Raw genomic sequence first — 56,991 nt, forward strand, 5'->3', positions numbered from 1 at the left:
CAAGTTCTGTTAAGGTTGAGCCTTCAATTTTAGTGGAATGGTGAACGATGGAAATTAAATTGAATTTCTCATGGTCTACAACTTCGGCTATGCCCAATGCATTATATCTATCTATTAATTTGGCTAAGTCCATGAGTGCTAATATTAGTTTTAAGTATTACTTCACTGATTTTTTCCTTTTAAGGATATCATCCATTATCTTCATATCCCTTTCCTCGTCGGATTTTCTATCAGATTTCTTTGTTTTTATTGTATCCTTTTTAACTGTATCCACTTTTTCTACTGTATCAATGGTAGAAACCGTATCCGTAATGGTATCCTCTGCTGCATTTTCACTATTGTTGCAAGAAACCAAAAAAATGATTGCTGACAATAAAGCTATTAACGATTTTTTCATAAAATACATTTTAGTAACTACCAAAGGTATCTATTAAAATTTCATCAGGCAAAAAGGCAACCAAAAACAAACTTTCACTATCATTATCTTTCTTCCTGGGCAGCTGCAGGAATTTGTTTTGCTATCAAAATTCGCTGAGGATTTTCAAACCGGTTGGAAAGAATGCTATCATTAAACGGTTGGCCCTGCCCTGATCTGCGGATGCTCCGGTTTTACTTTAATAGCATTTGATTAACAAAGATATCTAAATATAAAGATATCAAGGTATAATTTACCTGATCACATATATAGGTTCGTCTATATCTAACTTAAAAACGTGTTTTTGACCAAACCTCTTGATAACTAAAGTTGAAGTTTTTTGTAGGTCGTTATTTTCAAGCACTTCACCCAGGTTAATAAGGTAGTCGCCTATTACAATATCAGAGTGGCTGATCTGTATAATACTTTTATCAAGTTCATTCATAATTAGGATGATTTAAACGGTTGCTACAAGTTCAGAAATGTCTATTAAAAAATCGTCATTCTTAATGACGTGTGCTTTCAATATCTTAAATTGGATATCAGGGCTTAATTCATTTTTGAGGGTTTCTAATGCTTTAAAAACGCTTTCCCCTTTCATTTCCAATCTGCCGAAATGCTCAATTTCAAATACATATTTTTCCTCGTCCATGATCTTTAAATTTATATAAATAGATAATGATATCTTTATATCATTCTTTTAACTTCTTCGCATTCGCGTGAATTTTCAAATTTTGTTTTTGGCATTACCGCTAAAAGAAAAACGGTGACTATAGCAGTTAGGAAGAGAAGTATCATTTCTACTGTGTCGTATTGTTGGTTAATTTTATAAAATAGGGCGAGGGATATGAAAGCATTCCAGGCTACCCATTTCCAACGCTCGAAATAATAGTCTCTTTTTGCCTTTTTGTAAAGGGGATGGTGTTGTAATTCGTTCTGTTTCATAGGTAATCATTAAGATATATTGATATCAATATTTAAAGATATCAACTTGTTAGTTTTGTTATTTGAGACAATCCGCTTAGTATATCTAAGCTTGCAGACCTGTAATCAGCAACTTTTTGTTTTAACTGTTGCCTTTCCTGCTTAAGTTCAGCAACCTCTTTTTCCAATGCAAGGCATTTTTGAGCAGCATATAATAATGCTTTAGTTGCAACTGAGATATCATATTTCTTTTTAAGTTCTTCAATTAATAGATTGTCGCTTTCTGTTGCTCTTACTGTTAGTACACTCATGGCTTTAAAATTTAGTGATTGATATATAACAAAGATATAAAAATATCTTGATATATTGATATCTTTATATAAACAACTATGTATTTTTTTCTTTTTACTGGCATATCTTTTGTACCTTTATATAAAGATACTTTGATATAATTATATCATCAATTTTTTACTTAAAGCAAATAGGTATGACTGGGTTCGGCAAATTTTTAGTAGCTACAATAATTAGCTTCTTTTTGATGATAGGAGCTTTAGGTTCTGCGCATCCTACTTTTTTGATTTCACTTGCCCTTTTGGTATGGATAATATTTATTTGGTCTGCCACTTCGGGTTCATCAAAACGCAACCGTGATAGGGACGAAGAAATAAAGCTTTTCAATTCTTTTTTAAAATCGAAAGGTAAATTTTAACCATCTGTATTCCAGTAGGGCAGGAGAAGCTTTCTTTATTGCCTTAAAATCTAATTTGTAAGCGGATAAGAGAAATTCAGATGTATTTTTTCTTTTTGCTGTTTATTAATCCACTTATGTAAGCAGGGTACAAGCTACTTATTAGGCGATCTGCTGGAATATTTTTACTTTTAGATAGTTCTTTGTGTTTTGATATAAATCTGTTCTTAAAACGCTTAATTTGTGTCCATCTTGACGACCGTAGGGAGTAAAATAAAACCCTTTGCGAAGCAAAATCCTTTATATATAGATTTTGCTATTAAGATATAATAATGGTCGAAATACTATAATGCTTATTAAAAAAAATGCCGTTTCCACGCTCCAAACGCCTATTTACTTTCTTGGTTGGGTCGAAATACTATAATAGAGCCTATTGAGGGTCGAAAAGCTATAACGGTTGGTCGAAATACTATAACGGTTTACCCTTCCAGGTCGAAATGTTATAACGGTTGGTCGAAATACTATAATGGTAAAGTGGGCTAAGGTCGAAATACTATAATACTGGGTCGGTATATTATAACGCCCAGTCGGTATGTTATAATGCCTCTAACACGGGCTCAATATTTAAAAAGCCCTCATGTATCATCCTGATTGCCTCGCTATCTTTAAGCTGTTTAGCCTTGTTCCACTCATTGGCCTTGAAGTAAACAGCTTTTAAAACCTCGACCTTGCGTTGCAAATCAGCTTCTGTAGAGTTTAACCATCTCTGAAATGGGTCTGTTTCTTTCTCAAAGGCCGTAATTTTGCTTAAACGCTCCTGCGGGTATAAACTATCAAACAAATGCCTTAAGTCTTTTATAAGCGTTAATTTTAGTTTATGATCTACCTGCATTCTCTGCACGATCTCGGGATGCATATTCGAGGTAAAATCAAATCTAACCAAATAGTCTTCGGCATATTTATTATTTTCAATACTACCGCTCACAAATTTGTATTCAAAAGAGAAGTGCAGCAGCTTCTTATCGCTGTTAATGTTTCTATGAATTGACTTTAAAATATTGCTAACAGCCTCCTTTTTATGTTTTGGCTCTTTTTCAACTGGATTGCCTTTTTTATCAGGCTCTTTCATATACCGAACGCCCGCAAGGTCTGCCAAATGATCTACCGAATATAAAGGAATGTCAACCTTTCCCTGTTGGGACGAATAGATGTGAAATATTTTATTCAGCCATATATATATTTTCTTCCTGGAATGCCCCCCCTTGCCTTTGCCGATGGCCGGAAGTCTGGTAGTATCAAGGGTATAGTACCTTTTTACAAATCCTTCGATAATAACATCTGAAAGGCGTACTTCATAGACCTTTTTAGTTCCCAGTACCGAACCGCTCTGTAGATAAATATCTTTAAGGATAGGGAAGTTTTCAAGCTTGATGATCTTGCCATCTTCTCTATAATCATGCACTTTGGAAAATAGGATATTGGTTCTTAGCATTCGGTAAAGCGTATAGTCAAGTACACTTTCAAATTTATGCCCTTCATAAACCGGGGCCTTAACACGGCCACTGGCTATATCGGGATGAATAGCGCAAAGGTTAGGTGCGCTGATACCCGTAAATTCGCTATATTCTTTAATGGTGAACTTCGTATAGCCAAAAAGGTTGTTATTGAGCTTCTTGCTCATGAAAATGATGAAATCCAAAACGTTTTGCGCATCACCCTCAAAGCTATTATCAATATCCATCAGGTTGTCGGCAACGCTTCGATCAACCCTTGACAGGCTGTAACTTAATTCTTTTGCTTTATCTGTTTGTACGTTATTTTCCATGAACATAAATTTTGATATCAATATACAAAGATATCAATATATCTTAAATAATAGAACTTTTAGGGTGTAAAGTGCATATGTAAAAATAAGCATTTTTTCTTTTGCTGTTTATTTACCAAAAGGTCGATAGGGTAGGGCGGGGAACGACAAGTAACCAAATTGCATTATAGTATTTCGACCGAAGGTAATACGGCCATAAAAAAAGCCCCAAAGGGGCTTGGTATTTAGTGCTCATTCGGTAAATGAATTACCTCGTTTTCTAACCAAAGATGTACTTCGTTTGCTTTAAAATCGGAAAACTGAATATTTATTTCTTTAATGACGTTTTTGTTTCCATCCTCTACGGAAAGTTTAAAGCTGTTGTTGCGCACTCGCTTTAATATCCAAACCTGAAACTCCTGGGCCTGCCGAATATCCCTTGAATGGATACTAATTAAATCAAGCAACCAATAACATTCATAAGTATCAGCAAGGTATTTTACCCCCTCTGTTACATGTACCCCAAAAATGTATTTGTAAATGCTTTCTGAACCGCCCGCAAACTGATTAAATTCGTAAGTGCTGTTTAACCTAAATTCTTCCATTTTATTGAATTTTATCATAAACCTGAATTAGTTTATATGCGGCATTCCGGTTCTAAAACCGAATTAGTGCAAAAAATTTGGAAAGAAAATGCGGTGGGGTTCCCCCAGGGATACCCATTTTGTTTTTAAATTATTTGGTGTGATGGTGAGGGGGCAGCCCACGTTTCGGGATTAGGGCCGACCTTTGTATCTAAACTAAAATATGACTACTCCCCAATGATTCTTTAATCGGGAACACCCTCTATATATAGGGGAATGCTATCAAAACGGAAAGAGCTGCCGGAGCTGGCCACGAAATTTTACTATCAAAAAGTCACACCCGGACTTTCTCCAGGAATAACTTTTGCTATCAATGTATTAGAAAAGTGAATACTGTGCTTCTGTATCAATAACAATGTATTGCTCTTTAATAAAGTGTTTAATTGCATCCTCGGCAAATGTTTTAAAGCAGGTATAGCCATAAAGCGATTCAGGATGAAAAAAATGTGATTTGCCATTTTTCTTGCCCGTAACCTGATTGATATAGCTAACCTGTAAATGGGATATACAAGGTAGGCCGTTTTCCTTAAGCACATTAAATGGTTTAAATCTGAAATGTACATCTACTTTGGTGCTACCTATGTTTTTTGTGTAGTGGTTTTCTGTTAAAAATTCTTGATGAATGGTCGTTTCCATGATAATAAGCTTTAAATTTTTATTGCATGGGGTAGACTGGAAGCATAACCGTCAAGGGCGGTAAGGAACGAGCCGTTTATATACCCTTGATGGTTATAAAGCGATCAGTTGTACCTTTGCTTACTAAAAATAAAGCGGTTCACTGATAACGACTTTATGAAGTTGACAGATAATGCTATCATAAACAATAACCTGGTAGATCTTCAGGAAAACTTAATGCTATCAAACAGTCGAGCGGATCTCGCTGCCGGCACAAAAATATGCTATCATGCTTAAAACAATTAAACACGGGGATTTTCTTGCTTATCTTAAAATCAAAAGGGGCTTGGCCTAAGCCAAAACCCCAGGAGCTTTTTTGTCCCTTCGCTGGTATTACCCAGATCAAGTTCAATGGGTATATCTCAGGTTTCCTAAAAAACCACCCAAAAAAGCTTCACGTAATGTAGCGTAAAAACCATGCTAATTGTTTAATTAACAGTCCGGTAATTTTTACGGTTGAATGTTCATACCGCTTTCAAATCTTCAATGCGGTAGAGCGGCTTATTAAGCTAAGATTAAAAAGAACGAAACATTACATGCCGGTTAAATGTTATAGGGCTTTAAAAGAAATCAAATTTTAATCCCCTTTAAAATTTACGCTATGGAATTCATCGGTATTGCATTCGCGCTTTTTTATGCTGTTACTTTAACAGCGGTCTTTAGTTTGATCTTTAAAATACGGGCCCCTGGAATGGGTTATGGATTTTTTTCTTCCTTCTTTTTTTATTGCCTTGGGCGCAGGAGAATGGGTGGCCCCGTCCGGGTCTATAGCATGGGGGTATTATTGGGCTCCGGGGCTGCTTGCGGCCATTACATTCGCCCTGGTGATTGCCGCTGCTGCGCCCTCATCACCAGTAACTGCCAAAAGCGCCATGGCAAATAAAACACCCGTAGACCTGAAAAAAGATGAAGAAACTGCGGTAGCTGCTGTTTTAACCATCAGTATTTTCTTTTGGGTATTGGTAGCTATATTGGTTACAGCAGCGATTTAAGGCATCATTGCTCGTTGAGGGATCTATCCTTATTATTTATTAAATTGTTTTTATATACACTGCTTAAATCTAAAACTATGTTATACAATGTAAAAAGTTTTGTTGGCTTCCATATTGGGGCTAGCGACGGCGAAATCGGAAAAGTGGAAGACTTTTATTTTGATGATGAAACCTGGACAATACGTTACCTGGTCGTAAAAACAGGGGGCTGGCTATCCGGCCGTAAAGTGCTTATTTCTCCGTCGGCAGTAAATCAACCTGATTGGAAAAATAAGATCTTCCCTGTTAATCTTACCCAGGAACAGGTAAAAAACAGTCCCGATATCGACACGGAAAAGCCCGTCTCCCGCCAGCAGGAGATCGAATTGTACAGTCATTATGCCTGGCCGTACTACGGAATTGGCGGGGTAGGTTTTTACGGTGGTATGGGCATGACCGGTATGGCAGAAACCATGACACCACTGGAAGAAAGCATAGCTGCATCAAACCCTGATCAGCAAACAGGTGATCCGCACCTGCGCAGTACCAGTGAAGTTAAGGGCTACCAGATCCATGCTACCGATGGCGAAATCGGCGAGGTAGAGGACTTTGTTATGGATGACAATAGCTGGACGCTGCGCTTTATGGTTGTGGATACCGGAAACTGGTTTCCCGGAAAAAAAGTTTTAATATCACCCAAATGGATCACGGATATACAATGGTCAAATTCGGCTGTGTATGTGGATCTTCCGGTAGATGCTGTAAAAAACAGCCCTGAATATGACCTCTCTAAACCAATACCGGAAGTTTACGAAACTGATCTTTATACCTATTATGGAAAAACTTTTTAATTGCTCTCGCTTTCTATAACTTTTGGATCGGTCAGTTCGGTTGGCATTTGCATAGAAGCTTGCAGTACGCTTTCTTCTTCGCTCTGGTCTGCGGGGTATACAGGATATTAACGGCATATACCCCTTCTTTTTTTCATCAAAAGCTGAAACACTGCTCTTTGCCAGGCTGGTTATATTGGTTTCCACGATATGTGCATCCTTATTGTCGGCCATCCATTCGTTTATTTCTGATTGCAGGGCTTTTATTGTGGGCGCAGCAAAGATCTGGATCTTATTCATACCGGAAATATTCTGTTGTAAACTTATTAAAGAATTAAAAAAAAATGCAGGCCTGCCTGCATTTTAAAACTTAAGTTGCCATTTTCCGGCATTCCTCTGCGCATTCGCTACAGGCTTTGGCACACTCCTGGCAATGTTCGGTCTGGTGCTGTCCGCATTCCATGCCGCATTTTTCGCATAGGTAGGTTTGAACAAAAAGAAGTTACATTAGAGTATCCATCCGGAATAAAAATTTCGGTGGATGTTTCTTATCATTAATAGCGAAGCTTTTAATGCTTCAATGAAGGTGAATATTTTTTAAATCTATTTAGGGTAACTCCCCAGTCGTTACGATAAAGATTTCTTTTATTTAAGGTGCTATCAAAAAATGCCCTGATCAGGCGCTCGGCCAATAAATAATACTATCATAAAAGGTGTTCCGGATTTTCTCGAGCAAAGTAATTTGCTATCATAATCCAAAGCTGCACCTGGCGGCCATTGAAAAAAATGCTATCAGTATTTACGGTGGCCTGTCCTGATCTGCGGATGCCCCGGCACTACTATGATAGCAAAGATGTAAAACGAAAAAAGGCGTTGGCTTCGGCCAACGCCCATGATCTAATTAAAAAACGGAACGGCTAAAAGAAAAAAGATTAGTAAGCTGAAATATCTAAATTTTGTGAAACGGGTTCTGTTACCTGCCCAACTGGTAAAGCTTTGTAATTATAGGTTTCAATCAGCTTATTTTCTGCATATACTTTTATTGAGGCAGAAATAGGTGTTTGGGCGGCATCATCGGTGTTCTTGGTTTGTGTGGCCGACAACAAAAACCCCAACCTGTTAACCGCTTCTTTGCTTTCTACAACAAACTTACTACTGGTCAAATCAGCTATATAATTATACGCATTGCCTTGTGATATAACCTGTGTCCATTGTGTGTTTGTCGGGATGTTGATCATTGGCTCAACAAATGTGCCCTTTCCCTTGGTCAATGAGTTAATGGTAAATAGTAACTGGTAATTTTGATAGCTGCCGGAAAACTCAACTTCAACCCTTACTTTCTTTTCTGACTTAGTTTGTATATCCGGGTCATTGTCTTTACTGCATGAAACAAACATCAGTGCTAACATACAAAGGCTTAATAACTTTTTCATAGGTGGTAATTTTAAATTTCTAATTGATTTCAATGATTTTACTTTTTGCTCGCGCACGCTGTACCAAATCCCTATCGTGTCATTCAGGTTTGACTGAGGGATGCCATTTAAGGCAATTACAACGTCTTGTTTATCGGTTGTAAATAGGGTCAAGGTCATAATTTTCAACATCCTCACAACAAGGTTTTGCTTTATGACGTAATCTTTTACCCTATATAATTCAAGTGTTATAAGTGTATAGCTGAATATTCCAGTCCTTATTTTTAAGGTTTCTGCTGTAAGAATATAAAGCGTTAAGCGGATATAAAAGAACCGATAAAATGCAATAGCCAATACTACAATTGCGGGTAAACAAAGTATGTTCAACCAAAAAGCCCCGACCAATAATGCTACCGCTATAAATAACAATCCAAAGACTGATAAAAAGCAGTAGGAAATGGTGGGGCTTAATTGTAAGTATCGTTCCTGATTTGGGATGCCGATACTGTTCATATTATCGGCTTCGTTGGTAGCCTTTATCTTCCTGGTTCTGACCCTTTATTTCTTGTTGCTTTTCATACACAAGCTTAAGGTCTTTATCGTAAAGGCTAAGATTTTTGAACTGGGGGCTTGCTGCTACAAAAGCTTTTTCTTCTGTACCGTTCTTCTCGAGGGTTACAGATTGAAGGTTACCCCTTTTCAAAGAGGACATTAACCGTTCCCGATGGTCGGGGTCGTTAAGTTCTTTTATTGGATGGGCGGTAACAGCTTTATCCAGGTCAAAGCCATAGTTTTTAAAGAACGTTTTAAAAGGGAAATCGCCCTGATCGTTTTTCTTTTCAAAATCAAGCTTCATCCAAACTTCTTCTTTTCTTTTTGTTGGGGGCAAGTCTATTTCCTTGCCCTTTTCATCAAATCTGGCAACAGGTATTCCTTTTTCAGTAAGTGTTAAGCTGGCGGTATTCTTATCTTTAGTAAGTTCCTTCACCATTTGTCTTGCACCCGCCATATCCTTAACATCATAAGGGATATCGTCGTTGCTCTTATCGTTTTTATGGATGAAAGAGTGTACCAGGGCGAGATTTTCCCTTGCTACAGATTTGTCGGTTATGTCTTTACCTTTAGCATCAAACCGTTTAATTACTGCGTCTTGGTGCCATATTTCATAATCAACATTTTTATTTGCCTTGACCAATTCTTGAACTTTAGCCCTTGCTTCCGGCATTGTTGAAACTTTCGCTTCTGCGGGGGTCAAAAAGCCTGCACGAATTTCGAATTTACTTGTAATCTCCGCATTTTTTTGAATAGAACGGCCTGAAAGAAGGTTATAAGCTTCTTTGGCTGTTATGTCGTTCCCCTTGTTTAAGGTAAACACACGGCTTACAGGCTCTTGTACCGTGCCGTTGGCATTGCCTTTTTCAAGGGTTGCCTGATAGTCGTTTAAAAAATAGTTGTCGGTAGTTTTGCTTTTACTAAACCGCAATTCATAATTTACCATATCCTTTGCGTTCGGCGTAGCAAATGCAGCCGAAGCACCCAGGGTAAATTTATCCGAACCCTCTTTTAACCGAACTTCTAATGCAGAATTGAGATTTTCCCCGAAGCCAAGATATTTAAGGCTTTTTTTAAGGTATTCAAAATTCTGTTCATTAAGTTGAGTTTTCTTCATATCAAAAGTTACATCCTCAAAATTAACAAATCTCTTGTCCTTATCTGTTGGTTCTTCTGTAAAATGTCTCATAATATACCCTTTATCATCGACAAAGTAGTACACATCCCTCTGATCTACAACGAGTGCATCTAAAAGAAGATCGTACTTGTCTTTTACCGACAACTGGTGACCGTCGATCACATCGGGAATTGAAGTCAACTGCTCTGGTGTAAGTTTTGGTTTTTCAAGGGAAACTGTTGTGTCCTTGCTTCCTTTAAATGGTGCTTCGAAAAGCTCTTTCTGTTCTGCATTCGGGGGAATGACCTGAACGGGGTTTGGGAGAATTTCCATTTTTTTATAATTTAAGTTTTGATTATTCGAGATTCCTATGTTTTCGGGCTTGATTTTAGCATCGTTCTTATCCGTTTTTGAATTTTGCTTTTGTTCAAAAAAATCTATTAATTCATCGGTAAAATCTGTTTCCCCAAAATCTGTTAAGGGGTTAATGTCTCCTTGGTTTCTGTCCATTACGTTTTGATTTTAAAGTGGGTTAGTAAATAATATCTATTAAATGAGCATCAGGGGTAGAAGTGGTTATCCTTTTTGACTGGGTTAACTCATGTTAAGGGAATTTCGAATGCAGCAAACACCCGGTGAAGGTTTACCGTAACGTGGTTTTTGTGAAATGGAGAAGTTGCCTTATTATGAGGTGCGTTTGTAATTTGTGTAAACGTGGCTGACCAAAGGGAAAAAACGGTTACTTAAATTACAAAATAGGGGGTGGGTCAAAAAGATATGAACGGATGACCCGTGCAAGCCTCGAGCGTAGGAATGCCCAAATCTTTTTTTAGGAACTTTTAACTATTTCAAGTTTATAGTCGTGATTTAACTGATAGAACCCGTATATTCATCACTATTCTTAGGCTTAAATTGTGTTTTATCCGACTTACCTTTTTGGCATAAATCCAAAAAATCCTTAAGCGAGATCTTCTTGCCCGAAATCTCACGCCAAACTGTAAACTCGCACCTTATCTGATCATTCTTATAATTAGAACATCCGTATGCCCAGGGGTTCACCGAAATACTTCCTGTTTTGCACTTAGGACATTTAGTCAACTCAAAATCAAACTTTACCTGAAAGCTATCATCAAGAAAAAGTTTAGCGCCAAACGTTTTTTGGCTGTTGCTTAAAAAATCTATTCTATAATCCGTAGAGCTGCCATTTAAAAGAACCTCGGCCTCATTTTCTGATAGAAGAACACCTGCAACATTCCTGTTTATATACAAATCGCACTCCTTATTATTAAAAAAGTCCTCGCAAATAAAGGTTTTATGGGAAATCCGCACCTGCTTACCACATTTAGGGCAGGGAGTGTCTAATGACTTATCCTGAAAATGAGGCTTAATAATTCCATCATCAATAACCAACTTAGCAGAAAACGGCTTATTTTCTTTGTTAATCAGATCATCAAAAAAATCAGTTTCTTTCTGATCGGCAAGCTGCTCAACAATCTTCCATGTCATTTCCTTTCCGAAATACGTTTTAAAAATCGTAAAGCTGCATTTATCATCTATACTTTTGAAATGGTTACACATATAACCCTTTGCCCCTTCTATCAAATTACCTTGATTGCAAACGGGGCATTTAGCGATATTTTCCATATATGAGATATTGATATATTGATACATAATAATTTTAGGTGAAACCGTTTTTTTGGGCCAAATAGCCCAAAAAAGACAAATATTTTTTATCGCTCGGTTTGTGTGTTTTAATATTACTCCGCTTGCCAAGTTGCCTATGAAATGAAAAATAAGAGAATTGGTTTCGGTTGATGCTTACCGTTTTGAAAGGCGTTGCGTTGGTAACGGCAGTAACAATGTCATTGCCCAGGGCAAATGAGCAATCTTTGTTTGTAAGCCAAAGCGAAGCTTTGCAGTCATAAATTTTACCGATTATATCATTGGTAAATACTGTATGAAACTTACTTTCTTTAAATTTCTTTTTAAGCAGGTCAATTTGTTGTTTTGAGGGGCAAACACCCAAAGCGACAAACAGGCAACGGCTAAAATCGTTAAACTTTGAGCTTTTCAGATGGGCAAATGCAATTGCCTCCATAGCTGAAAAAAACAAAAAAACATTTGTTGGTTTGTGTTGATCTCCGGCAAACCAAAGGCCGTTTGTACAAACGAGTTTTACGGTTTTAAACCCGAACAACTCACTATCTTTAAGATCGCCATTAGCATAGTAATTAAAAACCAATCTTCCGGCATGGTCAAAATGCAATGAATTATTAAAAAGACGCTGGACCGCAAGTCCAACGCCTAAAACTGAAAGTAGGGGACTAAAGCTTTTATCTGCCTCGGCCTCTTGAATTTTCGATATCGTTTTCATCTTCGCCTACAGGGTTATTTTTGCCATGATCGGGGTCGTTAACGTTTTTCTCGTTCATTACATCATCTGCATCTTTAATACTTAAAGTGTTCAATTGTGCGGGTGACATTGCCGAAGCGTTGCTAAATTCATGCTTTACGACATTTATTTCGTTGGCTATTGATTTATCATTAGGGAATTTTTGTTGCTTGCGCTCCAATAGTTTTTCAACCTCCTTTAAGGCTGTCAAATACCCCTTGGAATATGATTGTTCCTCTGCTGACTGTTTGCCCAACAAACGGCTTATACCCGTAACCAATAGGTAGCTTAAGCCCCCATCCAAAAGAAGCGACAGTACTAAGGCGCTTCGATTTGATCGTAGGCCGTTTTTATCAGTCGTTCTATACTGAACTTCTGTACCGTCGGCCAAGGTAATAACCTCACCTTCTCTAAGCTTTCGCTTTTTCTCAAAATCGAGCTTCTCGTTATTGATAGCCTCTGGTACTTTCAATTTCGCCGGATTGTAACTCATAAACTGTTTAGTTTGCGGGTCATATTCTATGACAGAACTGCGATCTTGCTCATTAGGCTTAATCTCTCTGGCATTTACAACCTCCCAAGTGTTACGGTTTACTATCTTCTTTTCAAAGGAAGTTACTTCCCCATTGTCATTTTTGACCGGAGCGGAAACCTCTACAGGTCTGTTGCCCAAATTATTCAGCTTTACCCTGTCTCCAATTTTATGTCCCGATTCGCTCAAAGCCCTTTCTAAATCTACCCCCCAAACATGCTTTGTAGTATTGTCGTTTTTAGCTATTTCTATATAATAATTCGGTTTTTCTGTCGGGTCGAAATTGAAGAAGTCTCTACCGTGGGAAACTATAGTACCGTATATTGAGCCTGTTTTTTTAACGTTGGCTTGCTCGCCTTTAACAAGATTTTCCTTTTCCTCTGTTTCCAAAAGCGGATGATCTTGTATCTCATTATAAACAGGGTCAATCCTTAATTTACTTTCACCATCCTGATCTACGACGGATAGTCGTGCTTTCATTGATTCAATTTCAGAACCTACATTTTTAAGTTCAACAAGGTCGGTCATGTTTCCACGCTTCAAGGCATTAATGTTTTCCCTGTCCATAGTGATTGAACCTTCTTTATACAAACCCACATTTTCGAGGTCTTTTAAAGGCAATTGATTATTTAATTGTTCTTTCATGTTACTAAGATTTTGATTAGATTTTTCTTTTGAAACTATTGTCCCCCTGGGCAACAAATTCCCGTGTGGTCGAAATACTATAATCAGGTTCCTTGGTCATTTTTTCAACTGCATCAAGCACTGAAACTGCATTTCTATTGGTTCTTTTGACCTCCACCAAAGAGTTAAAAAGCCCGTCATTTACTGTAAGCTGCACTTTATGCTTATTTGATAAGTCCTGTATCAAAAAGGTTTTTTTATCGGCCTCCAATACTTCGTATGTGGTAGTGTTGTATTTGATTTTATCCCCGGCCTGCAAAGTATTTGGGTTATATTCCTGTGCTTTTGTAGTCTCCTGATTTTGCTCGATTTTCTTTTCAAAGGCCATAACATAATCAAATATGCGCTGTGCATCGGCTGCTGCTGCATGGATTTCATAAGGGGTATCGGTTAAAACCTTAATCCAACTATCAACGTAAGCAATATGTTGTTTGGGGTCATGGCCTATTTTAAGTTCATTACCTAAAATCATGGAAGCGATTTCTGCCCGCAATTCCTCTCGAGCATAATCAGGCGTTCCGAACCTGTTGACCAACTCCCTGTCAAGCCTGGAATGATGGCCTGTCCAATGGCCTAACTCGTGCAGTAGGGTAGAATAATAGCGGTCGGCTGTTTCAAACTGGGGGCGCTCCGGCATATTTATTTTATCAAAAAGAGGCGCATAATAAGCCCTGTCACCTGCAACATGCTCCACTTTTGCGCCCGAAGACTTAACGATACTTTCTGCTCTGGCAACCTTTTCCCATAGTTCATTATCTCTTATCTCCCTAACTGGTAAAGGTGGCACACCTTTAATTTGCTCTGCATTAAATACCCATGCTTTGGTAACAATGGGACTGGTTAATTCCACTTTAATTTTCACGGGTTTTCCATCCGTGCCAATGACTGGCCGTTTGTTTTCGTCAAGCTTAGTTCTTAGATCATGGGTCTTTACAAAGTTTATCATAAACCCCTTTGCCCCCTTTTGTACCTGCCAACCTTCGCTTTCAGCTTGCTTGAAGGTTGCCCAACGTGGGTCACCATAAGGGCTGAACAAATGGAGATACAAAGCATTTAAACCTTTGTATGGATTGCCCGTAACGGCATTATAGGGCATACTATAATCAGTTCCGGCACTATTCCAGGGCTTTTGCCAAGGGGCAATTCCTTGCTTAAGCTGCTCGATGATCTTTTCGGCAACCAACTCATACATTTTCTTTGTTTCAGTAGCCATTGGTGGCCTCCTTTCCCTCGTCCTCCAAATCTTCATCAGGAAGCACGTCTGCAACATCTACACCGTATAATTCTGCTTCGGCTTTATTGAGTTCTATACTTGCGCCCTCGGCCACAAGCTGCAATTTATTTTGCAATGAAATTTCTGTTTTGGTCTTAACTGACATAATCACTTGTTTTGGGTTAGAAAATTGGTTAGTTGCTCTTTTCGGTTTACTGTTAAAATTTCCTTTAGGAATGGAAGGGGATTAATACTTTGCCCCTTATGCTTTACTATAAAATGCAAATGCTCCCCAGTAACTCGGCCTGTTCGACCGCTACGGCCTACTATTGTTCCTGCTTTTACCAAATCCCCGGCCTTGACAAATCTTACTGATAAATGGCCGTAGGTCGTTTCATAAAAACCATGATTTACGACAACGTAGTTGCCAATGATATCATCATAGCTTGATATTACAACAGTTCCATGAAGAACCGAATAGATATTAGCCTGACGTGCGGAAAGGTCAATTCCGTTATGGAATTTCAGGTTTCCCAGTATGGGATGAATGCGGTACCCAAATCCCGAAGTAAGTTTAATATTTGCCAAAGGCAAAGAAGACAATTCGAGGGGTTCTCGCTCGGGTAAATAATTTGAGGTATAAACGGTGTCCTTAACAATTTTGAGTTTGACAACCGTGTCTTTGACAATGCTTTTCTTCTTAACGGCTATGGTATTAATATCCTCTAAACTTATAATAGAGTTGAACTCTTGGGAATAGCCATTTACAGCAAAAAGAAAAAAAGTGAGAAATAAAATTTTAAAGTGTTTCATACGCTTTACTATCAAAAAGGTAAATGATCAACCGGGCGGCCAATGAATTATACTATCAGAATGATTGTACCTGGTCTCTGCAGAGAACCAAACTGCTATCATTATCTTTCCTCCGGAAGATCTCCAGGAACAATAAATGCTATCAAATACAGCTGAGGATCTTCGTGCCGGCAAAAATATTTACTATCATTTAACTGGTGGCGCTGCCCTGATCTGCGGATGCTCCGCTTTAAGTATGATAGCATTAATTAGAATAGTACTGAATGATACCTTCTACGTCTTTGCGGATTTTGAGAAAATTACTATTTAAGATTTTTGCTTTGGTGCCTTTAAAGTCATAGAAGTTGGGCAACTCCCGATATCCTTTTTCTTCCCGTTGTATATCTGCCAAATTAAGATTGACTTTGCAATGAACGTTTGATGTGGTGTGCTTGCCTGTATAATCATTGTTTACATCTGTGGCAATCAAACCAACTAATTCACCCGTGCCTAACTGGGCGATTTTTCCGGCAGGAATAAGAGGGTCGTATTTTTCATTTAGGGATACCGATGTTTTGGAGCGGTCAATGCTTAAGCCTTCGCCTATTTGTTTTTTCTTTCCGAATAGGCGCTCTAACCAGTCTAATGTTTCCTTATTCCTAACCGAACCCGATATTACATTGCCGATTACTGCGGTGATAGTTGTAGCGGTGTCTTTACCCTGCAATTGCTTTAACTGGGGCAACTCCTGCAAACCCAACAATACCGCCACCTTATTACTTCTTGCCGTTGAGATCAAATTTTCAATTTTATGAATAAACAGGGTAGGGGCTTCATCCGCAATAATTGCTGTAGGTAAATTGCCCTTGGTATTAATAAGCCTCGTTAGGCGGTTTACCACTACAGAATAACAAGTTGAATTGATATTTTGGGTTGCGGGGCTATTTGCCAAAATTAGTATTGATGGGTGTTTCGGGTCGCTGATCTTTAAATTAAAATCATCTGCTGAAAATACCCAGGCAGTTTCCTCGGTGTTTAGCCTTGAAATAAAAATCTTTAATGTACCGATCTGACCCTCCAACTGGTCGTAAGCTTTTTTCTGTAATGCCGAAGCAAAGGGAGATAACAAACTTTCAAGTACGGGATAGGTATTCAGACAGGTAAAGATTTCTTCGTATGTTCGGTTTAAAAATGCCAATAAGTGGGCAAATGTCGAATACTTGCCTTTTTCATGGCGTGAAACGAAAAATATGCAGGATGCTAAAAAGTTTACTGCGGATTGAGTAAAAAACTTCTCGCTTCCTCCACTACTATCACTTTTTTGCAAGCTTTCTACGATTGCTTCTGCTGTTTCCGATGCATCAGCAAGGGTTTCTATGTAGTCGGCCCGTAAGGGGTTTATCCTGCGGCTTTTTTCAACCTTGTCTAAATTAATAACGTTAAACTGGTAGTCTTTAATCTTATTATTCTGCTTGGCTAACAGGTAATGGTAATAGGCAATTTGCCCCAGGTCGGGAAACTTAAAATCGTATAAGCACATGGTATAACCTTTGGCTATCATTTGCCGGATAAAAGGATTAACAACCCCAAAAGATTTTCCAGAACCCGGCGTTCCGATCAGGATAGTTCCCCGAAACGGGTTTACCACGTTTATAAAACCGTTATACACTTTCTTTTTATAATAGAACTGCATCGGGATATTAACTGAATAGGGGGTAATATCCGCTTTAACCGACTGCATAAAGCTTTCACCTTCAACATTCCATTCGTCTTTACCAAAACCGCTATGTATGATTTTTGAAATGTTATCCATTGAGGTATGAATAAGAACGGCACCTATCAATGAAGCTGCTATAAATCCAACATTGTACCATGAAGTATAGGGAAAGGCATCGTTCCCGTGTTGATTTAAAAACCATATACTACCGAAAAAAAACAAAAGGCCGATTACTAAAGGGTAAACAATATGTTTTTTAGGGTCTAATTCAAGCTTCTTTTTGCTTAACGTTCCGATTGAAACCAAACAGATAATAACTAAGATGGTGAACTTACTATAAAAGATGTTTTTATAGAGCGCCATTTGTGACAGCTTTTCAAAAATATGTGCAAGGCCATTGCCGAACTTCCCTGAAATAAATATTCGATCTGCATAGATGAATATTATAATTTCAAAAAAAACCAACAAATACACTACGAATTGTAGCATCCCGTGCAGCTTTTGTAATTCCTTTTTCTCTTCCATTTTATAAAAGTTAGGGTATAAAAAAAGATGGCAATTACTTACCATCTTCCTTAATGATTCGGCTATTAAGCCCTTTAAGCAAATACGTTGTGGTAAACTACTTTGCAGATTTCATATAACATCAACGTCCAAAAAAAGGCTGCTACAATAACTACAAAGGCTATAATCTTATTTTTCTTTGACCAGTTGATTAACCTGGTCTTTTTATATACCATCGAACGAATAATGACAGTAAACAAAGTACCTTCGACCATTAACAGGCCAAAGGCAATTGCAAATACAATGATGCCCGTTTTGCCTTGAAAAATATATGGCTCGCTTATCAGGGCCAAAACAACAAGGGCGATACCCGTTGCTATAAAGCCAAGATGTGGCAGCCTGACAATTGGCGGTTGTTGAATTATACTTTCCATTGTTTTTTAATTTATTGGTATCCTGATACCTGCTTCAAGGCCAATGCGCCATTTATCCGCTTTGTCACCCCAAAACAAGACCTGATTACGGTTGATTATAAGAAGATCGAAACCCTTTCCGATGCTTTGAGCATACTCTAAGCCAAGCTGTGGGGCTGCGACAAACTTTCGGGTTGTAGAACCTATCCCTGCGCCCAACCTAAACCTTAAAGCAGTATTACCGCTTCTAAACATAACAGGTTTAAGTACAAAGCCACCCATGATGGTTTTAAGGTCATGGTTTTTATAGTTTTGGTAGTATTCAGCGAAGATTTCATTTTGATTAAAATACTTTGTGCTGATATCAAAACTTAGCGTTCCCGTGAATGCGTTCTTTGCAACCCAACCACCCCTTAAGCTGAAAAACTTAGTTCCGTTCTGCGCCTTAACATTTATGGCTGCCATAAATATAAAGGCAAATATTAATGCCTTTTTCATTATAGAGTATCTGCGTTAAGTACGTCTGAATAATCAAGCTGTAAGGTGATCACACGACCAGAAATTTGTTTTTCCGTAAGCTCAATGGCTAAAACTTTGTTATCGGGAAAGGTGAATTTCTTAAATGCAAATACGTTCCTGTAAGTCCTTTTAAAAGATGCTTTATCATAAAGCTGATAAACTGGCTTTACCTCAATCGACTGCACGTTTGTAGCCTTTGTAATCCGCTTATCATCAATTTTAAAACGAAACTCGTCTACATCATATTTAAGATTTGTATTATTTGAATATGTCACGTCAATAAAAACATAATCATCTACCGTATAGACATTATTAACCTGTGCATCCATACCATAAGCTGACGAGCGGATGGCGTGGGTTTTAGTCCCTTTTTTTAGCGTTTGCAAAGCATAATTATGAAGGTCGGTCTGTGACATAGGGATATTGCCCACATCTAAAGGATTTGTGTTTTTGGGCAGGATTTCAATTTGCGTCTGAACACTTTCTTCATTTTCTGTGTACCAAACGTCATACTGGGCGATAAATTTTTCTCCAACAATGGTAACAATTCCCAGGCTTCGATTTACAAACCCGTAATGCTTTGCGCTATCAGGAATGAACTTTATTCTTAATACATTCTTAACTGGAAGGTCGCCCAACATGCTTTTTGTAGAAATATCAGCGTATTGAATTGGTTCGGGAGAAACAAAGTGCAATGATACATCCTGCGTTATGTAAATCTTTTCAAGCTTACTTTTTTGTAGTGTACCGTCCTTAATTTTTCCCTGTGAGTAGCCATTAAAGGCTAAAAGGAAAACCATTGATAATAATATAAGTATCTTTTTCATGGGTCTGTGCTTTAGTAATTTTGTTGTTGTTCTTTTAGTTCGTCCGGGTCAATGAGGTACACGAATGTGCTGTACTTTAACTTTGCTTTGTTTTGCCTGATCAATTTTGAAATGGCTGTTGAAGTGGAAGTAAACAGTTTTGATAAAGCACTCATGTAAAGTTGATTTGCGCTTGATGGGTCTTGCTGCATCTGAATACTTGAACCTAAATCGCTTACCTCTTTTGTAAAGGCCCTGAAAGCCGATGCCGGAACAAATAGCCCTTGCATTCCGTCCAAATCATATAATTCTAATTTGACTGGCAGGATCTTATCATCTGTCATAACAGACGTTACCGTTAATTTTACCCGTTGTTGATCAAAGCCCGATATCAGGGCATAGATGTAGGTGCCTCTTTTAATGAGGTGCTTTCCTGCTTTAATATCCTCTAATAAGCGGATGCGAACCCTTGAACCTGCATATCCTGTAACGGTCTGATCTATGATCGCTTTGATAAAATCATTCTTCTTGGCTACCTGAACAGTATTAAAAGCATCATTCATATTCGAAGCTTTTTCAACATCCAGCTTTGGCATTTTGGTGACTTGCTTGTCAACCTTATTAAGTAATTCTTCTTTCTCCTTTTGGGCTTTATAATCAGGGTCGTTTGATTTCCCTACGCTATCAATAAGCTTCATCTGCTCACGAAACAGCGCCATTGGGTCTTCGTACTTTTCCTTGGGGTTCTGTCCCCCCTGCTGCGTCCTACCGGAATTGCCTGTACCTTTTAAATTTGATAGGGCGTTTGCTAATTCCTGATCTTCTCGGCTTAGAGTGTTGCTGCCCCCTCTGCTTTCATAGGCTGACATGCTTCTTGGTACAGCGTTTCGACCTGCGCCTGAATAACTGCTACCGCTTGAATTGGGAGCCTTGCCAAACCTGGCTTTGTAAGCGGCATCTATACTGTCTAATACGTATTTTTCACGGTCATTATACTGGCCTTCCAATACGCCCGATGCCGTCGGGTCTTCATCTAATGTCCCAACTGCCGTATAACCGTCGCCATTCTTGTATTTATCTTTAAAGGCGTCAAGCTTATTCCCCAGTTCCTTGTTCTTAATATCTTCGGAAACGCTTGCTACGTCTGATTGTAATTCGGGTTTATTCTCAACCTTTTTTTCCTCACCCTTACTAAAAGATTTGTAAGCATAAAAAAACAGGAAAAGGAAAGGAAGTATGATTATGGGTATAACATACTTCGGTTTTTTAAAATCTATTTTCATGGCTTCTGTTGATTACGTGGTTTATTACTTTGTTCCAATTGCTGAATGGCCTTTTCTAAAAAAACCGTATCGGCATGAGATAATTTCGGCTTTGCCAAAACTGCTTCAACTTGTTTTCGTAGGGTATTTAAATCTGATATCCTTGTTCCCAGGTCAATGATCTGGCCGACACCATCTGTAACCTCATTGCCAACATGGGTAGTCCCCTTGAAAAAATCAGGCATTTTTTCTTTCTGTCGTTGACTGGGCGTAAGGATTAAAAAACAGACAATGCCCGAAACGACGATCAGAGCAACCATGCCGATAAATATCTGTTTGGGATAGGACTTAAAAAACCTGTTCCGGCTATCTGTTGCCTGGTCAAAGTATTTCCCAAACTCTTTGCGTATCTCCTTTGCAACTGTTGCATCGGGGTCTACTTTAGAACTGATTCTTTTGAACATTGCTTAAGTCTTTATTTTCAAGTGTTTTCCAATTGGTTATCAATACTCCGTGCGAATTATTGTCGCTTCTTGGGATATCTTTAAGGTTGCCCGTTGTGATCAGCGAACGTGTAACCGTTGAACTTCGCCTATCAATAATCTGCTTGCCGTAGTAGATAAACCGCTTGTTGACCATATCAAGCTGAATGCTGTCGGTCTGTAGAGTTAGAACAGAGCTTGATGAAAGAATAGAATTAAAAAAGCCTTTCTCCTTAAGGTTGTTGTATTGCAACGCCCCGCTTTCATCAACTAAATACATAGCTCGTTTCATTTGGTATTCTATATACTTATCATCAGGCGTTAGCGAAAAGAATATGGAGTGGAATAGATCAATGTGTGCCCGATATTCGGCGGGCCTGTTAAGCTGCATGTTGGTTTGCTTTGCTAAGATGGGCACATTATTATCAAGGATATAAATGTTTTCCCTTGCGCTGCTTACCTGTTTATATGCGGAAAATGAAACTATCACTACTATGATAATAGATGTGACAAAGCTTCCTAATGCGATAAATAAGGCTAACCTTATTTTATTCTCTATATTTTTAATTAGCATAATAAAGGGTTTAAATAAAAAGGGCTTGAATAAATCAAGCCCCTCAAATGATGTGGTTAATAGATGTTATTTTTTAAAAACGGCTGCCGATGCCACTCTCCCAACCTGTGAGCCGGTACGGGCTGCTGTTGATGCTGCCGAAGAAATACCAGAAGTTGAAATTATCCAGGTGCTTATGCTCGGAACGGTTGTAATGGCGATAGCCCCAACAAAGAAAGCAACGATAACAAGGCCGAAACTTAAAACTCCGTTACCTGCCAACCATGCCATTTTTTCCATAGCATCGCCACTTCCATTAACTAAGGATTTGTACTTTTCTATCTCAACGCTCATGGCGTATTGTTGAAGCATGCCAACAATATAAAGGATTAGATAAGCCACACCAACATATAGGTTTACAGAAACAAACCTTGCTACCCACGTACTGAATGCGTCCCGATAAGCGGGTAATACGCTTACGGCAACCGAAAACGGGCCAAGTATAACCAAGACCGTTGAATATATAATTTGCAACATAAAAACGATATAAACGCAAATCCTCAAAATCCATAGCGAAATAAGCTCCAGGGCTTGCGTGACCAATAGTTGCAAACTGGTTTGCATCCGGATTTTCATTTCTACAATAGGATTATAGATATTATCGGCAAAAAATCCTTTAACGCTTTCTACGATCTGCTTTCCTACACCCTGATTGGTTTCTTTAGCCTCGTCTGCTGCAATTTCAGTTTTTGCTTGAAAGGTCATTAGCTGATCGGCAACCTGTATCATTAGCGAGGCTCGTTCAAATCGCATGTTATTAATTTCGTCCTGCTGCTCACCAAACATGGCCTCGGCCTTGGCTGCCACAAGATCGGTAGGGTACGCAAGCACTCTGCAAAAAACACCCCACCACATAATTACCATCATTAGGCCAAATGGCCTTAAAAGCGGCATAATCTCTAATTGCTTATCTCCTGACATCATTTCGTAAGATTTGATAGAGAAGAACATCAGCATAAAAATACAGGCCAAACCTTGGGCATCGTAGATAAAGGCTGCGAAGTTGCCAAAGGCGTAATCCCTCATGCCCTCAAAAAATTTCATTACAGGACGGTCATAAACACCATTACCTTGTAAAAAACTAACGGCATCTTTATATTGATCATTACCGACTGGCGTTTGCGCTCTTACACTCAAACTGGTGAACATTATCCCGACTATCAGGATAAGCAGTGCTACATATTTCTTTTTCATGGTTTAAGTGTTTTTCGGTTTTTTAAGATATCGTTCATGATCTCGTCCTCGCTTTTGGTGGTGCCGTTGAAATAAGTGTTACCTTTTTCAATTTTGTTCTTCATCTTCTCTTTATAGGACAGCATCATTTCCGACATTGCTAACTTGTATTTCCAGTTCTCGGCTAACTTTCGATGCTCTAACATGATACGGTGGTATAATAAAATACGCTGCCCCCTGTCGATATCTACCCGCTTCGCATTTTCAAATCGCTCCCTTAAGCTGTTCATTTCTGTGAGATACCAATTATAAGCGCCACTTTCGGCCATGTACAGTACTACATTGGCGGGCACATTTTTAAAGGCATTACCTTCAATATTATTTAAAGGAGCAAGCTCTTTTTTATAATAAAGATTATAGAGCGGGTCTGTGGCGGACACTGTGCCGGAATAATTATAAAATTCTGCAAGTGCGGTATTTCTTAAAGTATCTGCTTCCTTCTTATAATAGTTAGAAGAAACCTGCATAGCTGCTGCCAAGGCAAGGCGCTGTGTTTGTTCGCCACCCGCCCGAAGTGGTCGTATATCGGGGCCGTTTTTATAACTCGGCTGCAATAGCCATGTTAAAGCGTAAGCAGCATAGGAGCCGGGGTTGTACCATTTAAATTCAGGGACAAACTTGTCTTTATCCCATTGTTTATATACCATTCTTTCTTGTTGGTAGATGATGGCCTTGTCTTTAATTATCATTTGTGCAAAGCAGGAAAAGCCAATTCCCGTAAGTATGAGTAATAGAACAGTTGTTTTCATAATTCATCGTTTTATCATTTGGCGTTTGCGTAAAATATCATCCATAATGGCAAAGTCTTTTTCTATATACTGGCGGTAGGGGTTAATGCTTTTTATCACCCCTCGCGCTTTTGCCCAGTACATGTTTTGCCGGATGCCATAGATTAAAGCATTCATAATGCGGAGTTCATCAATAACCTTTCTTAAGAGTTCATCACGAACATTGTAGTTCATCAGGACGTTTTCTTTTTGCTGTAGGACTATAGATGAAACATCACCCAATATTTTAATACCCCTGTATTTTAACTGCTGTGTAGATGCTTCTGCAAACAACATTAACTCGGGGTTACCTTTTGCTAGTTCGATGGCCTCGCCGCTATATCTGTAAATATCATCTATTAGATACGCCATTTGCTTAACCTGTATAGCGTCTTTGAGTGCCTCGTTAACCTCTGTTAACGACCGATGTATCATTGTTTGCACCAAAGAAACACTGGTAAGGTTAATGGCGATATCGTCCGTGTTTTTCCGAATTTGTTCAAGTGATGCGTGATAGGCAAACTCTCCTGCAAGTCTTGTAGCTGCATTTGAGTTAACTATATTTAAATGCCCGGGGTCAAACACTACCCTTTGCGCAAAGCTGTCTTTAATTATTAAAAGAAAAGCTATAAGTATAAATAGGCGCTTCATTGCTTAAGGATTTTTACATTGTTCATTATATCGTCAACTACCCCCATTTCACGGTTGACATAATCCGAAAAGGGGTCTGTACCCCTGCTTTTAATGACTGCTGCCTGTAATGTTCTTGCAACACCGCCCGATAAGTAGGATATCGCCTTTAGTTCATCTATGATGTGCTGAAAAAGTATCCTGCGGTCGCTGACTTTCATTTGGTTGATATCGCCAACGGTGGCACATAAGCCGATTAGGTAGTTGACAAGGGAATTTGCCCGTTTAACAAATATTACTTCGCTATCCAATGCTACGGGCAATAACACGGGGTCACTTTGCGCATAAGTCACTATTACCTGTTGCTGTTTGATGATCTCCCGGACTAAAGGAGTAGCGCTAATACCAATGTTTGCAGCATCAAATACAATACTCATTTTTGCGAACCGCTCTTGCAGGGTGCGATATTTAGTTTTAACCTGCTTCATCAACCCCCTATTACTTTCTTCAATAGCGGTAGAGTTTCTTTGCTCGGTCTTAGCATCTATCTGCTTTTTGTTTTCTGTTTTGCTATCATTTACTAATTGATGCAATAACGGAACGTTTACCTGGGCGTTAACCTGTAGGGTCATTAAGCTGACAAACAGGGTGAATATTAATGTTTTCATAAGCCATTTACTTTAAATATTTGCGTTTACGAAGGATATCATTCATAATTCGTTCATCCATGTTGATATATCCCTGGAACGGATTAAGTGACCTTAAAACCCCTCGCATTTGAGCGTAATACATTGCCCTGTACATTCCATAGGTTAAAGAGCGAAGGATTAACATTTCAGTCATTACCTTATGAATGAGCTTGGCTCGTTCCCCGGCATCCATCAGGTTTTTTTCCCCTCCTTGTAAAGCAAACTGGCTAACCTCTAAAGCTAATTTGGTGGCTCTTGTGTAGAAGTAATTGGCCTGATCTTGAGCAAAAACCAAAAGAATAGGATTTTTTGCAGCAACGGCCATCCCTTTATTGATATCGTCGGTCATACCAATAGTTATTCTTGATATTTCTTGTACGTCTGCGAGATTGGTAAGAATGGAAGATACCTGTGAAAGCCCTTTGTAAATTTTGGCTTGCATATCATTGACGATGCCCAATTGACCAGTTACGGCTAATTGCCCCCTCTCTACCAGAGTTAATTTATCCTTGGTAACGTTCAACTGCGAGTTGATCACGCTTGCGTGTGCAAGTTGTGCAGCAGAAGTAACAGGGTCGATATACAATGATTGGGCGTTGGTCTTTTGCATCAACATAATGCCTAAGCCCAACAACAATAGAAATCGTGTTTTCATAAGTAGGAAGATTTTGGATTGATTAACTAACTAATTGTAGTATTTCGGCCTTTCCTTCTTCGTAAATCGGCCTACGCATACTGTTGACCTTATTGAAGAATTGGGGAAGTTTCAAACCCGAAAGTTTCAGGTCTTTGACAAAATTGTCTATACCCGCCCTGTAACTACCGTAAAAATTGCTGTAGTATTCAACTGCGGTTTTCTCCGGCTTCTCTGTGGTATAGATTAAATATTGCTCGAGGGCTACCTCCACACCGTAAACTTCGCCTGTGGCTCCCCTTCTAATATAAACCTCTTTAAATCGGCCTCTATTTTCGTGGTTATCAAGCTGGTTAATGGTAAGGATTTTTTTGCGCTCATGCGCATTGATCGCTAATAGCTTGGCTATTTCATCAAAGTTATCTTTGAACTTCGACTGATCTAAGAGCATAGTAGTATCAGAATTATTAATAATACTGTCCTTTACCACTGCATTACCGATGATATCGCCCAACTCCTGGGTTACAACAATTGCTTCACCCCAAAACTTTCTAACGGTTTTGTACAGGTAAAGGATGTATCCGGCCATAAGCGGGGAAGCAATCGCTTTCCAGGCTTCTTCAATGATTAAAGCTTTACGCTGTTCGGTACGGAAACGCATCTTTTGAATGAACACATCCATGATGATCAGCGTCACAATCGGGAACAAAGTTTTATGCTCCTTTATACTGTCAATTTCAAATACCACAAAAGATTCCGTGAACATTGAATTATCCGCTTCCTCGTTTAAGATCGCCTGGAACTCCCCGCCCTTATAGAACTTTTTCAGAACGAAACGAAACTCGTCAATGTCAAATGGTATGCGTTCCTGTTCTTTGATCTCGGGAATTTTATATAAAGCAAACTCATAGAAAGAGTTAAAGTTGAGTTCAACAACGTTCTTCCTTTTAAATTCTTCTTTTTTGGCTACCCTGGCTTCATATAATTTCCTGCTGAAAATATCGTCGGCATCGTCCTCTCTAAGCGATTCTATAGTAGCTTGTAAAGCCAAATTATAAATCCTCTCATACTCTTGTTCATAATGGCTAAGTTTTTCATCAGGTGTTCCGGCAAGATCATTAGCAAGTTCCTGTGCCTGATTTTTAATGTCGTTCTCGTCCAAAATTTCTTTTGCTCTTACAGTATAATCAAAGTCGGCTGCCTCTGCTTCCGCTTCTTTAAGGATTTCGTTTTCTTCTTCATCGGTAATATCAACGAAAAAGGGCTTATCAAAGAAATTGCTGTAGTAGGATGAAATTGCCTGGGAAATAACGTCGCTCTCTACCTGATTGACCGTACCATCTGCCCCCTTCCACAATAAGCTTATAAGGGTTTTTAAAAAGTCCTTTTTTTCAATATTGTACTCCCCTTCGCTGATCGCAAAAGGGTTCATGGTAATAGGCTTTTCTTCCGAATAGGTAATGTATTTACCTCCATAGTAAGAACAAAGCCCTGAATACGAGTGCCCGGTATCGACAATTACAACATCCATCAACCATTTAGGCTTTTCGGATTTATTATACATGCAATATTGCTCTATAAGGGCATTCATAAAAAAGGACTTGCCCGAACCACTCGGGCCAAGAACGAATTTGTTCCGGTTATTAATCCTATTGGTTTGCATTGGCAAATCTGCGGGGTCAATTGCTACAGGTATGCCCTGTCTATCAGTAAAGCGAATTTGAAAGCCACTCACTTCATCTTTACTTAGGGCTTCTTTAAAAAAAAAACAAAGGGCTGCATCTGCGGTGGTCAAAAACAAATCATAGTCCGCTAACTCCACTGTGTTGCAAGGCAGGGCCGTTCTGAAAAGCTCCATTTGGTTATAGGCATTTTTATTCGGTATTATACTTTGTTGGAATAAAGAGCTTTCGATGTAATTGCAAGTCTGTTGAATGGCTTCTAATGGAGCGCAAACCAAAATATTGAAGTGACAGTAAACAAGCATTTGATTTTCCCTGGCTACGTCTACAAGTAAATTATCAATATCCTCAACACACATTAAATTTGCAGGGTCGGGAATACCTGAATGCCTTTTTCTTTTCAACTCCAACTTGCGCTGTGTCATATTTTGGGCAGGTATATCTATGATCTGATTATAAATAATGGTTTGGTATAATGGAACGTTATATAAGAAGCCCATTGTATCAATGGGAAAACCCTTAAGGGTGTCTTTGTCGTTCCTTTCGATATGGGTTGAAACTTTTTCCGGCAAATCAATGGTATCAATATTGACAAGCGGAATGCTCCGAACGGCTTTGTCGCCCATCTGTATTTCTACATCAGTAGCACGCATATTATTGAGTGAAACATTATTAGCACTAAAATTCATACTAAGTATGCGTTTCACGTAAAGGTCAATTTCATTTCGGGTTAGAATTTTAGGTGACAGGTTGTTTCTTTTTAACAGGTCTTCTAACTTTCCGATGTTTTGTTCAAAATCGATGTAGTTTTTTTTATTATAGCTATAAAAAGAACCTCTCTTTGCTTTACGGGTAACCACCAAATAAGTAGTTAGGTCGGTATATTCTCTACCGTTAAAATGCTCGTCATACTTTTGCTGTAAGTACTCGGTGCTATCAGATTTATTATAAATCTTTTTTGTTAATACGTCCTGCTTTTGGATTACATACCCCTCGCCCAAAATCTTAGTGATGTTCACATACAGTTGGTGGGAACTATCATAAGCCCCTGGGTCTGCCGAATATTGCAGCACTGGGTTATTAATTTGGATTACAACACCGTAATCCCCTTTTAAATTATATATGGTTGAATATTTCCCATCTTCGTCAATACCGAAATACGGTAAATTGAACTCTGTTTTACGTTTTTGTGCCATGTCTTAATTTTCTAAAATCAGTACCAAACCTGAATATTCCCGTGTGTCTTGTTTTAAAATGCAATCCTTTTTTCTGCTGTTGAGCGGTGAAAATCAATCCTCCAACAAAGCCACCAACACAAATGAACCCTCCTAATGCCATGTTCGTTAAGCTGCCAACTAACCCGCCTGCTATCAAGCTGACCACAAGTGATGCTATGCCCCATCCTATGAATTTTCCTTGAAAACCACGATATATAAGGGGCTTTTGCAGCCCCCTATAAATGTTGAATTGCTTAGCCATTATACACCAAAGAAAGCCTTGATAATAACACCTACCAGGACAAGAAACAGCATAGAGCCGCCCCATCCCATAACTTCTTTGTTGATATCTTGATCTCCACTGTTCCATTTGATGTAAACACGGACACCGCCAATAATACCTACAACCGCCCCGATAGCAAGGCAAAGGGTTGCAACTGGGTCAACATACTGACGTAAAGAAGTGTTAGCTGCATTGATACCAGTGATACCATCTTGCGCCATTGATTGGCTTGCAGATACTGCGATTAAAGTTGCAACTGCGAACGCTTTTTTGAATTTGATTGACATTTTCATAACAGATAAAAATTAATGGATAAAAAAATTTGATTAAAAAACTATTGATTAAAAACTTGTGGATTGTGAAGCTTACTGATATGATATTACTATCAGTTTGTGTTAACCAGGTTCGCTGCAGCGAAGCTAAATGCTATCAAAATTTGCTGAGGATCTTCGAACCGGTCGGAAAGAATGCTATCATTAAAGTGCGGGCGCTGCCCTGATCTGCGGATGCTCCGGTCTAACTATGATAGCAATGTTATACACCATATAGCGCACCGACTATTACTGCTATAAGTTGAAGGAATATAAATGCCCCTAACCAACCCATTACCTGCGCATCAATATGATGTTTGCCTGATTGCCAATTATTATAAATTCTAAGACCACCCACCAGGCCGAAAATTGCACCCAGTATAGATGCTGTATAAGTTAATGCATGGTATTGGTTTTTGACCATTCTTGTTGCGTCTCCAAATTCTTGAATGCCGGGGGCCTGTCCAAAAGATGGCGAAATAAGGCAATAAAAAAGGGCTGTTAATGTAGCAGCCCTTATATAATGTATCTTCTTATAGTTTCCCATATCAAAAGACAATTGAACGTTTATAATCTATCGTATTGGTTTGGGCAAGCTTGATAACCTCTGACATTTGAGTGATGCCCCCTGTTGAATTGTTGATGTTATGTGATACTATGTTTAGTTCTTCGGTATCCTCGTCCTGCCGTTCCCATACCGCATTTTGGCTATCTTCCTCGTACTCGTCAAGAACTACAACGGGTGGTAATATTTGTTCTTCTTCGTGTTCTACTGGGGTGGTCTGTACATCCTCACTGAATGTTAAAACATCCCCTCCGCTTGTTGCAGCACTTACATTTTTACTTTTCAAACTATCAATGATGATATTGAATAGATAATAAACCACATAGGCAACTATCAGCACTATTGTAAATTTTGACCAACTCATAATTATATCTCTTTAAGTGAATTTTTAATTGAATTTTTCATTTGGGTTTTGATATCGGGGTTTGCTTCAAAGAAACGCTCAACCAAAAAATTGACGAACTGAACAACATTAATCTTAAAAGCGGGTTGAAGCATGTTGAGTACTGCCGTATGTTTATCATCAAACCTGATTAACATTTTTGTTTGGCCGGATACTTTTACAGAAGTAATCTGACTTATGAGTTCAGTTAAATCTTGGTCTTTAGTTTGCGCATCTGGTGGCGGTTTAACAATTTCAGGTGTCGCTTCTGTTGATGCTCCGTTTAAAGATTTTATTATTGGGGCATCCGAATTTATGGCGGGCTCGCCTGTTCCTCCTTTGGCAACACCTTGTTCCCTTTCCCTGCGAACCCGTTCGGTAATGGCTTTTATACTATCTCTTTCCATGACCCAGTGTGTTTATAGATAAACTCATTGAAAATTAAATCGAATACTGGGGAAACTGCCTGAATGACACTTGGCGGTGTTTCAAAAGTAGTTATCCTTTGAAAGTCTATTTTTTCGGGCAGCGACCTTGTAACTGCACCAAAGTTTAAAAGAACTTTATTAACGCTATCGAGGGTTTCGTATTTGACATTTGTTTTGATACGATTGGGAATAAAAACAATTTTTGCAGTTTCATTTAGAGTGCGTACCACCTCTGAAAAATCAATTGTTGCGCCTACTGAAAATTCATCGTAAGCAAACGGACAGATAATTAAATCAACGCCTTTGAAAATTGGAATGAGGTTATCGTTTTCAATGTTACCTGCTACATCCAGTATCGTAATCAAGCCTTCTTTCTCCCTGACTATTTCATTAATCGTTGTGAACTGCTCCATTTCGGCAGCCTCTACTTCGTATAAGGGTTTATTCTCTAATACCTGTGCTGCTTGAAACTTGTTATAGATTGACCGTTGGTTGTCCATATCAAATAAAACAACCTCTTTATTCTGCACTAACGAAAGATAGTTTGCGAATAAAACGGCAAGGGTTGATTTACCAACTCCCCCCTTTTGATTTGCGAATAGTATAATCATATGCTTGTGATTTATCTTGTGTTAACTCTTGATTTTCTTGTCCTGCGCCTGTTTCTGCCATTGATCTGTTCATCATCGATATCATCAGCTATACTCAACTCGAAATTTTGAATTGCATCTAATAATGTTGTTTCGGCCTGATCACTCATGGTTGGTTCGGAAATCGAACCATTGGCGGCATTGCCGTCCTTATAACCTGATTTTAAACTTTCGTCCGGTTCTGATATATCCCAATCATTCCGCTTGACAATTTTATCTTCGTAATGGGTGGTATTGCCCTGGGCATCTTTAACAGGAACTTGAATTTGAACCTCGTTAAATCCGTTATAGTTAAGCTGAATTTTGTCGCCAACTTCATAACCAGATGTGTTTAATGCTCTTTCAAGGTCAATGCCCCAAATCACTTTTAAAGTTCCGTTAGGTTTCAATAATTCAATGAAATAACTTGGCTTTCCATCTTTTTCAAACTGGTAGTTGGCTGAACCGTGATTTTTAAGAATACCCTTAAGCGAATAAGCTTTGCTATTGTCAGTGTTGAGTACAACCTCTTTTTCTTTTTGCTGTATTTTGAGACCTGAACGCCTTGCCATTAAAGAATAGTCGGAAGGGCTTAAAACCCGTTTTGCATCAATCATTATATTGCTGTTTTTGTCCAAAACGTATAGCCCTTTATTATCTGCAAGCAATTCAATCTTATGTCGGCTCAATCCCTCACTTACTGAATTGAACTCATGCAGGGCAGACTTAATCAGTACATTTATTAATGCTAATTTTTCTTTGGGAATTACAGCAAATGACACCCTACCTAAACGGTCGCCCAAAATCTTGGCTGAGGCTTCCTTTTCCTTAAACCCATCTACGGTTAGATGTATAGATTCTGCTTGTTGTGTTGGCCTGTTCTTATAAAGGCCGTTATCAATGAACTCTTTAAGCGGTATTATTTCGCTCCCCTTCCATACCGCTTTGTTCGCATGATCTACAATTATATAGGCATAGGGCGGTAAGCCATTTTTACCAAAGTAAACAATGTCAACCCCTAACTTTTCTTTTAACAGCTTTGCCAATTCGGAAGTATAGCCGATTGGCTTTTTTACACCCTCAATTTTCGATGGCTCGTAAACCACGTTAACAGTAGCATCAGCACGGCTTTTATATTTATTGATCATGGCCTTTAATTGATGTGTTGATTTATTGTTTTTTTTGTTTTCAGCGATTAGGGCGTTAACCTTTTCCATTGGAATAATCTGCTGCACATCATCGTACTTTCTTAGGGTCATTTCTCTTTCATTATGAGATACCGAATAGCCTTTTAGCTCAAAAAGGAGTTTGAACTGTGCGGCGGTCGAAATACTATAATCGAAGGATTTTTGAACCAGGTCTATAGTGGAGTAAGCGATATCGCTTTTAATGATTTTTTGCATGGCTGCCATAGCCCGCTTATGCTCGAAAGAGTCGTTGACTTTCTTTCCCTGGGAATTAATCCGGCTACTAACAACATGAACATGATTGTTATCGGTGTCATTATGAAAAACGACCATATAGGGATTGTCCCCGTAGCCCATTTCTTTCATAAAAGCATCGGCAATATCTGTTAACTGGTGTTTATCATACTCTCTCCCCGCCCCCGATAATATTAAATGCAATTGTTTATCCTCGACCACGGAGTTTGTATTTGAATATGCCCGGAGATAATTTTTATATTCTTCCGGCATTACATTGGGGATATCCTGTAGATAACCGAAGTTTTCAGTTTTCATCAGCTCCCCTTTGTCCTTATCCATCTTGTTTGTATTGTAGCTAACTCCATTAAAAGAACTGTTACTACTAAGAAATTTTACGACCATATTAACTTTTCATTACCCTATACATCTGCCTTAAGACCTTATACAATTCTCTTTCTTGTAACAGGTGCAACCCCAACAAGTCGTTATACTGGGAAATTATTTCAGGTGGCAACTGGTGATTTTTAATAATGGTATTTGCGTGCTTAGCCAACTGGTTTATATTGTTCCCCACCCTCCCTATTTCAGCGCCAACTTTGGCAAGCTGAATAATTACTTCTTTGGTGATAATGAAATCTTGATTTTCCAATACCCGTTTTATGAACAGGCTCGATCTGTTAACGCCCGTTTCTTCTTCAAGCTGGATAAGCTTTTCAAACTCTGCTTCGGTCAAACGAAGCTCTGCCCTTCGGCTCTTTTTGATTTCTTTTTTGTGTCTTCCACCTTTGTTTCTGCTCATAAGCGTAGGGTTTAGTTTAAGAGAATACGAGTTGCGAGTATTTCTCAACCCCTTTTATTCATCATTCCCCGAGGAACGAAGGAATGTTGAATAATAAGGCAAGACGTTTTTGTCACGGTTTTACACCGTACAAAAACACATCTTGCAGTTACAAAAACAACATTCCGGTATGCCATTTCCTCCCCTGATTTGCAGGTTTCATAGAAAATTTCATCGACGAATAATCGTCGTTATATATGGTTATGCGAATAGCCGAATATTCGGCTATCTGAATATTTGACTATACAACTATTTGGATATTCAGCTAACATTATGGCCGAAGATTAATCGGCAAAAAGAAAATAGGAACTAATTCCTGTCGTACAGGCAGTGGCTTCGACACCAATCGTTAACTGATTAACTCTGCCTGTATATGCATTCGGGAATACTCACGTCGGTATCTACATACCTGCCAAAACTGGCTGCCTATGGTTCGTCAAAAACAGTCTTCTATCATTCCACGATGAATAAAGAGTGAGTGTAACTGCTCATAATTTTTAGCTCTTCACCAAAAATGCTTCTTCCCCCGATGTCAAAGACCTTTATCCGATTTTTATATAGGTAGCTAATCAGCTATTCGGATATACAAATATATGGTTTTGCTATATTTTGCAAGTATAAAAATACAGTTTGCTATATCTAATATATAAATACTTGTAAATCAGATAAATAAATTTATCAGTTAAAACATATAAATCTACTCTTTGAAAAATATGGTAATTAGGGCTTTGGCCTTTTATTAGATGCCTTTACGTAGGCGATGACAGCTAAAATCACATAGTAGACTATAACTGTCACTACTGGTACGTAAGGCTCCATTTTGTTTCTTTAGGGTAGATTGAAACAAAGATGGGGGTATGAAAAGAGGATGTAAATACGTGAAAAGTACTATTTGATGGGTCGAAATGACGTATTTTGCCTACTACGTAATTCTACGTAGTTGTAAATAAACATTGGTTTTTAGGCATATAGAAATATACGCATAATTGACTATGCAACTATACGTATATATATCTATTCGGATATTCAGGATTTTCCTTTAAGCAGGTTAACAAGCTCAACTTTGTTCCTGGCACCAGTTTTTAGGAACATTTTTTGAACGTGCGTAGTCACGGTGCGCTCTTGAATAAAAAGCCGATCTGCTACCTCTTTATATTTTAAACCATCTGCGATTAAAGCAGCTACTTCAATTTCCCTGGGGCTTAATCTATAGGCTTCGCAATTTTCCAAAAAGAGATCTTGTTTAACCTCATCATCCCCAACCGTTGAAAGCAGGGTGGTTAAATGAATATGATCTTCTCGGGTCTGCTGAATTGCCTCCCAAATAAACAGTCCTGTGATAACGAGAAACCCCCCGTTCATTACCAGTACTTCCGGCAATTGACTAACTCTGAAATAAGATAAAATTGGCATCGAAACCCAAGGCGCAATCGCAATAAGGCTCAAATACATTTCCTTGCCAAGCTTTTTATCTTCTCCTTGCTCCTGCTTAATTGAACGGTACATTACTATAACGCAAATGATCGCATATATACAAGGTATTAGAACCCCATGCTTAACCGCTCTGTCAATATTACCTTGCATCAGATATTCAATCCCAAAGAAGATTAGGAACGGGGCCAACAAAAATAGCAGTACACCGTACCTTGCATGAAACCGTAAGCTAACCAGTCCATAAGCCTTATAAAAGTAATAGGGCAGGTAACACGCCAAGGCGATACCGCTTCCCCAGGCAAGTATATTTTGGGCTGTAAGGGAAATTCCTCCAAATTTAGGATCGGGGAACAGTCCACCACAAACATTATATATTATAAATAGGATTAAGAGTGTTATATAATAGATGCGTTTTTTCTCGAATGGTCTCTGCAAATAAATTAGTAGCTGTATTAATAGCATCATTGCTTCAAATATCACAAAGACAAATGTCACAATATGCATGTCTGTATTAAATACCGTCATATAATGGGCACCTCTGCACCCCTCCTTAGCATGAATAATTTGTACCCAAAATCCAATTCATTATAAATTTCAAAACCGAACTTTTGATACCAGGGAATATTTTTGATTGTTGAAGTTTCTAAGTATATCGGCTTATGCTGCTGTTGGCTATCCAAAATAATTTCATTTAACAGCTTTGAACCAATTCCTTTGTTCTGATCAGAACGTTGCACACCCAGGAACCAAAGGTAGTAAAGCGGCACTTGGGGATAGTTGCTTTTAATGGCGCTTTCCCGGCTCATAGCTTTTCCTGCTCGAGATATTCCGATAGCGTTTAATACAAGTTTAATATCTTCCCATGTAGCCTTTAGGGAAAACTTTTTTTTGTCGGGATATAGAACCAAGGCACACCCCTTTTTATCATCCGATAGATAAACGGCTCCGTACATAAAACAAATTTCAAAAGAATAATCCATGAGCGCTCGTATGCGCTCCTTTCTTTTAATATCCTGTTTGACAATGTAATTTACACTTTGGTTGTCATCAAACGAACTCGTAAGAATTTCAATCACATGTGATTTGTGGTTTTTTTCGGCTTTAATCATAGGGCAATGATTTTTTTTAGTATTAGTTAATGGGCTAAATATAAAACATAACGCAAAAGAATGAATTAGGTTATATAGCCTTGCATGTGTAAAAAAAAATTATAGTTTTATATCTTTACATGCTGCTTACATAAGGGGGTTAGCAAAAGGGATAAAGCAAGTAGAACAAAAATTAGACCTAATTACAGTTTTGCTATATTAATACGGTATTGAATGGGGAAAGTTTATGGATAAAAATGAGAATGAGCGTTTAAAGCTCATAAGAAAGGCTTTAGGGTATAGCCAACTTGACTTCGCCCAGTCCATTGGCCTTACGCAAGGTGGATATTCTGATATTGAACGTGGAAAAAACGGGATATCAGGAAAAGTGAAGCTTATGCTGATAAATATTCATAAGGTTAACATTTCGTACTTAGATGACAAAAGAGGGGAAATGTTCTACATCGAAACGCCACCTGATCAGCCCGAAGTTGTCAATACTACAAACGACCCTAACGAAGCCTCCGATACCAAAGATCGAATGATTGAACTTTTGCAAGCCGATATCAAACGCTTGAACTCTGAAAGGGATTTGTATATTGAATTGCTACAGGCAAAGGACAAAACTATTGCAGCCCTCGAGCGACAATTAAAGAAATAATATATTTATATCAAGATATCAATATATAAAGATATTTTCGTATCATTGTATAAACATTGATTCGATATGAAAACCATTGCTATATTAAACCACAAAGGGGGTACGGGGAAAACCACTTCGGCACTCAACATTGGGGCAGGGCTTGCACGACAAAAGAAAAAAACCCTCCTGATCGATATTGACCCACAAACTAACCTGACAGAAGGCTTAGGCATACGGGATGTAAAAGTATCCATCTATAACAGCATCAGGGAAGGCATTGATTTACCAATAGAAAAAATTAATGCCTATTTAGACCTGGTTCCATCATCATTGGAACTGGTAGGCGCTGAACTTGAATTAGTATCAAGGTTGGCCCGGGAAAGCATTCTTAAAAACCTGCTGAAAAAGCTTAAAAAGAAATACGATTATATCGTTATAGATTGCCCTCCCGCTTTGGGCATGCTCACCATTAATGCGCTTGTTCCTGCCGATACTGTACTAATTCCTCTGGAAGCAGAATATTACGCATACAGGGGTATTGATAGAATGGTATCAATAATTACAGATGTAAGAAACCATTATAATGAAAACCTGACTATTGGCGGTGTATTCATAACTAAGTGCAATCCTAAAAGGCTGCTTACAGAACATATTACCGAAAGTGTACAGAAACACTTTGGCGACAAATTGCTAAACAGTAAAATTAGGGTCAATGTGTCATTGGCCGAAGCGCCCATTCATGGTAAGGATATATTTGAATACGCTCCTACATCAAATGGGGCAACTGATTACGAAAACTTAGTAAACGAAATTTTAACAAAAATATAAAGGTCATGGCAAAGAAAAATTTGGGAAACTTGGAAGAAAACAACAAAAACATGACTGGCGTAGGTGCCCTGTTTAATGTGCCGCCCAAGGTCGATAATACAGCAAAAAGAAAAAATGAAGCTGAATTAGAGGAAGAAGAAGAAATTACTGGATATCCGCTTAGGATGAAAAAGGGATGGTTGAAGCAGCTTAAAATAATGAGCGCAAACTCGGGAACATCCGTAAAAGACCTTATTTTAAATGCGGTCGCCGATAAATATAAGTTTTAAATGAAAAGCACCTTACAGGTGCTTTTCATTATTAAACGCTATCCAAAAGATTGTCTAATTCGCTTGTAAACTCACCCTTTACGAGCTTTCCATTTCGTAAATGGTCAAAAAACTCTGTATAGTTGCCAGGACTTAAGAAATGAAAAATATACCTCTGCTGTATAGCTGCGCTCTCTAATATTCGATTAAGATCACTAAAGTGGTCTTTTGCATATTTATATTTAGCTTTGTTTTCATCACTATCATCACCATCAGCTTTAATTTCTACAACAACCACAAATTCTATCGCATCCTGCCTAATTAAAATAAAAAAGTCAGGATTAAATTGCTGTTGCTTTTTGGTATGGGTGCTGTCTTGTCGAGTTAAGCTATATTCAATGAAATAAAAACTTTGGTTTCTTGATTTTAACCATGCAGTTATAATTGTGGCATTTTCTTTCTTACAAAGTCCTCTTATAAAATATTCTTCTGGACTACTGCTTGAAAACACGAGATCAATAGGGGTTTTAAATAAGTATTCATTGATTTCAATACAATTGCCCCTAAAATCACGGTCCTCCTTGGTTTCCTCAAAAAGAACTCTTAAATCATCATTAGTCAGATCGTTAACATAATCTGATGAATAAAAAATACTTGCGTCCCTACGTAAAACTCCTAAAGAAATTGATTCTAAACCTCTGCTTTTACTACTTACCAAATAATAAGGAGTGGGTTTCCTTTTAAATGTTATGCTTTTAGGTTTTTTTCTTAAAAGGGTATTGAAAGCGGACAGAATAGTTTGTTTGTTAGCAATTGTCAGTTCATCACCTTCAATTTTAGCCTCCTCCATAGAATTACGGATAATCCTCTCTATAGTTTCTTTAGGAATAGAATTTGTTGTATACTCTCCGTCCTTCAACTTTAAGGCTATACCTTCAAATTTTCTACTTATAAATTCCTCGTGAATTTTATGGACGATTTTTGCTACCGGTTCAGTATCTTTTTTAACATTATAATTCTTGATAATTGTTTGGCCGTTTATATTTTCATACTCCGTAAACGTATTAAATTCTGCCGTTTGTGATTGGAGCCTTATAGTTTCCTTCCTATAATCAAAAACTTGTGTTTCCTTCGTTTCCTTTAATGTTTCCTCTCGGATGTAATCAATATTATATAAATCAAAATGAAAATTTTCTGCCCTTTCACCTTTTGAAAGAACCGTACTTATAATTTTTAATTCGTATTCCAAGATTTCGTTAACTAACGATTTTATCTTAGAACTCCAACTATCATGATTATATACTGTTACCTGCGCATTAGGATATAAATGGGGTAAACGTAATCCTCGACCTAAGACCTGGGCAATCAAAAGTTTAGAATTAAAAGCTCGTTCCTCCATAGGAACAATTTGAAAAACATTTTTTACATCCCAACCCTCTGTTAGCATAGAAACAGATATAATCCACTCAAAAGGATTTTCCTTTTCGTCTACAGATGGTAGGTGAATTTTGACATTATGCTCATGCTCTTTGGCCGAAGTCACCAATAGTATTTTTTTTCTCGCTTCTTCCTCCGTAACACCTTCTTGCTTAGCCAAAAATTCGGAAAGAATAACAAATTGCTGTTTTGCAATCCGTATGTCCTTAGTTACAAGTAGAGTCAAAGGCTTAAGCTGATTATATATCGAACCGTTATCTTGATGATTCTTATAAATTTTTTGATACTTAATATTTGGTTCGTTTTGTATTTCGTCCTTAGAAGCATAGTAAACCATTTTTACAACGCCAGACTGCATTGCATCACGCAATGAATATCTATAAATCACATCATTAAAATACTCATTATCAACATAACAAGTACCTGTTAAACCTATTAGGTATTTAAACCCGTAACCGTTATTTATCAAAAAATCCTTCCACTTCTTGATAAATTTAGCATCATCATTTGTACTGTCTATTACATTATAAGCATGATGTACCTCGTCGCTTAAAACTAAACACCTTTCTCCCTTACCGAAGCCTAAACTGTCCTGTATAGATGACTGTGCCTTTGCATATGCAGCATGTATGTTTTCAATGCAAATGTCACCTTCTGAAATAGTAGTACTTGCATCTTTAATCGTGGGATTTTTTATAGCTGCGTCGATTGGAATTGCTCCAGCTAAATAAGGATCATTGTTTAATTCATTAAACTTATCAGTTAAGCCTTTTTCAATGGTAAGTGATGGGCATAAAATTAAAATTCTATCAACCATTCCTAAGCCTAACGCAATCTGTGCAATTCCGTACATTACAAAACTCTTTCCCGTCCCAGTTGCTAAATCGAGTGTTGCAGATAAATGGCCGGGCAGTTGAATTTTTTTATGGTAATCGCTAAGGGTTTTATATCGCTCCCGTAACTCAATATTTTGGCTATAGTTTTCTTCGACAAGCTTTTCTATACTGGTATACTTACCACCAAAAAGATAAATAAGTGTGGTTATTATCGCTTCTTTCTGATACAGCCTGTTCTTACATAAAATATCGAGATATCTATCCCATTCATCTAATTTTAATACAAGAGGATTGTAACCAGATGGATTAACCTTTAAAGTTAATGATTGAGTTATAAAAGTTCGTTTATCCAGCATCGGGTTAGGTTGTTTTTAAATCTTCGGTAAACTCGTTTCCATAAATATCAATATACTTAATGCATACTCGCTCTCCTGAATTTCGCAATTCTATTTTAAGTTCACTCTGTTGCTTTAGTTCTGCTTGTATATTCTCATCATCTTCTTCTTCCACAGCATTTTTCTTTTTCTTTACTTTCAACAAATCGGCTGCAAAATGAAATTCAGTCAGGCAAAATTCTTTACCATTGAAATTATTATCAGTAATGATCATAGAAAGGCTTTCAAAGTTTTCCATTTCTCTGTCTGTACCTTCCTCGGTGTAATTACTTTTAAATTCGTAGATAGATAAAACATTCCCCTCCAACGATGACTTTACTTCTGGTTGACGGGTAAAATGAAAACCAATTGCATCATCAACATCGTTTATTTTATTCTTGCTTTGGGGCTGGCGGAATTTCTTAAACTGTTCCTTATGTAGTTCTTGTATGACCTGATAAGGTACTTTCAAAAAGTAATATCGAATATCATCTATCTCATGATAATCTGAAATAAAATCAATAGCATTAGCAGGTGCTATTATATAAAATCTTTTACCTATATGGTTTTTAATATGAGAATGTAATTCTTCTAAAAAGTCAATATCTACATTGGCCTCTGCTTTGTACTTCCAAAACTCCCAAACAAAGCAGTATGAACCGTTCCTTTCACCAGAGACTGAATAACCTTTGATCGATTTTGGCTTGGTATACTGTTCTATTTCAAATAAGTTTAAAACGAAGTTTACATATTTCTCTTTACCCAATTCGAATAGCTTAGCAAGATCGTACTGCCCAACATTAACTGTTATAAAAGATTTAGCTTGTTTCCCATATTTTTTCTTTGGATTGCTCAATGATTTGCTGTCCTGTATTGTAAGTATGCGCTTTTGCATCGTGTAGAAAGATAGTTTGCCTATATCACACGTAATCCACTTTCTGCCCAGTTTTTCTGCTGTGGCTGCAGTAGCCCCGCTACCACCAAAGAAGTCCATGACAATTTCCCCCTCTTTAGATGCGCAGGTTATAACCCTCTCCAATAATTCTTCGGGGTTTTCTGTGGGATAATCAGGGTTGAATACATATCCACTTAAATCAGTCCAAACGTTGTCTACAGGAACAATTTCAGTTTGTAGGTATTCAGGCAATCCTCTAACTTTTTCACCATTTATATCAGTAAACTGAATTTTATCATTAATTCGAATGCGCTCCGCTAAGATCATTTCATCCACCGTTTCTTGCTTGAATGTCCAATGCCTACCTTTTGGTGGGTACATAAGTTTACCGAAAATGGTGCGCTCTGGTGGATTTCGTAACCCCGGAGAACTCATGCCTCGCCAAACAAGTTCAGCAATTTCACCTGAAAACGTATCTAAACGGTGTCTATTTACTTCAGTAAAAGCATAATTTGAAGAATTTGAGTAAAAAAAGAGGCTGTCAGTTGCATGATTAAACCTGGTTAAGTTTTTCAATTGCCTTTTAAATCTATTTATTACAATTTCATTTTGAAAATTCTCTTTACCAAAAATCTCATCCAACACCAATTTAATATAATGGCCAAAATGATAATCTTGTCTTACAAAGATTAACCCATCAGGTGCCAATAACTCCTTTGCTACTATTAAACGCCGTCTTATGAATTCAACAAAATCAGCACTTTTTCTTTTTGCAGTATATCCTTTTTGACCTTTATTACCTTCATAATCGTCACCTGTGCCAAAGGGAGGGTCTATGTAAATAAGTTTTACCTTACCTTTAATTTTATCCTTTATAAGTTCATCAGCATTATGATAACAAGTTTTTAAAAACTGTAAATTGTCTCCAAAAATAATCAAGTTTCTCCAACCGTCGTCAAATAACTGCCGTTCTCCATTGAAGACTTTTTCTACTTGCAAAGGAACTGGTAATACACCGTCTTCACCCCGCAAAACATCTTGTTTCCGCATTTTTCCTGCATAGCGTAAATCATACTCTTTATGTAATGTTGGAAACAACTTTTCTTTAAAATCATCAGGGATAGGCTCTCCTAAAGATATTTTGTTTAATAAAAACTGCTTTTCTTCTAATGTTAATTGCATTTATGTAGCGATATATCCGTTAAATTTATAATTATTATAGTTTATTTTGGTGCTGATTTAATAAATCTGCAAATATACCATTATATAAGCGTTTATTTTAAAAATTCAAATAGGGTGATTCTATCAAACCTTTGTTTCAAGTGATATCCTGGAAAACAAAATGCTATCAAAAAGAGCTAAGGATCTTGGATTCGGTTTAAAAGAATGCTATCATTTAATTGGTGGCGGTGCCCTGACCTCCGGATGCTCCGGCCAAACTTTGACGGCATTATTTTAATAGTTACATTGCAACCCTACAGTAAGCGTTCTGCTTACTTTGTGATAAGGTTTAGGTTAAAAGCCTGATTCCGCAAGGGATATCGGGCTTTTTATTTTATACCTCAATTTTATTAATATCATCAATCAATCGTTTTGCATCCTTCTCAAAGTTTGCTATTATGTTGATCTTTTGGGTTGGGTCTGTTGTTACATGCCTAGCGCTATTTTCAAATAGTGCCACTTCAAGTTTACGGTTCTCCAAAGCACTGTGAGCATAAGTACTTGCAGAAGTTGCCGTTTCAATTTCCTGTTCTTTAGCATCTAACACTTGTTTAATTTTTACAATTATATCATCTAATTCTTTCATACATTTAAGTGGGTTTATGTTAAAAATACTTTTGTTTGGCTAACCAATAGCCCAACAGTGCTGATACCAGATTTGGAACGATATACTTTAAAAAGTTTTTACCCCACACATACCACCAAGGCTTGACATTATTTACTGTTTTTAAATACTCGTCATAGGTAATTCCATCATCAATGATATCAAAGGCTTTCTTTGTAAAGCGGTAAGCGCCTTGTCCAGGGGTACGTTCTAATAATCCTTCGGAATATGCCATATATACAACTTTTCTAAAATCGTTACTTACTCCTTTGTTTAAGGTTATCAAGTTTCCTTTTCCTGATTCCTCTCTTAAGAAATGGGTTATGCGCTCGTTATTGGTCATGTTCTACTAAGATACAAGATTTAGCATTCTATTGAATGACTATAATATCATCCTTATCAGTTGTAAAGTGAAGCGAAAGCTTTTCCGCTCGGGCCTTCCAGTCATGCTTATAACCCATTGATGCAAATCGTAGCTTATCACGGCCATAACGGTTATTCATAGCATCTAAAACTGCTGTTAACTTTGCATTCCGTTCTGTGTTTGGATTATCAAAAAGGTTACTCTGTATTGCGCCAATAGGCACTAAACGGGAGAGAAAAACGCCTATTCTTTTATAATTAAATCCTTTTCGGTAAATTTTCTTTAATAGCTTATTTGCTTCCTCTTTCAAAATGTGGGTATGGTAAGTAGCAACGGGTAACTCTACTTCTATGCCTTTATAGTATTGCGGTTCGTCTGTAGCAAATGGGTTCGTTTGAATGAAAACATAAATCTGCTTACAGGCTAAATTTTGCCCTCGTAGTTTATCGCAACACCGGGATAAATAAACTTCCATTGCTTCCTGCAATTCAATTTGTTCGGTTACTTTTATTCCAAATCCTTTTGCGCTCCCTATTCCTTTTTTATTTGGGACTTCATATTCAAAAGCAATTTTCTCTTTGCCGTTAAGTTCGCACCATAGCCTATACCCTACAATTGTCATCAATTCATTTACTCTGTCACCAGGCATCATAGAAAAATCGTATGCCGATTGGATGCCCATTGCCAATAGTTTTTCATTGTACTTGCCACCTATCCCCCAAACATCCCCTACGGGTAACCATTTTAATAGCCTAATTCTATCGTCGTCATTTTTTATCCGGTAGAAGCCGTTATCTGTTTCCTTTTTGGCATATTTAGTAGCTGTCTTTGCTAAAGCTTTAGTTTGGCCGATTCCGATACTGACAGGAATACCAGTATATTGAAGTATTCTCTTTTTAGCATCCATGACATAATTATCAATATCAACATACTTATGACTGTACAAATTGGCGAAAGCTTCATCAATAGAGTAAAACTCCATATCAGGGGTATAAGCTCCGAATACTTCCATAACCCGACTGCTCATATCACCATAAAGAGTATAATTAGAAGATAAGGGAACCACGCCATACTGCCCGTAGAGCATCATGGTTTTTTTAATGTTATCACCTCTTTTAATGCCCAGGGCTTTTGCTTCTTTACTTAAAGCTACAATAGTATGATCGCCATTACTTAGTATAACAACAGGCTTGCCGACCAGCGAAGGGTTAAATACACGTTCACACGAAACATAGAAAGCATCACAATCCGCATGAACAATCATATAACCTTTCTTATATGTCCGTATCTATTTTTAATACCAGATCGAGGGTCTTTAATTACCTTACTTACCACGCCCCACACAACCAAATTATCAGGGTCGGTCACTTCTAACGGTGGGTAATTTGGATTTTCAGATATCAAAAAAACCTGCTTGCCATTCTGAAAAACTTTCTTGGCCGTAAATCCACCGTCATAGGTCATAACAATAATATCGTTACTCATGGGTCGAAGCGATCTGTCAATAACCAGTATATCACCATCCGAAATACCAATTCCCTCTAATGAGGTGCCTACTGCCCTGCCGAAAAAAGTAGCCGTAGGGTTACTGGTAAAAAAATCAGTAATTGATAATCTGACTTCAAGGCTATCTGTAGCGGGTGAGGGAAAACCACATGCTATTTCGGGCGCAATAAAATAGCCGATCTCGCCATCCTTATATTCGGCTAAACATTCCTTTGACACTAATACATGATTTTCCATAAATCAAATGTAGCAAATACTAATTATATTAGCATTTAAACCGCCTGCTCTTAGGCGGGAACGTTGGCGTTTTGTGCTGTTTTTGTGGAAGTTACTTTTCTGTAAATTTTAACGCCTGCGCATAAAATTTTCATTCTAAGGGCTTTGCTTGGTGTCAATATTACCAGTTATCAACTTTAATATATATTTTTGAGCATGTTACATCTGCCCCAGGGGTGGAAGTAAGAGAAAAGATTTTTGTGATATTGCGTTATGCGGCTCGTTTTAGAAAACTGGTAATTTTTAAGAACACGAGAATAAGTACAGCGCTCATGCCAATGGTGTGGGCTTGCTTGTTTTCGTGTTCAGGTATACCAGTACCTCTAAAACAAACAAGTTTTGCCTGCGCCATTATTTTTTGAGTGCCTAAATCATACTATGAAAATAAATAATCTTATTGACCGTAACTACAAAAGCGCATCCGTTTTAGAAGATACAAGGGATATATCCATTTGGCTAAGAGAATTTGAATATCTTGCTGTTATGGATGAAGATTTAAAAATTATCGGAATAGTTACGCTTAAGGACATCCACTCAAACCCTGACAGTCGAGCGGTAATTGATATTGATTACTCAAAGCCTCAAATTCATTCTGATCAAACCATACTTGAAGTTTTGGCGATTATGAAAAATTCGCAATCTGATTTTCTTCCGGTATACGAGGATAATAATTTCATCGGTGTAATATCATTACTAAATATTACTGAACGCCTGGCGCTGCTCTTGAATGAAAAACAACAGGACTACCAAAGGGCTATCCACGACTTAAGAAACCCCGTTAGCAATATATACGGATTAACAAATATATTGGAAGTTGCATTGGATGATAAAGAAAACCAGGAACTGATACAATTGTGTACTTTTTCTTGCAAGCATGCCTTAGATATCCTGGATGATCTACTTTTTGTTGAAATGGATGAAAACAGACCACTACACAAGAGTAGCACTGAATTAAATTCTTTTTATAAGCAATGTATTATTGAACAATTAGGTCTATCCCTGCTTAAACAAATTAAGGTAACAACTGACTTTTGTGCAAGCGAAATTTTTAGGGAGATAGACAGAAATCAACTTAAAAGAGCTATCCAAAATGTATTCTCAAATGCGGTAAAGTTTTCCTATCCAAACAGCGATATAAAGGTTTCAACCAAGATTGAAGGTGAGAAATTCATTCTTAAAATAGTTGATTCAGGTATTGGTATCCCAATCAACCTACAGCCGGAGATTTTTAAGAAATTCACCATCGCACAACGCAAGGGCACAAATGGTGAAGCATCTACTGGATTAGGACTGTGCTTCACCAAACAATGTATTGAGCAGCACGAGGGAAACATTTATTTTAAAAGTTTTGAAGGAAAGGGCACGAAGTTTTATATAGAATTATAAGTTTTATTATTAACGCTACTAAATGATAGACCCACATAAAGAATATTTTACTGGCTTTGACTATGCACCCGATATGCTTTCAAAATTTATTGCAGCAGGTGACATTTTTACAATCATGTTAAAAGACGGAAATATTGTTCATTATACACCGGAAAATAAAGAGTTATTCAAAAAGTGGCTACAAGACCATAACGTCACTAATATAAGATAATTGGGGCCTTATTTTTTCTGCTTGGGGACGTACTTTCTAAGAACTGAATAAAGCAGGTCAAGATCAAAAGGCTTTTTAATGTAATCATCAAAGCCGTATTTGCTATATTCCTCGTTTATATTGTTATTGCAGCTTAAAGCTAATACTGGCAAATGAGGATATTTCTCATGAATAGCTTGACAAATTTTTATGCATTGCTTTCCATCGAAAGCATAATCGAGCATAACCACATGGGGCTTGGCCTCATTTATCAACTTCAAAAAATCATGCTCGTAATTAAGGAGAGATATAACTTTAAAGTCTTCAAGCTCTAAAGCGGTTGTAAGAACATCTAAAATTGCCTCGTCTGTTTCTTGTACAACTATCATTCAGCCCATTTTCGTTTTTTTTAAAGATAGGCAAAACAACGGTCACTATTTAAAAACCTACTTTTCCCATCTGTAACAACGTAATACCACTTCTATACTATCAGTTAGACTTTGGATTATATTATGTAGCTTGTGATGATATGAAAGAGAAATACATCATTGCTTTGGGCGCATCAGCAGGGGGAATATCCGCTTTGTCGGAATTTTTTGATAATACGCTGCCCGATGCCGTTTCATATGTTATTACTACCCATTTGTATCCACATCAAAAAAGCATGTTGACCGAAATTATACAAAAGCATAGTGCCCTTGAAGTTTGTGAAGTGGAAAATGATATGGAAATAAAACCCAACACGGTGTATGTAATGCCCGAAAATAAAACTATGTCTATACTTAATGGACAATTGGTCTTGATAAAAAGGGACTTATCTATCAGGGTAAATATGGCCATTGATATGTTTTTCAATTCCTTATCTAAAGATACCATATTTAAAACGATTGCAATTATCTTATCGGGCATGGGCGAAGATGGTACAAAAGGAGCTAAGGCTATTGCAAAAAGCGGGGGATATATTATTGCACAAATACCTATCTCGGCTGATAGCGACAGCATGCCTGAAAGTGTTATTGCATCGGGCTATGCGAATGAAATTCTTTACCCAAGACAAATGCCCCAGGCTATTATTGACTATCTTAATAAGAGATTGCTATCAAAAAGATAAATGATCAACCGGGCGGCCAATCAAAAATACTATCAAAAAGTTAAACCCGGACTTTCTCCTGAGAACTAAAGTGCTATCATAAACTTTCTTCCGGAAGATCTCCAGGAATGCTTAATGATAGCAAAACTAAAGCCGGCGCCTGGCTGCAGCTCGTTTTTTTGCTATCAGTATTTACGGTGGCCTGTCCTGATCTGCCGATGCTCCGGCCTATGTATGATAGCATTTAATAATTAATGTACTTATATACCGTGCTGTTGCTTTTAATATCCAGGGTTTTTCTAATCTCGGCAATACTAACATTTGCAGCGTATAGTTTTTTTACTGCTTTCATTTTAAGCTCGGCATCAGGCGTTAAACCTTTGGGTCGGCCTCCTACCCTGCCCCTTTCTTTTGCTGCTTGCAATCCCGCCATTGTTCGTTCGATTTGAACGCTCCTTTCGTTTTCGGAAAGAATGGCGTTTAAGCTAAACCAAATTTTTCCCATTGGCGTAGAGGTATCAATACCCTCACTTGTTGAGATAAACCGAATATCCCTTTCCTTAAATTCAGTCATAAGTTTTATAAGTTCCCATGCTGTACGGCCCAACCTGTCAATTTTCCAAACGATAACGGTATCACCGCTTCTAAGCTGTGAATATAATGTATCCCATTCCTTTCTGAATTTAACCCCGCTTTCCTTTTCAAAATATACTTTATCGCACTGATATTTATTTAAAGCATCGTCTTGAAGGTGCAAGTTTTGATCTTTCTTTGAAACCCGTTTATACCCAAAAACCATAGTATATTACTTTATGCGCTTATATGACTGCCTTAATTCTTCCAATTCATCATCGAGCCATTTTTGCAGTACCATTACCAAAACCAAATTTAGAGCAACACCAATAACAAGTACCAAAATCAAATCGGTAACCGTTGGTTCATGTACTGGGTGATAATTCCCATAGCCATTTAAGGCCAAGTAAACTTCCACATCCATCACCTTTTTATATTATAGTTTGCTGTCTGCTGATCGACTAAAAAATCATTAATATCATTAAGCCCCTTTTCAGCATAAAAAGAACTTTTATCAACGGCATTCGCTATCAAATCGGTTGCTTTTTTTGTAGCGTGTTTGCCTCCTACCCCATCACGGCCATTATCAAAATACAAATGTACAGGTATGCTTTTTTCTATCGACTTGGAATTGATCTTTTCACAAAGCACCTTAGTTAAATTTCCCGTTCCATTAAGCAAAATTGCAAAATAGCTTTCATCAGGAAACAAATGCCTGTAACTGGCAAAATCCATAGACCCCTCAAATACCTTTATGCTCTGCGGGTTATTTCTAATGGTATAAGTAGATATACCGCCACCGTTCAGATTGCCCTTATACACTTTTGATCGCACGGCATAACCGTTATTTGCATTTAGAAAACCTATGGCGAAAAATTTATCATCACCATTTGACCAGTGAACTTCTTTTGCCACCCCTGCAACATCTTTAAGTTCTAAGCCTCGACTTTGCAGGTAACTAATTAGTGCCGGGTGCTGCACTTTGTCAAGAACCTTTTTTATTTCAATGTTATATTCGGTTTCCCCGTTCTTTTTATAAAAAGCCTGGTACCCGTCTGCGATAATATCGCTATTGTTTGATAGACGCTTTATTGCCTCAACAAAAGTTTTGTTCTCAAATTTCTGTACTGCTTTGATAATGTCGCCCCCTTCACCCAAAGCATGATCATACCAAAGGTTGTCCTTATCCTTAATACTAATAGAACCTGTCTTTTGATGCTCGAAACCAAAAAAGTACTCTTTGCCTTTCTTACCGTCATACCTCAACGTGCCCATGCTCTCCAATTTAAAAAAGTAGTCAAGTAACGGTATTTCAGATTTTAGCCTTGCAGCTTCTGCAATTAATGCTGCATAATCATTTTGGGTCTTCATAATCTTTACATTTAAAGGTATCAATAAAATTATTAGGTGTAATCATTTTGTGTAATAGTTTTTTGTAATACATAAAGGATAAAAAAACCGACATTTCATCGGTTACGGGAGATTACAGTAAAACGAACGTTTTTATGTAACTTAAATCTTATTCTATTGCCATAATTGATCATTAATTGAATCACCTAGGAAATATTAACATTAGAAGTACTAATAAAAGCGCCTCATCAAGTCTTCACGATGAGTTTGTAGAATTATATAGGCCTCCAAGGCCTACCTAAGAGTCATATTGTTTTTGATATGTAACTTAGATCAAATCTTTTTTCGCTGTATCCTAACCGCATTTAAAATAGCCAGAAAAGCAACACCTACATCAGCTATCACAGCTTCCCAAAGATTTGCAACTCCAAATGCACCCAATGACAGCACAGCAATCTTAACTGTCATTGCTAAAATAATGTTCTGCCAGACAATATTACGGGTTAGCCTACCAATTTTTAAAGCTGAGACAATCTTTACAATCTGATCATTTTGTATAACGATATCAGCCGTTTCAATGGCGGCATCGCTACCAAGCCCTCCCATTGCAATTCCTGCATCAGCAAGCGCAATGACAGGTGCATCATTTACTCCATCACCAACAAAGGCTATGTGCCTTCCTTGCTTTATCAAATCCTCGACCTGTTCCACCTTGCCTTCTGGTAAAAGGTCTCCAAAGGCATCGTCTATACCAAGTTTCTCCGAAACCTGATCTACTACAGATTGCTTATCGCCTGATAGCATAACTGTTTTGATATTTAAGTCGTGCATTTGCCTGATGCCTTCAGCTGCATCTTCTTTTATTTCATCTGCTATAGTTATATAGCCGGCATATTTTTCATCTACTGCGATAACGACTATTGTATCTATGACTTTCGCTATTTCTTTCGGGAAGTCAATTTTATATTTTTTCAGCAGTTTAAGATTACCAGCTAATACTCTCTTTCCATCCACACTCCCTGTTAATCCATGTCCAGAGATTTCTTCAACGGCTGTTGCAGACCCACTATTGGCATCATTTCCTGAGTATTCAATAATTGCCTGACCAACTGGATGCGTTGAGTTTTTTTCCAGAATTGCAGCCAGTCTTATCAATTCTTTTTCGGAAAGGCCTGAAGGCACTATTTTTTGCACCTTGAATACACCTTTTGTCAATGTTCCTGTTTTATCCATTACTATGGTGTCAATCTTTGTCATCACGTCCAAAAAGTTACCTCCCTTAAACAAAATTCCGTTTCTTGAAGCCAGGCCGATTCCCCCGAAATATCCTAAAGGAATAGATACTACAAGTGCGCATGGACAGCTGATCACAAGGAATACCAGTGCTCGATAAAGCCACTCATTAAACACATAGTTTTCAACAAAAAAATAGGGGGCCAGCGCAAGAGCCAGTGCTAAAAAGAAAACTATGGGTGTATATATCTTTGCGAATTTGGAAATAAAAAGCTGCGTCTGCGACTTCCTTGAGGATGCCTCCTGTACCATTTCCAATATTCTGCTGAGTTTACTGTTCTTAAAGAGTGAAGTAACCTTGATCTCTGAAACGGTATTCAAATTGATCATGCCTGCAAGGACGGCATCACCTTTATATTTACTATCAGGACGGCTTTCTCCAGTTAATGCAGCGGTATTAAAGGATGCTTTTTCTGACTGAAGTTCTCCGTCCAATCCCACTTTTTCTCCAGCTTTCACCTGTATGACATCATTTATTTTCACCTCAGCTGAGCCAATAAGTACAGTTTTTCCATCTTGAATTATGGTGACCTTATCGGGTCTAATATCCAGCAGGGCCTTTATGCTTGCCTTGGCACGGTCTACAGCTGCATCCTGAAACCATTCACCAATTGAATAAAATACCATCACAGCAACACCTTCAGAATATTCCCCTATATAGAATGCCCCTAGGGTTGCCACACTCATTAATACGAACTCATTAAAGATATCGCCCCTTATCGCTTTTCGGAATGCCAAAACAAGTACTCCCCAACCCGCAAGGAGATAGGCAATACTATTTACAGTTAATGAAATCCATTTTGAAAGCTTGATGCCAAATCCATAGTCCATTACAAGAACGCAGCTCAGTATCGCCAGGCCTGCGAGCAGTCCAAGATGTTGGGACCACTGTGGCTTATCGCTGCTCCTCGTTCCGTGATCATGGTCTGTATGGCTATCTTCTTCACTTTGAAGCTCTTCGGTTTCGGCCTTTTTAACCGGAGCAGTTGCACCAATTTTATTTGTCGGTGCAACTACCATAATATCCTTGTTTTCGCAGCAGTCTTTCATAATGTCATTTTTAATTATAATTTTTTAGTAATCAACTAAATTATAAATATCACAAATTTTGCTGGTATTATAGTCCAATTGTATTTGCATTGTTTATCTGAAATGTTTATAGATATCTTTTTGCGACCAGTCCACGCTTTCAAGCTGATAATGTTTAAGAACCGAAATACAGGAAAGTGTAACGAGTCCGATTTGCACTAGACCACCATCGCACATTGCTTGTCCGGCCGCTTGGACTAGGTTGTTTTTTATCAAATCTTTTCCTGTTAAAAGGATTTTACCATTCCGAACCCAATAGTGCCAATATTAAAGACCGGCGAGATCAATGTAGGCTTCCCTGATTTTCCGGATAACGTCCTTTTGATTTTTGGATATAACCAATATGAAGCCCGAGTTGACAAAACGCCAAGACCAGCGCCGGCTATGACATCGCTAAGCCAGTGTCGGTTATTATACATTCTCAAAACAGCAACAGCAGTAGCAGCCGTGTAACCTGAAACCGTATACCAGGCCGATTGGTTCCCATATTCCTGGCGAAGAAACTCTGCTGAAGCAAATGCTTCGGCAGCATGGCCGGAGGGAAAAGCATTTGGCGTACCGTCAGGCCTTGTCACAGCCGTGATCCGCTTAAGACTTTGGGTCGTAGCATTTAGAAAGATATTGGATAGCAAATAAATGCCGGTCTGGTCAATCATGCTATTTTTTCCTTTAACAGAAAACCCATTCAAAGCAAAGACTGCTGCTCCTGGGGCGAATTGCAGATAATCATCTACTATAAACTGGCGGTGGGGATGTTCACTGTAGAATTCATGTCTGGCTTCCTGGTCAAGCCGGGTGAGGGCATTGTTATTCAATTTTACAAAGCCATAAGTCAGAGCTGCCCCGGAAATGATGAGAGCTCTTAGTGGAAAAGGGTTATCTAACTCCCGAAGAGACACTTTAGCTTTTATGAATGAAGTATCAGGGTGTACAGGTTTAGTGTTTACGCCCTGCCGGGCAAAGGTGCTCGTCGTAAACAATATTGGCAGTAGGTATAAGAAATGTCGAAGGAGGCTTTTCATTTATGTAATTTCAAATGGTAAAAAGGGAAAGCGGTAAGTGTTGTCATAAAGCATAGACAATAATGCCTTAGTGTTATCATTCGTCGGTGTTTTCAATTTTATGCGCTTTCTGCATTTTGGTCTTCCATCTTAGGTACCATTTGTGATGATGGAGGCTAAGCAGGAAATAGATGGCAGCAGCAGCAGCAGCCGCGATGATTAGCATGTCCAAGCCAACGGCTACACCGATACCTGCGGTACACCATATGGTTGCGGCCGTTGTCAATCCCTGGGAACTGTTCGCTCTATCATTTTTGTAGATAATGCCCGCACCCAAAAAACCGATGCCTACCAGGATATTGGCGATAATTCGGGAAGCGGCGGCAATATCCTGAAGATGTTCACCGATAGCAGTAAATAGCGTAGCGCCCAAACAAACCGCTGCATAGGTCCTAATTCCAGCGCTGCTTCCATGCTTTTCCCGGTCAAGGCCAATAAAAGCACCTAGAACAAGGGCAACAAATAATTTTAAAACGATTGTAAATTCTTTTTCAACATCCATCTATTAACCCTCCATATTTAAAAACCATTCTTGTGCCCTCTTGATGGCCTCGTCTACAATGGACAGCTCTTTGATCTGCCCTTCTTTTTTTAATTCGTTAGCGATCTCAATCGCTTTTTCCTTTACATGGGGTTCAAGCTCACCCATTTCCAATGGAAAGTTTTCCAGTGTCCATTTCATAATGTTTTGTGATTATTTTCGCTTTCGATGCGCTTTGATAATATATCTATATTGACCTGTTTGCCCTTTTGTAGTTTGCTTTTGCAATAAGTAGTAAAAAAGCAATGGCGTTTGAGAAATTCAAGGGTAATTTTGTTCCATTCCGCACTGACCCCTATGCCTAGTAGTCGCCACTCTTCTTTCAACTGTTCATCTGTGATCAAAAATTCTTCAGTGCCCAGGTTATAAGTATCTGCATCACATAGAATCTCCTGTAGAAGGGTATTTGGTTGGTGAGGGATTTTGGTAGCCCTTATGCAGCCACTAATGTTTTCGATAATAGACTGCTCGACATCATGTCCAACCAGAAAATCTTCCATCATGATAACACTTTGTCGTTCATGGTTTTCCGGAGTTGTAAAAAGCTGTCCCATGTCATGGAACCAGGCAGCTGCAAGAAGAATGGAACGATCAGTTTCGGAAAGGTGGTAGTAGGCTGCAATTTCCACGGCCCTTTCTACCACCCGACTGGTATGCTCCAGATTATGGTAGACAAATGCCGGCTTGATGTGCTCTTTGAAGATAGCAGAGACATAAGCAGGTATCTGTTTGCTCAATAAAATTATATTACTACCCATACTATTTAATGCATTACCAATGTTTAACTAAATAATGACGTATCCTGAGTATTATGAAAGCAATCAACAGGATGGATGCGATCACAATTAGAACAACCTTAATTGCCTTTTTTAAAAAAGGTGTTGGTGGCAAGACTTCTTTAGGTGAATCATTAAATGATTTAGGCCTATATTTTTTATTTCTTTTCTTTTTCATAATATATATCTATGAAACCGATTATTTCGAGATAAGCCCGGCAATAATATTGATGCTAAGGGCTACGATGATGGTATTAAATGCGAAGGCCAAGACCCCGTGCATCCAGGCCAGCCTCCTTATCCTTTTGGAGGTAATCTGTACATCGGAAACTTGGAAGGTCATGCCGATCACAAAAGAAAAGTAGGTAAAGTCTAAATAGTCAGGTTCATCTTCGTTTGGGAATTCCAGACCTTCAGGCTTTATGTTCTTTCCATCATCATCATTATGTTCCATATTGCAGTAATACAAATGGGCATAGCGCAGCGTAAAAATGGTATGCAGTAACCACCACGAGCCTGCCACACAGGCAAGCGGGACTAAAACCATTGAAAATCCCTCATCTGGTCTTCCAGAAGTTTTTTTCAGTAGCAATAGAACCGCAAAAAGGCTGACGAAAGTAGTTATGATAACAAAGAAAAAAATAACTGTACGACTGGAATCCTGTGCATGAGCCTCATGCTTTACTTCCGCGGGATGAGAACTTAAAATGGTGATCCAGCTTAGTACCAGCGTACTGAACACATATACCAGCCACACCAGCATGTAGTGAATAGGGTCGGTAAATTTTCCTGTTGTTGCCACAAAAAAAACTGCTGCTATTCCTACCGACACATACAACTTATGGTGCGCATCGATTTGATTGATGTAATCGGCTATTCTTTTTAAACGGCTTGCTTTTGCCATAATAATATTTCTTAGTCTTAACCAGTTGACTCCCTGTTGGCCACCGTTAACCGCACCGAAAACGGTGGCCAGCCACAAGGCCCGGGGAATATCATCAGTCTTTAACAGTTTTATTTTGTTTGGGACTATTGGTTTTATTTTTGTTTTTATAGGCAAGCAGCCGAAGCGCATTACCTACAACAACCAGTGTTGATCCTTCATGGGCCATTACCGCAGGTCCAATTGAAGTTACCCCCAGGATGGTAAGCGGAATCAGAACCGCCACTACGCCAAGGCTTATCCATAAGTTTTGCTTGATGATGCTCTTTGCCTTACGGCTCAGTCCAATAGCAAAGGGTAAACTTTCCAACTTATCCCCCATAAGTGCAATGTCAGCCGTCTCCAATGCAACGTCAGATCCTGCAGCACCCATGGCAATACCTACAGTACTCTTTGCCATTGCAGGCGCATCATTTACACCATCTCCAACCATAGCTACCATTTTTTCTGATTTATCCAGTTTTTGGACAGCTTTGACCTTATCCTCAGGCATCAGGTTGCCCATGGCATCAGTAATGCCAATCTGCTTGGCGACCGCTTCGGCAACTTGTTGGTTGTCGCCGGTGAGCATGATCATCTTCTTTATACCCAATGCAGACAGCTCATTGAGTACATTTTTTGCTTCTTTACGCGGTACGTCCATTAAGGAGAGTATGCCGATGAAATCTTTATCTTGCTTGACCAGCATGGAAGTATGACCTCCTTTTTCAAGATCTTCTACCTGTTTGATGATTTCAGCAGACACCTTGTCTTTTTCAAACAATGCCTTATTCCCGATCAGGATTTTTTTGCCGTCGACCTCTGCTTGCACGCCCCTTCCGGTAATGCCTTTTACCTTACTGGCCTCCGGCAAAGATTGTTTTTTGAGTTTTTCCAGGCCTCCGTTAACAATCGCTTCCGCAAGTGGATGGTCGCTCAGTTTTTCTACGGCTATTGCAACCAGCAGCAAAGCTTCCTCAGAGGTTCCATTTAGCGGGATCACGTTGGTCAGTTGAGGTTTACCTTCTGTAAGGGTACCAGTCTTATCAAAAGCAATTGCATTTAACGAACCCAAGTCTTCCAAGGGTCTTCCTCCTTTGATCAGCACACCCCCACGAGCCGCTCTGGCTACACCGCTCAATACTGCACTTGGTGTAGAAATGGCGAGTGCGCACGGGCTGGCAGCAACTAATACAGCCATGGCCCTATAAAAGCTCTTGCTGAATGGCTCATCAATTACCAAAAAAGCAAAACACAGTACTGTCACCAAAATCAATACGAAGGGCACAAAAT

General features: G+C 38.3%; 64 protein-coding genes, 2 pseudogenes and 1 riboswitch (1 of these 67 only partly in view). Of the genes and pseudogenes, 8 read left to right on the plus strand and 58 right to left on the minus strand.

The features are described 5' to 3' along the window. Positions 1-157: 157 nt before the first annotated feature. From BLR53_RS18535 to BLR53_RS18575, 8 genes are all read right to left on the minus strand, one after another. Positions 158-397, minus strand: a complete 240-nt coding sequence (locus BLR53_RS18535; protein WP_143007907.1) for a hypothetical protein — start codon at positions 395-397, stop codon at positions 158-160. Positions 398-668: 271 nt separating this feature from the next. Then, the gene (locus tag BLR53_RS18540; RefSeq protein WP_074591717.1) at positions 669-860 is read right to left on the minus strand and encodes a hypothetical protein; all 192 of its coding nucleotides are present in this window, start codon (positions 858-860) and stop codon (positions 669-671) included. Positions 861-872: 12 nt separating this feature from the next. Then, a complete protein-coding gene (locus BLR53_RS18545; RefSeq protein WP_074591718.1) occupies positions 873-1,067 on the minus strand; it encodes a hypothetical protein in 195 nt (64 codons plus the stop codon). Between the two features lie 35 nt (positions 1,068-1,102). Continuing rightward, positions 1,103-1,360, minus strand: a complete 258-nt coding sequence (locus tag BLR53_RS18550) for a hypothetical protein (RefSeq protein ID WP_074591719.1) — start codon at positions 1,358-1,360, stop codon at positions 1,103-1,105. A 41-nt stretch (positions 1,361-1,401) separates the two neighbouring features. Then, positions 1,402-1,650 (minus strand): hypothetical protein, encoded by a 249-nt coding sequence (locus BLR53_RS18555; RefSeq protein WP_074591720.1) that lies wholly within the window; start codon positions 1,648-1,650, stop codon positions 1,402-1,404. A gap of 972 nt (positions 1,651-2,622) precedes the next feature. Beyond that, complete coding sequence (locus BLR53_RS18565) at positions 2,623-3,852, minus strand: hypothetical protein (RefSeq protein ID WP_074591722.1); 1,230 nt, start codon at positions 3,850-3,852, stop codon at positions 2,623-2,625. Between the two features lie 224 nt (positions 3,853-4,076). Further along, a complete protein-coding gene (locus tag BLR53_RS18570) occupies positions 4,077-4,436 on the minus strand; it encodes a DUF6876 family protein (RefSeq protein WP_074591782.1) in 360 nt (119 codons plus the stop codon). A gap of 357 nt (positions 4,437-4,793) precedes the next feature. After that, positions 4,794-5,111 carry a hypothetical protein gene (locus tag BLR53_RS18575; protein WP_074591723.1) on the minus strand — a complete coding sequence of 106 codons (318 nt, stop codon included), beginning with the start codon at positions 5,109-5,111 and terminating at the stop codon, positions 4,794-4,796. Between the two features lie 340 nt (positions 5,112-5,451). Further along, positions 5,452-5,547, minus strand: a riboswitch (TPP riboswitch). 301 nt (positions 5,548-5,848) lie between these two features. Between BLR53_RS18575 and BLR53_RS18580 the strand changes: the two genes are divergently transcribed. Further along, the gene (locus BLR53_RS18580) at positions 5,849-6,142 is read left to right on the plus strand and encodes a hypothetical protein (RefSeq protein WP_074591724.1); all 294 of its coding nucleotides are present in this window, start codon (positions 5,849-5,851) and stop codon (positions 6,140-6,142) included. 77 nt (positions 6,143-6,219) lie between these two features. Then, entirely contained in the window at positions 6,220-6,972 is a 753-nt protein-coding gene (locus BLR53_RS18585; RefSeq protein WP_074591725.1) for a PRC-barrel domain-containing protein, read from the plus strand. 349 nt (positions 6,973-7,321) lie between these two features. Here BLR53_RS18585 and BLR53_RS18590 read toward each other — a convergent pair. The 33 genes and pseudogenes from BLR53_RS18590 to BLR53_RS18740 all read right to left on the minus strand — a co-directional run. Then, positions 7,322-7,420 (minus strand): annotated as a pseudogene (locus tag BLR53_RS18590) (four-helix bundle copper-binding protein); the annotation flags it as partial. 463 nt (positions 7,421-7,883) lie between these two features. Further along, on the minus strand, positions 7,884-8,384 hold the full coding sequence (locus BLR53_RS20205) for a hypothetical protein (RefSeq protein WP_244889574.1): 501 nt from the start codon (positions 8,382-8,384) through the stop codon (positions 7,884-7,886). Positions 8,385-8,492: 108 nt separating this feature from the next. Further along, positions 8,493-8,876: pseudogene (locus BLR53_RS20355) on the minus strand (PH domain-containing protein); the annotation flags it as partial. A 1-nt stretch (position 8,877) separates the two neighbouring features. Further along, positions 8,878-10,542: a hypothetical protein gene (locus tag BLR53_RS18600; RefSeq protein ID WP_074591727.1), complete on the minus strand. Its 1,665-nt coding sequence runs from the start codon at positions 10,540-10,542 to the stop codon at positions 8,878-8,880. A gap of 357 nt (positions 10,543-10,899) precedes the next feature. Next, positions 10,900-11,676: a topoisomerase C-terminal repeat-containing protein gene (locus BLR53_RS18605; RefSeq protein WP_176763562.1), complete on the minus strand. Its 777-nt coding sequence runs from the start codon at positions 11,674-11,676 to the stop codon at positions 10,900-10,902. A gap of 34 nt (positions 11,677-11,710) precedes the next feature. Beyond that, positions 11,711-12,298, minus strand: a complete 588-nt coding sequence (locus tag BLR53_RS18610) for a hypothetical protein (protein ID WP_143007909.1) — start codon at positions 12,296-12,298, stop codon at positions 11,711-11,713. Positions 12,299-12,365: 67 nt separating this feature from the next. After that, positions 12,366-13,601, minus strand: coding sequence for a DUF4099 domain-containing protein (locus BLR53_RS18615; protein WP_074591730.1), 1,236 nt, complete (start codon positions 13,599-13,601; stop codon positions 12,366-12,368). Positions 13,602-13,617: 16 nt separating this feature from the next. Next, positions 13,618-14,853, minus strand: coding sequence for an ArdC family protein (locus BLR53_RS18620; protein ID WP_074591731.1), 1,236 nt, complete (start codon positions 14,851-14,853; stop codon positions 13,618-13,620). Beyond that, the gene (locus BLR53_RS20005) at positions 14,843-15,019 is read right to left on the minus strand and encodes a hypothetical protein (RefSeq protein WP_176763563.1); all 177 of its coding nucleotides are present in this window, start codon (positions 15,017-15,019) and stop codon (positions 14,843-14,845) included. The genes BLR53_RS18620 and BLR53_RS20005 overlap by 11 nt, the downstream gene beginning before the upstream one ends. Positions 15,020-15,021: 2 nt before the next feature. Beyond that, a complete protein-coding gene (locus BLR53_RS18625) occupies positions 15,022-15,666 on the minus strand; it encodes a M23 family metallopeptidase (RefSeq protein WP_074591732.1) in 645 nt (214 codons plus the stop codon). Positions 15,667-15,910: 244 nt separating this feature from the next. Continuing rightward, positions 15,911-17,887 (minus strand): type IV secretion system DNA-binding domain-containing protein, encoded by a 1,977-nt coding sequence (locus BLR53_RS18630; protein ID WP_074591783.1) that lies wholly within the window; start codon positions 17,885-17,887, stop codon positions 15,911-15,913. Positions 17,888-17,961: 74 nt separating this feature from the next. Beyond that, positions 17,962-18,300 carry a hypothetical protein gene (locus tag BLR53_RS18635; RefSeq protein ID WP_074591733.1) on the minus strand — a complete coding sequence of 113 codons (339 nt, stop codon included), beginning with the start codon at positions 18,298-18,300 and terminating at the stop codon, positions 17,962-17,964. A gap of 6 nt (positions 18,301-18,306) precedes the next feature. Continuing rightward, positions 18,307-18,744, minus strand: coding sequence for a hypothetical protein (locus BLR53_RS18640; RefSeq protein WP_143007910.1), 438 nt, complete (start codon positions 18,742-18,744; stop codon positions 18,307-18,309). 32 nt (positions 18,745-18,776) lie between these two features. After that, positions 18,777-19,625, minus strand: a complete 849-nt coding sequence (gene traN, locus BLR53_RS18645; protein WP_074591735.1) for a conjugative transposon protein TraN — start codon at positions 19,623-19,625, stop codon at positions 18,777-18,779. Between the two features lie 11 nt (positions 19,626-19,636). Further along, a complete protein-coding gene (gene traM / locus BLR53_RS18650) occupies positions 19,637-20,887 on the minus strand; it encodes a conjugative transposon protein TraM (RefSeq protein WP_074591736.1) in 1,251 nt (416 codons plus the stop codon). Next, positions 20,884-21,330 carry a hypothetical protein gene (locus BLR53_RS18655; RefSeq protein ID WP_074591737.1) on the minus strand — a complete coding sequence of 149 codons (447 nt, stop codon included), beginning with the start codon at positions 21,328-21,330 and terminating at the stop codon, positions 20,884-20,886. Before BLR53_RS18655 ends, traM begins: the two co-directional genes overlap by 4 nt. Then, the gene (gene traK, locus BLR53_RS18660) at positions 21,308-21,922 is read right to left on the minus strand and encodes a conjugative transposon protein TraK (protein WP_074591738.1); all 615 of its coding nucleotides are present in this window, start codon (positions 21,920-21,922) and stop codon (positions 21,308-21,310) included. The genes BLR53_RS18655 and traK overlap by 23 nt, the downstream gene beginning before the upstream one ends. 66 nt (positions 21,923-21,988) lie before the next feature. Then, on the minus strand, positions 21,989-23,155 hold the full coding sequence (locus BLR53_RS18665) for a TraJ family protein (protein ID WP_074591739.1): 1,167 nt from the start codon (positions 23,153-23,155) through the stop codon (positions 21,989-21,991). Beyond that, a complete protein-coding gene (locus BLR53_RS18670; protein ID WP_074591740.1) occupies positions 23,152-23,943 on the minus strand; it encodes a hypothetical protein in 792 nt (263 codons plus the stop codon). The genes BLR53_RS18665 and BLR53_RS18670 overlap by 4 nt, the downstream gene beginning before the upstream one ends. Positions 23,944-23,946: 3 nt before the next feature. Continuing rightward, entirely contained in the window at positions 23,947-24,612 is a 666-nt protein-coding gene (locus tag BLR53_RS18675) for a hypothetical protein (RefSeq protein ID WP_074591741.1), read from the minus strand. After that, positions 24,609-25,259 carry a hypothetical protein gene (locus tag BLR53_RS18680; RefSeq protein WP_074591742.1) on the minus strand — a complete coding sequence of 217 codons (651 nt, stop codon included), beginning with the start codon at positions 25,257-25,259 and terminating at the stop codon, positions 24,609-24,611. Before BLR53_RS18680 ends, BLR53_RS18675 begins: the two co-directional genes overlap by 4 nt. A 7-nt stretch (positions 25,260-25,266) precedes the next feature. Continuing rightward, the gene (locus BLR53_RS18685; RefSeq protein WP_074591743.1) at positions 25,267-25,935 is read right to left on the minus strand and encodes a hypothetical protein; all 669 of its coding nucleotides are present in this window, start codon (positions 25,933-25,935) and stop codon (positions 25,267-25,269) included. Between the two features lie 22 nt (positions 25,936-25,957). Continuing rightward, positions 25,958-28,792 carry a TraG family conjugative transposon ATPase gene (locus tag BLR53_RS20210; RefSeq protein WP_074591744.1) on the minus strand — a complete coding sequence of 945 codons (2,835 nt, stop codon included), beginning with the start codon at positions 28,790-28,792 and terminating at the stop codon, positions 25,958-25,960. After that, positions 28,776-29,075 (minus strand): DUF4133 domain-containing protein, encoded by a 300-nt coding sequence (locus tag BLR53_RS18695; protein WP_074591745.1) that lies wholly within the window; start codon positions 29,073-29,075, stop codon positions 28,776-28,778. Before BLR53_RS18695 ends, BLR53_RS20210 begins: the two co-directional genes overlap by 17 nt. Next, a complete protein-coding gene (locus tag BLR53_RS18700; RefSeq protein ID WP_074591784.1) occupies positions 29,075-29,383 on the minus strand; it encodes a DUF4134 domain-containing protein in 309 nt (102 codons plus the stop codon). Before BLR53_RS18700 ends, BLR53_RS18695 begins: the two co-directional genes overlap by 1 nt. A 247-nt stretch (positions 29,384-29,630) precedes the next feature. Beyond that, positions 29,631-29,954, minus strand: a complete 324-nt coding sequence (locus tag BLR53_RS18705; protein ID WP_074591746.1) for a DUF4134 family protein — start codon at positions 29,952-29,954, stop codon at positions 29,631-29,633. Position 29,955: 1 nt separating this feature from the next. Continuing rightward, a complete protein-coding gene (locus tag BLR53_RS18710; RefSeq protein ID WP_074591747.1) occupies positions 29,956-30,336 on the minus strand; it encodes a hypothetical protein in 381 nt (126 codons plus the stop codon). Between the two features lie 2 nt (positions 30,337-30,338). Further along, a complete protein-coding gene (locus BLR53_RS18715) occupies positions 30,339-30,761 on the minus strand; it encodes a hypothetical protein (protein ID WP_074591748.1) in 423 nt (140 codons plus the stop codon). Then, positions 30,743-31,393, minus strand: a complete 651-nt coding sequence (locus tag BLR53_RS18720; protein ID WP_074591749.1) for a ParA family protein — start codon at positions 31,391-31,393, stop codon at positions 30,743-30,745. Before BLR53_RS18720 ends, BLR53_RS18715 begins: the two co-directional genes overlap by 19 nt. Before the next feature lie 11 nt (positions 31,394-31,404). Continuing rightward, positions 31,405-33,237 (minus strand): relaxase/mobilization nuclease domain-containing protein, encoded by a 1,833-nt coding sequence (locus tag BLR53_RS18725; RefSeq protein ID WP_083332138.1) that lies wholly within the window; start codon positions 33,235-33,237, stop codon positions 31,405-31,407. Between the two features lies 1 nt (position 33,238). Then, entirely contained in the window at positions 33,239-33,634 is a 396-nt protein-coding gene (locus BLR53_RS18730; protein ID WP_074591751.1) for a plasmid mobilization protein, read from the minus strand. 1,065 nt (positions 33,635-34,699) lie between these two features. Continuing rightward, positions 34,700-35,632 carry a helix-turn-helix domain-containing protein gene (locus BLR53_RS18735; protein WP_074591752.1) on the minus strand — a complete coding sequence of 311 codons (933 nt, stop codon included), beginning with the start codon at positions 35,630-35,632 and terminating at the stop codon, positions 34,700-34,702. Further along, positions 35,629-36,216, minus strand: a complete 588-nt coding sequence (locus BLR53_RS18740; RefSeq protein WP_074591753.1) for a GNAT family N-acetyltransferase — start codon at positions 36,214-36,216, stop codon at positions 35,629-35,631. The genes BLR53_RS18735 and BLR53_RS18740 overlap by 4 nt, the downstream gene beginning before the upstream one ends. Before the next feature lie 226 nt (positions 36,217-36,442). Between BLR53_RS18740 and BLR53_RS18745 the strand changes: the two genes are divergently transcribed. The 3 genes from BLR53_RS18745 to BLR53_RS18755 all read left to right on the plus strand — a co-directional run bounded on the left by BLR53_RS18745 (position 36,443) and on the right by BLR53_RS18755 (position 37,935). Then, positions 36,443-36,856: a helix-turn-helix domain-containing protein gene (locus BLR53_RS18745; RefSeq protein ID WP_074591754.1), complete on the plus strand. Its 414-nt coding sequence runs from the start codon at positions 36,443-36,445 to the stop codon at positions 36,854-36,856. 66 nt (positions 36,857-36,922) lie between these two features. Then, positions 36,923-37,666: a ParA family protein gene (locus BLR53_RS18750; protein WP_074591755.1), complete on the plus strand. Its 744-nt coding sequence runs from the start codon at positions 36,923-36,925 to the stop codon at positions 37,664-37,666. Positions 37,667-37,671: 5 nt separating this feature from the next. Then, entirely contained in the window at positions 37,672-37,935 is a 264-nt protein-coding gene (locus BLR53_RS18755; RefSeq protein ID WP_074591756.1) for a hypothetical protein, read from the plus strand. A 31-nt stretch (positions 37,936-37,966) separates the two neighbouring features. Here the strand turns inward: BLR53_RS18755 and BLR53_RS18760 are convergent, their stop codons facing one another. The 6 genes from BLR53_RS18760 to BLR53_RS18785 form a co-directional block, all read right to left on the minus strand. Beyond that, positions 37,967-40,543, minus strand: a complete 2,577-nt coding sequence (locus BLR53_RS18760; protein WP_074591757.1) for a DEAD/DEAH box helicase — start codon at positions 40,541-40,543, stop codon at positions 37,967-37,969. Between the two features lie 4 nt (positions 40,544-40,547). Beyond that, positions 40,548-42,638: a DNA methyltransferase gene (locus BLR53_RS18765; protein WP_074591758.1), complete on the minus strand. Its 2,091-nt coding sequence runs from the start codon at positions 42,636-42,638 to the stop codon at positions 40,548-40,550. A gap of 373 nt (positions 42,639-43,011) precedes the next feature. Continuing rightward, a complete protein-coding gene (locus BLR53_RS18770) occupies positions 43,012-43,263 on the minus strand; it encodes a hypothetical protein (RefSeq protein WP_074591759.1) in 252 nt (83 codons plus the stop codon). 19 nt (positions 43,264-43,282) lie between these two features. Further along, positions 43,283-43,624 carry a hypothetical protein gene (locus BLR53_RS18775; RefSeq protein WP_074591760.1) on the minus strand — a complete coding sequence of 114 codons (342 nt, stop codon included), beginning with the start codon at positions 43,622-43,624 and terminating at the stop codon, positions 43,283-43,285. 28 nt (positions 43,625-43,652) lie between these two features. Further along, complete coding sequence (locus BLR53_RS18780) at positions 43,653-44,909, minus strand: Y-family DNA polymerase (RefSeq protein WP_074591761.1); 1,257 nt, start codon at positions 44,907-44,909, stop codon at positions 43,653-43,655. Next, entirely contained in the window at positions 44,906-45,388 is a 483-nt protein-coding gene (locus BLR53_RS18785; protein WP_083332139.1) for a LexA family protein, read from the minus strand. The genes BLR53_RS18780 and BLR53_RS18785 overlap by 4 nt, the downstream gene beginning before the upstream one ends. A gap of 417 nt (positions 45,389-45,805) precedes the next feature. Here BLR53_RS18785 and BLR53_RS18790 point away from each other — a divergent pair, with 417 nt between their 5' ends. Then, positions 45,806-46,813, plus strand: a complete 1,008-nt coding sequence (locus tag BLR53_RS18790; RefSeq protein ID WP_074591762.1) for an ATP-binding protein — start codon at positions 45,806-45,808, stop codon at positions 46,811-46,813. 22 nt (positions 46,814-46,835) lie between these two features. Beyond that, positions 46,836-47,024, plus strand: coding sequence for a hypothetical protein (locus tag BLR53_RS18795; protein ID WP_074591763.1), 189 nt, complete (start codon positions 46,836-46,838; stop codon positions 47,022-47,024). An 8-nt stretch (positions 47,025-47,032) separates the two neighbouring features. Here the strand turns inward: BLR53_RS18795 and BLR53_RS18800 are convergent, their stop codons facing one another. Further along, positions 47,033-47,392 (minus strand): response regulator, encoded by a 360-nt coding sequence (locus BLR53_RS18800; RefSeq protein ID WP_074591764.1) that lies wholly within the window; start codon positions 47,390-47,392, stop codon positions 47,033-47,035. A gap of 140 nt (positions 47,393-47,532) precedes the next feature. Between BLR53_RS18800 and BLR53_RS18805 the strand changes: the two genes are divergently transcribed. After that, positions 47,533-48,114 carry a chemotaxis protein CheB gene (locus BLR53_RS18805; protein WP_074591765.1) on the plus strand — a complete coding sequence of 194 codons (582 nt, stop codon included), beginning with the start codon at positions 47,533-47,535 and terminating at the stop codon, positions 48,112-48,114. A 223-nt stretch (positions 48,115-48,337) separates the two neighbouring features. On the opposite strand, the gene BLR53_RS18810 is transcribed toward BLR53_RS18805, so the two are convergent. The 10 genes from BLR53_RS18810 to BLR53_RS18850 form a co-directional block, all read right to left on the minus strand. Continuing rightward, positions 48,338-48,892 carry a recombinase family protein gene (locus BLR53_RS18810; RefSeq protein ID WP_074591766.1) on the minus strand — a complete coding sequence of 185 codons (555 nt, stop codon included), beginning with the start codon at positions 48,890-48,892 and terminating at the stop codon, positions 48,338-48,340. 6 nt (positions 48,893-48,898) lie between these two features. Then, positions 48,899-49,090 (minus strand): hypothetical protein, encoded by a 192-nt coding sequence (locus tag BLR53_RS18815; protein WP_074591767.1) that lies wholly within the window; start codon positions 49,088-49,090, stop codon positions 48,899-48,901. Then, positions 49,090-50,037 (minus strand): CHC2 zinc finger domain-containing protein, encoded by a 948-nt coding sequence (locus tag BLR53_RS18820; protein WP_074591768.1) that lies wholly within the window; start codon positions 50,035-50,037, stop codon positions 49,090-49,092. Before BLR53_RS18820 ends, BLR53_RS18815 begins: the two co-directional genes overlap by 1 nt. Positions 50,038-50,349: 312 nt before the next feature. Then, positions 50,350-52,359 carry a heavy metal translocating P-type ATPase gene (locus BLR53_RS18825; RefSeq protein WP_244889576.1) on the minus strand — a complete coding sequence of 670 codons (2,010 nt, stop codon included), beginning with the start codon at positions 52,357-52,359 and terminating at the stop codon, positions 50,350-50,352. 266 nt (positions 52,360-52,625) lie between these two features. Continuing rightward, on the minus strand, positions 52,626-53,420 hold the full coding sequence (locus tag BLR53_RS18830; protein WP_074591769.1) for a phosphatase PAP2 family protein: 795 nt from the start codon (positions 53,418-53,420) through the stop codon (positions 52,626-52,628). A 76-nt stretch (positions 53,421-53,496) separates the two neighbouring features. Continuing rightward, the gene (locus BLR53_RS18835) at positions 53,497-53,961 is read right to left on the minus strand and encodes an MgtC/SapB family protein (protein ID WP_074591770.1); all 465 of its coding nucleotides are present in this window, start codon (positions 53,959-53,961) and stop codon (positions 53,497-53,499) included. 3 nt (positions 53,962-53,964) lie between these two features. After that, entirely contained in the window at positions 53,965-54,141 is a 177-nt protein-coding gene (locus BLR53_RS20010; protein WP_176763564.1) for a DUF2188 domain-containing protein, read from the minus strand. After that, positions 54,138-54,758, minus strand: coding sequence for an HD domain-containing protein (locus BLR53_RS18840; RefSeq protein ID WP_074591771.1), 621 nt, complete (start codon positions 54,756-54,758; stop codon positions 54,138-54,140). Before BLR53_RS18840 ends, BLR53_RS20010 begins: the two co-directional genes overlap by 4 nt. A 217-nt stretch (positions 54,759-54,975) precedes the next feature. Continuing rightward, the gene (locus tag BLR53_RS18845; protein ID WP_074591787.1) at positions 54,976-55,680 is read right to left on the minus strand and encodes a DUF1345 domain-containing protein; all 705 of its coding nucleotides are present in this window, start codon (positions 55,678-55,680) and stop codon (positions 54,976-54,978) included. Positions 55,681-55,774: 94 nt separating this feature from the next. Continuing rightward, positions 55,775-56,991, minus strand: partial view of a heavy metal translocating P-type ATPase gene (locus BLR53_RS18850; protein WP_074591772.1) — the 3' portion only. It continues 886 nt past the right edge of the window; 1,217 of the gene's 2,103 nt are visible here — the last part of the coding sequence; its start codon lies off the right edge, out of view; the stop codon is at positions 55,775-55,777.

The organism is Pedobacter antarcticus, assembly GCF_900103515.1.
In the GTDB taxonomy this organism is placed as follows: domain Bacteria; phylum Bacteroidota; class Bacteroidia; order Sphingobacteriales; family Sphingobacteriaceae; genus Pedobacter; species Pedobacter antarcticus.

Coding starts and splice junctions, on each gene's coding strand:
- BLR53_RS18695 (WP_074591745.1), bottom strand. CDS start 29,075: ATGGCTAAGCAATTCAACATTTATAGGGGGCTGCAAAAGCCCCTTATA.
- BLR53_RS18770 (WP_074591759.1), bottom strand. CDS start 43,263: ATGAAAGAATTAGATGATATAATTGTAAAAATTAAACAAGTGTTAGAT.
- traK (WP_074591738.1), bottom strand. CDS start 21,922: ATGCTAATTAAAAATATAGAGAATAAAATAAGGTTAGCCTTATTTATC.
- BLR53_RS18545 (WP_074591718.1), bottom strand. CDS start 1,067: ATGGACGAGGAAAAATATGTATTTGAAATTGAGCATTTCGGCAGATTG.
- BLR53_RS18615 (WP_074591730.1), bottom strand. CDS start 13,601: ATGAAAGAACAATTAAATAATCAATTGCCTTTAAAAGACCTCGAAAAT.
- BLR53_RS18555 (WP_074591720.1), bottom strand. CDS start 1,650: ATGAGTGTACTAACAGTAAGAGCAACAGAAAGCGACAATCTATTAATT.
- BLR53_RS18715 (WP_074591748.1), bottom strand. CDS start 30,761: ATGGAAAGAGATAGTATAAAAGCCATTACCGAACGGGTTCGCAGGGAA.
- BLR53_RS20210 (WP_074591744.1), bottom strand. CDS start 28,792: ATGGCACAAAAACGTAAAACAGAGTTCAATTTACCGTATTTCGGTATT.
- BLR53_RS18550 (WP_074591719.1), bottom strand. CDS start 1,360: ATGAAACAGAACGAATTACAACACCATCCCCTTTACAAAAAGGCAAAA.
- BLR53_RS18735 (WP_074591752.1), bottom strand. CDS start 35,632: ATGACGGTATTTAATACAGACATGCATATTGTGACATTTGTCTTTGTG.
- BLR53_RS18815 (WP_074591767.1), bottom strand. CDS start 49,090: ATGGATGTGGAAGTTTACTTGGCCTTAAATGGCTATGGGAATTATCAC.
- BLR53_RS18760 (WP_074591757.1), bottom strand. CDS start 40,543: ATGCTGGATAAACGAACTTTTATAACTCAATCATTAACTTTAAAGGTT.
- BLR53_RS18665 (WP_074591739.1), bottom strand. CDS start 23,155: ATGAAAAAGAAATATGTAGCACTGCTTATCCTGATAGTCGGGATAATG.
- BLR53_RS18705 (WP_074591746.1), bottom strand. CDS start 29,954: ATGGGAAACTATAAGAAGATACATTATATAAGGGCTGCTACATTAACA.
- BLR53_RS18675 (WP_074591741.1), bottom strand. CDS start 24,612: ATGAAGCGCCTATTTATACTTATAGCTTTTCTTTTAATAATTAAAGAC.
- BLR53_RS18620 (WP_074591731.1), bottom strand. CDS start 14,853: ATGGCTACTGAAACAAAGAAAATGTATGAGTTGGTTGCCGAAAAGATC.
- BLR53_RS20005 (WP_176763563.1), bottom strand. CDS start 15,019: ATGTCAGTTAAGACCAAAACAGAAATTTCATTGCAAAATAAATTGCAG.
- BLR53_RS18765 (WP_074591758.1), bottom strand. CDS start 42,638: ATGCAATTAACATTAGAAGAAAAGCAGTTTTTATTAAACAAAATATCT.
- BLR53_RS18630 (WP_074591783.1), bottom strand. CDS start 17,887: ATGGAAGAGAAAAAGGAATTACAAAAGCTGCACGGGATGCTACAATTC.
- BLR53_RS18685 (WP_074591743.1), bottom strand. CDS start 25,935: ATGAAAACACGATTTCTATTGTTGTTGGGCTTAGGCATTATGTTGATG.
- BLR53_RS18680 (WP_074591742.1), bottom strand. CDS start 25,259: ATGAAAACATTAATATTCACCCTGTTTGTCAGCTTAATGACCCTACAG.
- BLR53_RS18535 (WP_143007907.1), bottom strand. CDS start 397: ATGAAAAAATCGTTAATAGCTTTATTGTCAGCAATCATTTTTTTGGTT.
- BLR53_RS18625 (WP_074591732.1), bottom strand. CDS start 15,666: ATGAAACACTTTAAAATTTTATTTCTCACTTTTTTTCTTTTTGCTGTA.
- BLR53_RS18575 (WP_074591723.1), bottom strand. CDS start 5,111: ATGGAAACGACCATTCATCAAGAATTTTTAACAGAAAACCACTACACA.
- BLR53_RS18640 (WP_143007910.1), bottom strand. CDS start 18,744: ATGGCAGCCATAAATGTTAAGGCGCAGAACGGAACTAAGTTTTTCAGC.
- BLR53_RS18725 (WP_083332138.1), bottom strand. CDS start 33,237: ATGGTCGTAAAATTTCTTAGTAGTAACAGTTCTTTTAATGGAGTTAGC.
- BLR53_RS18750 (WP_074591755.1), top strand. CDS start 36,923: ATGAAAACCATTGCTATATTAAACCACAAAGGGGGTACGGGGAAAACC.
- BLR53_RS18730 (WP_074591751.1), bottom strand. CDS start 33,634: ATGAGCAGAAACAAAGGTGGAAGACACAAAAAAGAAATCAAAAAGAGC.
- BLR53_RS18825 (WP_244889576.1), bottom strand. CDS start 52,359: ATGAAAGACTGCTGCGAAAACAAGGATATTATGGTAGTTGCACCGACA.
- BLR53_RS18805 (WP_074591765.1), top strand. CDS start 47,533: ATGAAAGAGAAATACATCATTGCTTTGGGCGCATCAGCAGGGGGAATA.
- BLR53_RS18605 (WP_176763562.1), bottom strand. CDS start 11,676: ATGGAAAATATCGCTAAATGCCCCGTTTGCAATCAAGGTAATTTGATA.
- BLR53_RS18785 (WP_083332139.1), bottom strand. CDS start 45,388: ATGGAAAATCATGTATTAGTGTCAAAGGAATGTTTAGCCGAATATAAG.
- BLR53_RS18635 (WP_074591733.1), bottom strand. CDS start 18,300: ATGGAAAGTATAATTCAACAACCGCCAATTGTCAGGCTGCCACATCTT.
- traN (WP_074591735.1), bottom strand. CDS start 19,625: ATGAAAAAGATACTTATATTATTATCAATGGTTTTCCTTTTAGCCTTT.
- BLR53_RS18820 (WP_074591768.1), bottom strand. CDS start 50,037: ATGAAGACCCAAAATGATTATGCAGCATTAATTGCAGAAGCTGCAAGG.
- BLR53_RS18755 (WP_074591756.1), top strand. CDS start 37,672: ATGGCAAAGAAAAATTTGGGAAACTTGGAAGAAAACAACAAAAACATG.
- BLR53_RS18655 (WP_074591737.1), bottom strand. CDS start 21,330: ATGTTCAAAAGAATCAGTTCTAAAGTAGACCCCGATGCAACAGTTGCA.
- BLR53_RS18700 (WP_074591784.1), bottom strand. CDS start 29,383: ATGTCAATCAAATTCAAAAAAGCGTTCGCAGTTGCAACTTTAATCGCA.
- BLR53_RS18585 (WP_074591725.1), top strand. CDS start 6,220: ATGTTATACAATGTAAAAAGTTTTGTTGGCTTCCATATTGGGGCTAGC.
- BLR53_RS18720 (WP_074591749.1), bottom strand. CDS start 31,393: ATGATTATACTATTCGCAAATCAAAAGGGGGGAGTTGGTAAATCAACC.
- BLR53_RS18565 (WP_074591722.1), bottom strand. CDS start 3,852: ATGGAAAATAACGTACAAACAGATAAAGCAAAAGAATTAAGTTACAGC.
- BLR53_RS18710 (WP_074591747.1), bottom strand. CDS start 30,336: ATGAGTTGGTCAAAATTTACAATAGTGCTGATAGTTGCCTATGTGGTT.
- BLR53_RS18780 (WP_074591761.1), bottom strand. CDS start 44,909: ATGATTGTTCATGCGGATTGTGATGCTTTCTATGTTTCGTGTGAACGT.
- BLR53_RS20010 (WP_176763564.1), bottom strand. CDS start 54,141: ATGAAATGGACACTGGAAAACTTTCCATTGGAAATGGGTGAGCTTGAA.
- BLR53_RS18570 (WP_074591782.1), bottom strand. CDS start 4,436: ATGGAAGAATTTAGGTTAAACAGCACTTACGAATTTAATCAGTTTGCG.
- BLR53_RS18745 (WP_074591754.1), top strand. CDS start 36,443: ATGGATAAAAATGAGAATGAGCGTTTAAAGCTCATAAGAAAGGCTTTA.
- BLR53_RS18580 (WP_074591724.1), top strand. CDS start 5,849: ATGGATTTTTTTCTTCCTTCTTTTTTTATTGCCTTGGGCGCAGGAGAA.
- BLR53_RS18540 (WP_074591717.1), bottom strand. CDS start 860: ATGAATGAACTTGATAAAAGTATTATACAGATCAGCCACTCTGATATT.
- BLR53_RS18795 (WP_074591763.1), top strand. CDS start 46,836: ATGATAGACCCACATAAAGAATATTTTACTGGCTTTGACTATGCACCC.
- BLR53_RS18790 (WP_074591762.1), top strand. CDS start 45,806: ATGAAAATAAATAATCTTATTGACCGTAACTACAAAAGCGCATCCGTT.
- BLR53_RS18670 (WP_074591740.1), bottom strand. CDS start 23,943: ATGAAAACAACTGTTCTATTACTCATACTTACGGGAATTGGCTTTTCC.
- BLR53_RS18600 (WP_074591727.1), bottom strand. CDS start 10,542: ATGGACAGAAACCAAGGAGACATTAACCCCTTAACAGATTTTGGGGAA.
- BLR53_RS18775 (WP_074591760.1), bottom strand. CDS start 43,624: ATGACCAATAACGAGCGCATAACCCATTTCTTAAGAGAGGAATCAGGA.
- BLR53_RS20205 (WP_244889574.1), bottom strand. CDS start 8,384: ATGAAAAAGTTATTAAGCCTTTGTATGTTAGCACTGATGTTTGTTTCA.
- BLR53_RS18830 (WP_074591769.1), bottom strand. CDS start 53,420: ATGAAAAGCCTCCTTCGACATTTCTTATACCTACTGCCAATATTGTTT.
- BLR53_RS18835 (WP_074591770.1), bottom strand. CDS start 53,961: ATGGATGTTGAAAAAGAATTTACAATCGTTTTAAAATTATTTGTTGCC.
- BLR53_RS18740 (WP_074591753.1), bottom strand. CDS start 36,216: ATGATTAAAGCCGAAAAAAACCACAAATCACATGTGATTGAAATTCTT.
- BLR53_RS18810 (WP_074591766.1), bottom strand. CDS start 48,892: ATGGTTTTTGGGTATAAACGGGTTTCAAAGAAAGATCAAAACTTGCAC.
- BLR53_RS18840 (WP_074591771.1), bottom strand. CDS start 54,758: ATGGGTAGTAATATAATTTTATTGAGCAAACAGATACCTGCTTATGTC.
- BLR53_RS18845 (WP_074591787.1), bottom strand. CDS start 55,680: ATGGCAAAAGCAAGCCGTTTAAAAAGAATAGCCGATTACATCAATCAA.
- BLR53_RS18800 (WP_074591764.1), bottom strand. CDS start 47,392: ATGATAGTTGTACAAGAAACAGACGAGGCAATTTTAGATGTTCTTACA.
- traM (WP_074591736.1), bottom strand. CDS start 20,887: ATGAAAATAGATTTTAAAAAACCGAAGTATGTTATACCCATAATCATA.